Below are 45,698 nucleotides of genomic sequence, written 5' to 3' on the forward strand. Positions count from 1 at the left end.
CGGCCCGCCGCGGCCGTCCGGGCCGCTGTCGCCTGAGCCGCACGGCCGCCCGAGCCGCATGGCCCGCCGCGGCCGTCCGGGCCGCTGTCGTCTGAGCCGCACGGCCCACCCGGGCCGCTGTCCCGCCGCGGCCGTCCGAGCCGCTGTCGTCTGAGCCGCACGGCCCACCCGGGCCGCTGTCACGCGGCGGCCACGGGATCTGTGGGGCGGAAGTATCTGTTCCGGCGGGGTGTCCGGGCGGGGTCGAGGTGGGGTGGCGGGATGAACCAGGGGATGCCGGTCCGCATCTGGATGCTCCAGTGTTCCTTGTGGATCACGTGGTGGTGATGGGAACAGAGCAGGGTTCCGTTACCGGTTCCGGTGGTTCCGCCGCGGGACCAGTAGGTGATGTGGTGGGCCTCGCACCAGGGTGCCGGAATGGTGCATTGCGGGAAGGCGCAGCCGCGGTCCCGGGCGGTGATGGCCTTGCGGATATGCGGCGGGAAGACCCGGGAGGCGCGGCCGATGTCCAGGACCTGGCCCTTCCCGCCGAGGACGACCGGGATGATGTCGGCGTCGCAGGCGATCTTGCGGATGGTGCCGGCGGTGACGGGCCCGGTGAACAGCAGCGAGCCGGTCTGCTGCGGCGCCCCTGCGCTGTGCGGGGAGCGGGGTCCGAGGCGCGGGGCGCCTGCTGTGGCGCTGTTGGAGTCCTGGAGCCGGGTGAGCAGGTCGCGGTAGTCGATGGTGGCCATGACCTGGGGCCGGAGCCCGCCGGCGGCGGGCAGCCCGCCGCTCGCCAGTGCCGCCTTGCACGCGCCGACCAGCCCGTCGAGCAGCCGTTGCGGCCGGGAGCGGAGGTCCAGAACCGGCAGCGAGGGGTCCTCTTCGGCCGTGGCGGGCGCATCAGCCGCGCAGGGCGCATCCGCCGGGCCGGTGTCGGCCCGGACGGCCCCGGGAGTGCCAACGCCGGCAGCACTCGTGCCGCCGCCGGATGCCGTGCCGGCGGGGCTGTCCCCGGCGTCCTCACCGGCCGCCGCCCCGTCCCCGCCGGCCCCGCCCTCGCCCGGTCCGGCCTGTGCCGTGTTGCCGGTGGCGGTGCCCTCGCCGGTGTCGGGGCCGGTGCGGGGGTTGGTGGCGGTGTTCATCACGGTGATCAGGTGTTCGAACTGGTCCGCGGTCGCGAAGATTTCCAGGTGCTGCAGGCCGTGCCGGGGTTTGCGGAGGAAGGCGCCCTGGAGCTGGCGGAGCAGTTCCTCGGAGGGTTCGGCGCCGTCCTGGTCCAGCGCCTCGGCCCAGCTGCGGCTGACGCGGGCGAGGAAGTCGGCGTCGTTCTCGGCCGCGGTGCGGGTCAGGGCATGCTCCATCGCCGCCGCGGCCTCGGGGAGGCAGCTGTGCCGGACCCGGTCCAGGGCGAGCGTGATGACCGTCGCGGCCCGGGACGCGACCTCGCCGGCCGCGACGGCGGCTCCGAGCTCCGGGTGCACGGCCGGCACCGGCCCGCCGGCGAGTCCCTGCCGGGGCAGCAGCGTGTCGGCGAGGCAGAGCCGGCGCTTGGCCTCCGCGGCGCCGATCCGCAGCCGCGCCCGCAGGAACTCCACCGTGTTCCGGTACCCGTCATCCGGCACCGATTCCGGCACCGCAGGCTCCGCCGTTCCGGAGGTTCCGGCAGGCTCCGCCGCAACAGACTTGCCCGAGGGAGCCGCCCCAACAGACGTGCCGGAGGGAGCCGTCCCAACAGACGTGCCGGCGGGAGCCGAGGACAAGCAGGTGCCGGCAGGCCCCGCGGCCAAGGAGGTACCGGCAGTGCCGGTCTGCCATCCGCCGTCGCTCTCGCGCCAGCCGGTGGTCCACGCCGTGACCGCCCCCGCCGCGACCCCGGAGGCCGCGGCGGCGGACTGTTTCCTGGTCCGGTCGACGGCGGCGGCCGCGACGAGCTGCAGATACTCCACCGTGCGGGAGAGTTCCTCCACGCTGCCGGCGAAGTCCGCCGCGGCCCGGAAGCCCCACGAGCCCGCATCCTCCACCGCCGTCGAACTCACCGCCCGCAGCGCGGCCACGGCGGCGTCCATACCGGATTGCCGGACCGGGGCTGCACCCCGGTCCGTGCCCTGCGCCTCGTCCTCGCAAGGGCTGAAATCCCTGATGAAATCCCTGACGGCTTCCATGGCTCGAGTCTATTTCTGGGGTACGACAAAGATGATGGACACGGTTCCGTACGGCTTACTCGGCGGGACCCCAAACGAACTGTGACCACGCACCCTGTTGGGTGCGTGGTCACGGATGCGCGCGGAAACCGGCCGTGCGGGTCTAACGAGCTAGAGCTTCAGGATGCTGGTGAGCCGCTCGGTGTCCTGCCGGGTCCGGGCCTTGCCGAGGTACACCACGGCCGCGATCGAGGCTGCGGTGCCCAGGACCATCGGCAGGATCCACGGGATCCAGGTCAGGCCCGGCTGGTAGCCGAGTCCGGCCGCAATGAAGATGATCCAGCTGAGCATGCCGACGGACGCAGCGACTCCCGCCGGGACGGCGACGCCGTACTTCTGGTGCCGCTTGTCGTTGGCCCACACCACGAAACCCGCAGCAACGGTCACCAAGGCGACCACAATCAGGGAAAGCATTCAGGACACCTCACGCTGGTGAAGAAACGATGACGAAGAAACGATGATGAGAAAGCCAGTGAAGAAGCGGCAGTGAGAAGAACGGGGCTAGAGAGCGCCGAAGCCGACGCGGCGGGCCTCTTCTGCTCCGATTTCCACGTAGCCCAGGGCATTGGCGGGGATGATCACCAGACGGCCCTTGTCGTCCTTCAACCGCAGTTCGCTGCCCTTGGCGATTGCGTCGCCGACTACCTTGGCGACGGCGTCGGCGTCCTGGGTCGATTCGAGGACAATTTCGCGGCCAATGTTCTGAATACCAATCTTTACTTCCACAGCAAGGCCTCCCAGCCAATCAACGTCCAAAAATGTCTAAGGTCAATCTCTATTTGTACTCTAGGTCTCTTTGGGGAAGCGGGAGATTCCGCGCCAAGCTAAACGGTAGATGAGGTCGCTGGCTACATCGAGATCCAGGTTCCCGTCCGTTTCCAGCCAATACCGGGCGCTCACATGGGCCATTCCGGCGAGCCCGCGGCCCAGCAGCTGGGCCTCCAGCTCCGGAAGCTTGGTGTCCTCGGCGATGACATGCGCGACGGCGTCGGCGAAGGTCTTGTTGAACGTTTCCAGCCGCGCACTGACGTCAGGATCGTTGATCAGGTCCGACTCGAAGACGAGCCGGTGCGCCTGGTCGTCGTGGGCGATGAAGCGGAAGTAGGCGCGCATGACGGCCTGGACGCGTTCGTCATTGTCGGTGGTGGAATTCAGGGCGCCAAGCAGCAGGTCGGTCAGCTTGCTGAGGTGGCTGTCCAGCAGGGCCAGGTAGAGGTCCCGCTTGGAAGGGAAGTGCTGGTACAACACCGGCTTGCTGACGTGGGCAGTCTCGGCGATCTCGTCCATGGCGGCACCGTGGTAGCCGTTCGCCACGAAAACTTCCTGTGCGGCCGCCAGCAGCTGCGCCCGGCGTTCGTCGCGGGGGAGGCGGGCCGAGCGCTGTCCGCTCCGAGTCTGCCCTGCCGGCGGCTTGCCGGACTCGTCCCGCTCCAACGGTGCCTGATGAACCACTGTCGGCCTTCTTTCCCTTTTCACCCCATTGCGCGCAATGGCACTCATTTGCATTTCGTACTGAACTACCTTGCACTCAATTACACCTTACGCGCGGGTAATATGACCTGGCGGTATCTTCGGGCATAGATTGAAGTATGGCTTCCAAGTTCACCGCCGCCGGTGCCCCCGCAACCCCCAAGACGCAGCTGGATCCGCGGCCCGGACCGCTGGTTGACCCGGCTGCGGACCTCAGCCCGGAGGAGGTGGAACGCTACTCGCGCCACCTGATCATTCCGGAGATCGGCGCGATCGGCCAGCGACGCCTCAAGAACGCGAAAGTCCTGGTGATCGGTGCCGGTGGCCTCGGCTCCCCAGCCCTGCTCTATCTCGCCGCCGCCGGGATCGGCACCCTCGGCATCGTCGACGACGACGACGTCGACCTCAGCAACCTCCAACGCCAGATCATCCATGGTGTCGCGGACGTGGGCCGGCCAAAAATCGAGTCCGCCCGCGATGCCATAGCGGCGCTGAACCCGCTCGTGGACGTCCGGCTCCACAACGTCCGCCTCGATGCGTCCAACGCACTGGAACTCTTTGCCGGTTACGACCTGATCCTCGACGGCGCCGACAACTTTGCCACCCGGTACCTCGTCAACGACGCCGCCGCCATCCTCGGCAAGCCCTACATCTGGGGATCGATTTTCCGTTTCGACGGCCAGGTCAGCGTCTTTTGGGAACAGTTCGGACCCACCTACCGGGACCTTTACCCGGAGGCGCCACCGCCCGGATCTGTGCCGTCCTGCGGCGAAGGCGGCGTGTTCGGCATGCTGTGCGCCGCCGTCGGAGCGCTGATGGTGACCGAGGCCGTCAAGCTGATCACCGGCGTCGGCCGGTCCCTGCTGGGCCGGCTGGCGCTCTATGACGCGCTGGGCGGCACCTGGCGCGAGATCAAGGTGACCCGGGACCCGGCGGCGGCGCGGATCACCGAACTCACCGATTACGAGGCCTTCTGCGGGATCACCCCAACGGCGGATGCCGGTACCGAGCACACTGTGACGGCGACCCAGCTCGCCACCATGCTGGCCTCCCGCACGGCCGGCCTCAAGGACTTCCGCCTCGTGGACGTGCGCGAGCAGGGAGAATACGAAATCGTCCGCATTGAGGGGTCGGAGCTGATCCCGCAAGGCCGCATCCTTGCCGGCGAGGCGTGGCAGGAACTGCCCCAGGAAGCCGAAATTGTCTTCCACTGCAAGGCCGGAACACGATCCGCCGCCGTCCTGTCCGCAGCCCGCGCCGCCGGGTACGAGCGCGTCAGCCACCTCGAGGGCGGCATTCTCGCCTGGGTTAGGGACGTGGAACCCGGGAAACCGGTGTACTGAGCCGTGGCTGGCCATTGGCGGCCATGTCGCGGCACCCGAATAAACGCTCCGTTGAGCGGCGCCCTTTACCGAAAGGCTTGGTCGTGAGCGAGGAAAATGTCATGAGCGAGGAAAATACAGTGACGCCCCAGCGGAAGATAGGCTCCGGGTTCGGCCGGGATTCGACGGCGGCCGACGTCATTGCCGGGATCGACCTGACCGGGAAGACCGCGATTGTCACGGGCGGGTACTCGGGGCTGGGCCTGGAGACCGTGCGGGCGCTGGCCTCCGCCGGCGCCGCCGTCGTGGTGCCGGCCCGGCGGCCGGAGCATGCCCGCGACGTCCTCGCCGCGGCCGGTCTGACGCCAGCAACCACTGGCGGCGTCAGCGTCGCCGAGCTGGAAGTTGCCGAACTGGACCTGGCGGACCAGGACAGTGTGAAGGAGTTCGCCGCCGGCTTCCTGGCCGGCCCGGCGCCGGGAACGGTACCTGGCGCGGCGCCGGGCGCAGGCCGCAGCCTGGAGATTCTCATCAACAACGCCGCCATCATGGCGAGTCCGGAGCGCAGGGTGGGACCCGGCTGGGAATCACAGTTCGCCACGAACCACCTGGGCCATTTTGCCTTGACCAACCTGCTGTGGCCGGCGCTTGCCGCGGCCCAGGGAGCCCGCGTGGTCGCGCTGTCCTCGACCGGCCACAAGCTCTCGGCCATTCGCTTCGATGACATCAATTTCGACGCCGGCTACGACAAGTGGCGCGCCTACGGCCAGGCCAAGACGGCGAACGCGCTCTTCGCCGTCCAGCTCGATGCCCTGGGCCGGAACTTTGGCGTGCGCGCCTTCGCAGTACATCCCGGCGGGATCATGACGGAGCTGCAGCGGCACCTGCCGCGGGAGGAGATGATCGCCGCGGGCTGGATGGACGAACACGGCAAGCTCGACCCGCGCTTCAAGACACCCGCGCAGGGCGCGGCCACCTCGGTCTGGGCCGCGACGTCGCCGGCGCTTGAGGGAATGGGCGGCGTCTACTGCGAGGACTGCGACATCGCCGAAGCCACGGTGCCCGGATCGCCCGAAGCCAGGGTCAGGGGAGTGGATGTCCACGCCGTGGACCGGGAGGCTGCCACACGGCTGTGGCAGGTGTCGGCCGAGATGACCGGGATCAACGCTTTCCCCGGATAAGCCAGGGATGATCCACGGATAAGCCGCGGTGCGGGGGACGCGCGGGGCAGCTACGCGGTTTCGCGGATGTCGCCCGCTGCGGGGCCGAGGTCGCCGGGGTTATGGACACCGGGGTTATGGACAACGGCGTTATGGTCCACGGGGCACGCGGCCGCGGAACCGGCGGCACCGGGGACCGTTGCGCCGGCGGTGGGCTCCACCGTGATGCCGTACAGCGCCTCAAGACCGGCAATGTAGGCGTCCTGCTGTCCGTTGGAGGCCAGTTCGCGGGCCCGGACGGTGGGGACGTGCAGCAGTTGTTTCACCATGCGGCGCAGGGCAAATTCGACTTCTTCGGCGGCGGCCGTGCAGCCGTGCCGGGCCCGGACCTTTTCCATTTCCGCGTCCAGGACGTTCATCGTGTGGCGGCGCAAGGCGACGATCGCCGAGTCGACGCTCCTGGCCTCGCGCTCCTGCTCAAAGGCGCTGGCCGCCCCGGCCACGATGCTGCTGGCCTGTTCGAGCGACTCGGCCTGTTCCTGCGGTGCGGCCAGCCGGACCGATTCCAGCGTAAGCAGTTCGACGCCGTCGAGGTCGCCGACAGCGGGGTCAAAGTCATGGGTCAGGGCGAGGTCGATCGCGATCAGCGGCTGGGGCGAGTTCGCACGAATCCGGGCGATTTCGTCCGCCTCGACTCGACTGTCGGAGCCGCTGCAGCCGATCATGACGTCGGCCGCGGCAACTGCGCCCGGAAGCGTGTCCTCGTCCAGTGCCGTGCCGCCCCGGGTGGCGACGAAGCCGGCGGCGCGGCCGGAGGAGGAATAGACAGAGACATCGGTGCAGCCGCGTTCGCGCAGCAGGGACATGGTGGCACCGGCGTAGGCGCCGGTCCCGAAGACGACGGCTTTCTTGGCGGACCAGTCCGGGCTTTCCGACAGGTCAGTGGCGAGGTCCAGGGCCACGGAGACGATGGAGAGCCCGCGCGAACCCAACGCCGTCTGGGCGCCGACGTCCTTCGCGGTTTTGGACGCGGCCTGGAACAGCCGGACCAGGCCGGAGCTGGCGGTGCCCTCGTGTTGGGCCGTGATCAAGGCGCGGCGGACCTGCCCGGCAATTTCCCGTTCGCCCACCACGGCGGAGTCCAGCCCGGAGCTGACGGAGAAGAGGTGCTGGCTGACCTCGGCGCCAGTGCGGGTGCTGAAGGCGCGGGAGACGAGCTGATCGTTGAGTCCGCTGGCGCCGCTGATGTGGGCGATGAGGGCTGCCCGGGCCGCGGCGACGGCGTCCGGATGGGGGGCTTCACCATAGATTTCAAGCCGGTTGCAGGTGGCAAGGACAACGGCACCCGCCACGGCCGGCGATCCGGCGAGGGCGGATGTGGCGATCCCTGAAGCGCCGGTGCTCAACTGAGCAACGGTTTCGAGGTCGATGTCGGCGTGTGTAGCCACCAATGAAAAAAGAACCACAGCATCACCATCATAGCTTTTTCGCGTCCGTGTAGAACAACCGTCCGGGCGTGGGCTCAGGCACCCTGGCCTGTGATTCCCGCCACGGCGCGGCACTCATGGCCAGTGCCAGAGCCGGCGTGACAGGCTGTCGTTATCTTTTGGGCACAAATTTGGGCACAATCGAAGTCATGACTCCAAGCGCTGCGGCCCGGGCCGGCACGACCACCTTCAGTACGTCCGACAATGGCGCAGCCGGCAATGCCGCCAATGATGGCGCCGCCGCGGGTGCCGCCGCCCGCGGCCTCGATGCCGGGCACCCGCTGATGGACGGCCGCACCGCGGATTCGCCGCTGATCACCGCCTACCGCGGCGGCAAGCCCTCCCGCCGTCCAGTCTGGTTCATGCGCCAGGCCGGCCGCTCACTCCCCGAGTACCTCAAGGTACGTGAGGGCGTCGCGATGCTGGACTCCTGCCTGCGCCCCGAGCTGGCTTCCGAGATCACCCTGCAGCCGGTCCGCCGCCACGACGTCGATGCCGCCATCTTTTTCTCGGACATTGTCATCCCGCTCAAGCTGGCCGGCGTCGGCGTGGACATCGTGCCCGGCGTCGGACCCGTTCTGGACAAGCCGGTCCGCACGGCCGCTGACGTTGCCGCCCTGCCGCAACTGACCTGGGAGGCCCTGGAGCCCATCCGCGAGGCCGTCCGGCTGACGGTGGCCGAGCTCGGCAGTACCCCGCTGATCGGCTTCGCCGGTGCCCCGTTTACCCTTGCCGCGTACATGGTGGAAGGCAAGCCTTCCCGCGACCACCTCGGCCCGCGCACTATGATGCACGCCGACCCCGAGACCTGGACTGCCCTGGCCAACTGGGCCGCCGATGCCTCGGGGATGTTCCTCCGCGCGCAGCTGGAAGCCGGCGCCTCCGCCGGCCAGCTCTTCGACTCCTGGGCCGGTTCGCTGGGACTGGCCGACTACCAGCGCTTCGTTGCGCCGGCGTCATCCCGGGCCCTGGACCATGTCCGGCACCTCGGCGCACCGCTGATCCACTTCGGCACCGGCACGTCGGAACTGCTCGTCGCGATGCGCGACGTCGGCGTCGACGTCGTGGGGGTCGACTACCGGCTGCCGCTGGACGAGGCCAACCGCCGCCTCGGCGGCACCGTTCCGCTGCAGGGCAACATCGACCCGGCACTGCTTTCGGCACCGTGGGAAGTCCTCGAAGCCCACGTCCGCGAGGTGATCGCGGCCGGCTCCGCTGCGCCCGGGCACGTCGTGAACCTCGGCCACGGGGTGCCGCCGGAGACGGATCCTGAGGTGCTCACGCGCGTGGTCGAACTCATCCACTCCATCGCTCCGGAGTAGGGGCGTGGACGCAGGCGCCGCCGGGACTCCCGGGGAAGGCACCGCCGTCGTGATCGGGGGCGGGATCTCCGGGCTGCTTGCGGCACGGGAATTCGCCCGGGCCGGGGTCCGCACCACCGTCCTGGAGGCCGGCGAGGCCTGGGGCGGTTGCGTCGGCAGCCATGCCGTGGCCGGACTGACCCTGGACAGCGGCGCGGAATCTTTCGCCACCCGCACCGCCGCCGTAGCCGATCTCGCCGCGGAGCTCGGGCTGGCCGGCGAGATCGTTGCGCCGAACCCCGGCGGGGCCTGGGTCCAGTTGCCTGACGGTCCCCGGGAACTGCCCAAGACCGGTGTGCTGGGCATCCCGGCGAGCCCGTGGGACCCGGAAGTCCGCCGGTCGCTGGGCCTGCTGGGTTCCCTCCGCGCCTCCGTCGACGCCGTGCTGCCGGCCTCGCTGGGCACCGCTGCCGGGGCAACGAGCGTGTCAGCCCTGGTCCGCCGGCGGATGGGCAGGCGGGTCCTGGACCGCCTCGTGGCGCCGGTGGTCGGCGGCGTCCACTCGGCCGATCCCTCAGCCCTCGACGTCGACATGGTGGCCCCCGGTCTGCGGGCCGGCATCCGTCAGCACGGTTCCCTCGCCGCCGCCGTCGCGGCTCAGCGCAGGGGAGCGGCGACCGCCATGGCTGGCCCCTCCGGACCAGCCGGAACGGCCGGGACAGCCCAGGCCGCCGGGCTCCAGAAGGCCGGCTCCGCCGTCGCCGGGCTGCGCGGCGGCATGCACACGCTCGTCGCCGCCCTGCTGGCCGATCTGCGTCAGCGCGGCGTCACCCTGCTGCCCCGCACCCCGGCCCGGTCAGTGCGGCGCACAGCCGACGGCTGGCGCGTGGCCACAGACCAGACCACTTTCGACGCCGGGCTCCTCGTGGTTGCGGTCGAAGGTCCCGCCGCCGTCGGGCTGCTTGAGGAGTCCCTGCCGGAACTTGCCGGCCACCGCCCCGATGCCGGACCCGACGTCAGCCTTGTCACGCTCGTGGTGGACCTCCCGGCCCTTGACGCGGCGCCACGCGGCACCGGCGTGCTTGTTGCGCCGCAGAGCCCGGGCGTGCAGGCCAAGGCGCTGACGCACGCCACCGCCAAATGGGCCTGGCTGGCGGAGCAGGCAGGCCCGGGAAGGCATGTTCTCCGGCTCTCCTACGGACGGAGCGCAGCTCCCGGGGCTGTTACTCCCCGGGCAATGCCCGAGTCCCGCGGCGGCGGACTGGCCACAGCGCCGCGCTCCGACGATGAACTTTTCCGCGCAGCGCTGGCTGATGCCTCGGCCCTGCTGGCCGTACCCGTCGGCGCCGGGGACGTGGCCGATTGGGACGTGGTCCGCTGGGCCGGTGCGCTGCCGTTTGCGTCCCTGGGCCACAGGCAGCGCGTCGCGGCCGTCCGGAGCATCTGTGCCGCGGACGGCACGCTTGCCGTGGTGGGCGGCTGGCTGTCCGGCAATGGCCTGGCCGCGATCGTCGCCGACACCCCGCAGCAGGTCCGCAGGCTGTTGCCCTGAAAGCGGGTTGCCCTGAACGCGGCTGCGTTCAATTGGTTGCCCTGAACGCGGCTGCGCCCAGTTTAGTTGCACTGAATTTGGCTGCCCAGAACGCGGTCCTCCGAGTCCCAAAAGCACCTTCAGCCACAGGAATCACAGCGGCTCCAAAGGCACCCTGAACCCCTCCGGTCCCGGTGGTTTCGTGCCGGAAATTCGCGGTTTTTGCAAGTTTTTCCTGCCGATCGATTCCGGCTAGGCTCGATGACCATGTTTACTTTCAGGTCCAAGGTGTCAACAACGAAGACCCGGAGCCATCGGGGCCTTCGAAGGGGTGCGGCGGCGGTCGCGCTCGGGGCCGCACTGGCTGCCACCGCCGGGGCTCCTGCCTCGCAGGCGGCCACCGGGTTGTCCGCAGCGGCGTCCACCGCACCGTCCGCGCAAGGTTCGCTGACACTTGGCCTCGACGACGTGCTGGACAGCCTGCTCGGCTCCTCCAAGACGCCGAGCCCCTCGCCGTCCGCCGACCCGGGGGAGGCCACCCCGTCGCCCGGCAGCAGCCCGGAACCCAGCGACCCCGAACCCAGCGACCCCGAGCCCAGCGACCCGGAACCCAGCGACCCCGAGCCCACGGCCCCGCACACCAGTACCCCGCCGCCGTCGGGCACGCCGTCCGCGAAAGTTGCACCGCCCGCCGGACCGCAGGATCCCGGCGCGCCGCCCGCGGCCCCGGCTCCGGGAGCTCCCGCCGCAGACGGTTCCGCCGGGACCGCGCCCACCGGACAGGCCCCCGGCCAACCGCCACCGGGCAGTGCGGGCGCCGACCCGGCGGCTGAGCCCCAGTCCGGCACCGCGGTGCCGGCCGCGGGCAGCGTTACCGGCACGCAGTCGGCCTCGCAGTCGGCCACGCCGCATCCGTCCCCAAGCGGTTCAAACACAACCGGCTGGACCCAGACCCAGGCCCCGGCCAAGGGCCACTCCGGCAACACCTCCCTCGAGGCAACCTCGACGTTGGAACCGGCCGGTCCGTCCCCGCTGGTCGGCTGGGGCATCTCCCTGGTAGCGCTCTCGCTTGGCGCCGGCGTCGCGGTCCTTCGGATGCGCCGGAGCTGACAGGACCCTTTCCCAAGGACCCGCCTCACGCGGGCCCTCCTCCCGCATGTGAAATAAAGCACTTCTACGCGTTGTAGAAGTGCTTTTTTTCGACTTAGCTGGGGAGAGGAGGCAGACTGGTATGCATGAGCCACACTTCTGCCGAATCTGTCACTAAAACCGGAATGTCAGCCCCCGGAGAATCCGTCGCCGGGGCATCGGCGCCCGAAGATTCAACTGAGCAGTTCTTCACCCTTTGGACCGTATTCAAGCGGTCAGCGGACATCCTGCGCGGCGCCGATGCCGCTGAGGACTTCGACGCCCTGATGAAAAGCCTCGCCGACGCCGGGGTTGTCCACCGCGGCAGCTACGACGTCTCGGCGATGCGGGCCGACGCGGACATCATGGTCTGGCTGCATGGTCCCCGGCCGGAAGCGCTGCAGCGGGCAGTGCGGGACATCCGGCGCAGCAAGCTGTTCGCCGGCACCGAGATCGTCTGGTCCGCCATGGGCGTGCACCGCGAGGCCGAATTCGCCAAGAACCACACCCCGGCGTTCTCCCGCGGCGTGGAACCGGCGGAATGGCTCTGCGTCTACCCCTTCGTCCGCTCCTACGAGTGGTACCTCCTGCCGGACGCCGAGCGCGGCGCCATGCTCCGCGACCACGGCATGCTGGGCCGCGACTTCCCCCAGGTCATCTCCAACACCGTGTCCTCGTTCGCCCTGGGCGACTGGGAATGGATCCTCGGACTGGAAGCCCCCGAGCTCGTGGACCTCGTGGACCTGATGCGCCACCTCCGGGCCACCGAAGCCCGGCACCACGTCCGCGAAGAAATCCCGTTCTACACCGGCCGCCGCGTCACCGCCGCCGAGATTGCCGAGGTCCTGGCATGAGCCCGCTGGATCCTCAGGAATCCGCCGCCTCAGTAACGGCCGTGAACGCCGTCACCGAGGCCGGCCGGATGGCCCCCAAGGAGTACGACGCCGTGCTCCTCGCCTCGTTCGGCGGGCCCGAAGGCCAGGAGGACGTCATCCCGTTCCTCCGCAACGTCACCCGCGGCCGCGGCATCCCCGACGAACGGCTCGAAGAGGTCTCGCACCACTACCGCGCCAACGGCGGCATCAGCCCCATCAACGCACAGAACCGTCAGCTCAAGGCCGGCCTCGAGGCCGAACTTGCCGCCCGCGGCATCGCGCTGCCGGTGTTCTGGGGCAACCGCAACTGGGACCCGTACATCCCGCAGACCCTGCAGGAGATCTACGACGCCGGCCACCGCAAGGTGCTCATGCTCACCACGAGTGCCTACTCCTGCTACTCCAGCTGCCGCCAGTACCGCGAGGACATCGGCATGGCGCTGACCGAAACCGGGCTCGACGGCAAGCTCGAGGTCGACAAGGTGCGCCAGTACTTCGACCACCCCGGGTTCGTGGAGCCCTTCATCGAGGGAACCGCCGCCGGCCTCGCCGACGTCCGTGCCCAACTGGCCGCGGCCGGCACCCCGGACGCCCCCGTACACATCCTGTTCGCGACGCACTCCATCCCGACCCGCGACGCCGAGGCAGCGGGCCGGTCCGAGGGTGAGCCGCGCACCTTCGAGGAAGACTCCGCGTACGCCGCGCAGCATCTGGCCTCCGGCACCGAGATCATCCGCCGGGTGGAAGATGAGACGGGCCTGACCGCACCCTGGTCCCTCGTCTACCAGTCCCGCTCCGGCGCCCCGCATGTGCCGTGGCTCGAACCGGACATCAACGACGCCATCGAGGAGCTCGCCGGCCAGGGTGTCAAGGGCATCGTGATTGTGCCGCTGGGCTTTGTCAGCGACCACATGGAAGTGGTCTGGGACCTGGACACCGAGGCGCTTGAGACCTGCGCCCGGCTGGAGCTGGCCGCAACCCGCGTCCCCACTCCCGGAACGCACCGCAAGTTTGTCTCCGGGCTCGTGGACCTCATCTGCGAGCGGACCGTCGCGAACAACATCGCCGAGCGGCCGCACCTGACCAAGCTCGGCCCCTGGTACGACGTCTGCCGTCCCGGCTGCTGCGCGAACTTCCGCGGCGAAAAGCCCACCATCGCCGGAGCCGACACCACCGTCGGGACCGGACACGATCCCTACCCGGCCGCAGCGGTGGCTTCGCGCACGGCGGCGGGCACGGCTGATACGGCGGCAGGCCGGGGGACCGCATGAGCGTCCGGATCGGCACCCGCGCCAGCAAGCTCGCCCTGACCCAGACCCAACAGACCGCGGACCAGCTGGCCGCCGTCGGCGGGTTCCCCGTCGAGCTCGTCCACGTCCGGACCGACGGCGATGTCCTCAAAGGCTCGCTGTCCCAGATGGGCGGCACCGGCGTCTTCGTCGCCGCGCTCCGCGACGCCCTGCTGCAGAACACCTGCGATATCGCCGTGCATTCGCTCAAGGACCTCCCGACCGGTCCGGCGCTGGGCCTGACCCTGGCGGCCACACCCAAACGCGTCGACGTCCGGGACGTGCTGTGCGCCCGCGACGGGCTCAAACTTGCCGACCTGCCCAGCGGCGCGAGCGTCGGCACCGGCTCGCCGCGCCGCGCGGCCCAGCTCCGAGCCGTGCGTCCGGACCTGGACATCCGCGACATCCGCGGCAACGTGGACACCCGGCTGGGGCGCGTCCCCGGCCTGTCGGGCAACACGAACGACGCTGTCGTTGACGGCAAGTCGAACGACCTCGACGCCGTCGTCCTCGCCGCCGCCGGACTGCACCGGATCGGCCGGCTCGACGCGGTCAGCGAGTACCTCGAGACGGACATCATGCTGCCTGCCGCCGGGCAGGGTGCCCTGGCGATCGAATGCCGCACCGCCGACGCGCCTCGCAGGGCCGGGTCCACGGAAGGCTCCCAGGGCGTCCTGGCGCAGGCCCTCGCGGCCCTCGATGATCCGGACACCAGGCTCGCCGTCACGGCCGAACGCGCTTTGTTGGCCCGCCTGGAGGCCGGATGCGCCGCCCCCGTGGGCGCCTACGCCTACCGCAAAGGGAGCATGCTCCACCTCGAAGCGGTGGTCTGCGCAGTCGACGGCACGGCAACCGTCCGTGACAAGAAGGCCACTGACGGCCTCACCGAGGTCGGGGCAACGCTGCTCGGGATCGAGCTGGCGGAAGTCCTGCTCGCCCGCGGCGCCGCGGACATCGCGGACCTGGCAGCTTCCTGAACCGCGGATTCCACACTTCATGGGACGGCACAGCGACCGCAACAACACGGGCGGGCCAGCCGGCGTGAGCGTGCCGGAGGGCGCCCGCGTGCTGGTTGCCCGCAGCCCGGACCGCGCGGGGGAGCTCGTCACGGCCCTCCGCCGTGTCGGCGCCGAGCCGTTGCTGCTGCCGCTGATCGACTTCGAGCAGGCCAGCGACCAGCACTCCCTTGACGTCGCCTTCGACGCCCTCGGTGCCGGGGCCTACACGTGGCTCGTGGTCAGCAGCGTGACCACCGTCCAGGCACTTGAAGCGAAAGCCGCCGAACGCGGTGCCTCCCTCAGCAGCTGGCTGCCCGGCAGCATCCTCGTGGCCACGATCGGCCCGGCGACCCGCCGTGTGCTGGAATCCCGGGGCATCAGCGTCGACCTCGCACCCACGGGCCAGCAGTCCGGCACGGGCCTGCTCGACATCTGGCCCGCGAACCAGGGCAGCGTGCTCCTGCCCCAGGCGGACATTGCGGACCCCCGGCTGCGCAAGGGCCTCGAGGCCCGCGGTGCCGCCGTCCAGGCCGTCACCGCGTACAACACCGTCGACTATCCGGCCGATCCGCGCCGGGCCCTGCCCGCCTCCCCGCCAGCCCCGCCGCAGGCGGCCTTGACGCAGGGGAGCAGCCCAGCCCGGCAGGACGCTCCGCCGCCCGCCGTGCTCACCGCGGCCGAGGCCAAAGCCGAAATCGGTGCCGGCCGGCTGCACGCCGTCGTCGCCGCCTCGCCCAGCGCCGCACGCCGCATCCACGCGCACCTCGCCCCGCTGGGCAACTGCCGTTTCGTCGCCATCGGACGCTCGACGGCGGCCGAGGCGGCTTCCCTCGGACTCACCGTCGACGCCGTCGCCGAAGAGCCGACGGCGTCCGGGCTGGTTGCCGCCGTCGTCCGGTCCCTTGACCACCAGCAGCCCCCACCGCATCCGTCAGTCGCAGAGCCCTCAGCAAAGGACACCATATGAGCTTCCCGACCCACCGCCCCCGCCGGCTCCGCACCACCCCGGCCATGCGCCGGCTGACGGCCGAACACCGGCTCTCAGCCTCGGAGCTCATCCTGCCGGCCTTCATCCGCGAAGGCCTGACCAAGCCCAACCCGATCGCCTCGATGCCCGGCGTGCAGCAGCACACCACCGATTCGCTCAGGCGTGCCGCGGCCGAGGCGGTGCAGCTGGGCGTCGGCGGCATCATGCTGTTCGGCGTCCCCGCCCTCCGGGACGCGCGCGGGACGGCGTCGCTGGACCCCGACGGCGTGCTGAACAAGGCCATCCGGGACGTCCGCGCCGAGGTCGGCGACGAACTCGTGGTCATGAGCGACGTGTGCCTCGACGAATTCACCGACCACGGCCACTGCGGCGTCCTGGACGCCAACGGCTACGTCGACAACGATGCCACCCTGGAAATCTACGGCCAGATGGCGGTTGCCCAGGCCGACGCCGGCGCCCACGTCCTGGGCCCCTCCGGCATGATGGACGGCCAGGTCGCCGTGATCCGGCAGGCCCTGGAGGACGCCGGGCACGCCAACACCGCGATCGTGGCCTACGCCGCGAAATACGCCTCCGCGTTCTACGGCCCGTTCCGCGAGGCCGTCGACTCGCAGTTGACCGGCGACCGCCGCACCTACCAGATGGACGCCGCCAACCGCCGGGAGGCCATCCTTGAGGTCGACCTGGACCTGGCCGAAGGCGCCGACATGGTCATGGTGAAGCCGGCCATGAGCTACCTGGACATCCTCGCCGACGTCGCCGCCATGAGCCCGGTCCCCGTGGCCGCCTACCAGATTTCCGGCGAGTACTCGATGATCGAGGCTGCCGCCGCGAACGGCTGGATCGACCGCCGGGCCGCCATCACCGAGTCCGTCCTGGGCATCAAACGCGCCGGCGCCAACATGGTGCTGACCTACTGGGCGAGCGAACTCGCCGGCTGGCTGAAGGAAACCCGATGAACACGGCCCCCGAGACCCCGAACGCCCCGCTCGATTCCACACCCACGGCGCCGGTGGGACCCCACCGCATCCTCCTGGGCCTGAACACCTTCGGCGACGTCGGGGTCTTCCCGGACGGCCATCCCGTCCCGCACGCCCAGGTGCTGCGCCAGCTCCTGGAACAGGCTGAACTCGCGGACCAGATCGGCCTGCACGCCTTCGCGGTGGGGGAGCACCACCGCCGCGACTTCGCGGTCTCCGCCCCGGAGGTCTTCCTGGCCGCGGCGGCCGCCCGCACGAAGAACATCCGGCTCGGCTCGGCCGTGACAGTGCTCAGCTCCGATGACCCGATCCGGGTGTTCCAGCGCTTCGCCACCGTGGACGCCATCTCCGGCGGCCGGGCAGAGGTCATGCTGGGCCGGGGGTCCTTCATCGAGTCCTTCCCGCTGTTCGGCCTGGACCTGGCCGACTACGAGGTCCTTTTCGAGGAAAAGCTCGAGCTCTTCGACAAGGTCCGGGCGCAGAAACCGGTCCACTGGGAGGGACGCACCCGGCCGGCCATCAGCGGCCTGAGCGTCTATCCGCCGCTGGAACACCACCTTCTGCCGACCTGGATCGGCGTCGGCGGGACCCCCGAGTCGGTGCTGCGCTGCGCCGAGTACGGCTACCCGATCATCTTCGCGATCATCGGCGGCCAGCCGCGGTCCTTCGCGCCCCTGGCAAACCTCTACCGGGAAGCCATGGCCAAGTACGGGCACCAGATGCAGCAAATGGCCACGCATTCGCCGGGCCACGTTGCCGCCACGGATGAGGAAGCCCGGGAGGAGTTCTTCCCGCACTGGCTCGATCAGCGCAACAGGATCGGGGCCGAACGCGGCTGGGGCCCGGCCAGCCGCGGCGAGTTCGACGCGATGTGTACGCCCGAGGGAGCCCTCTACGTCGGGTCGCCGGAAACCGTGGCCTCGAAGATCGCCCTGCTCAAAAAGAACCTGGGCGTGGACCGCTTTGATCTCAAGTACAGCAACGGCACCCTGCCGCACACGGCCATGATGCGCTCGATTGAACTGTTCGGCACCGAAGTGGCGCCCCGCGTGGCCGCGCTTCTGGCCGCGAACTGAACTGGCCGCGAACTGAGCTCGCCGCGAACTGAAAGAATAGGAACCATGACTTCCAGCATGCCTCGCAACGAGGAACTCTTTGACCGAGCCCGCCAGCTGATGCCGGGCGGCGTGAACTCACCCGTGCGCGCCTTCGGCTCCGTGGGCGGGACGCCGCGGTTCATGGTGTCCGCCAAGGGTGCCTACCTAACCGACGCCGACGGTGCCGACTACGTCGACCTCGTCTGCTCCTGGGGCCCGGCGCTGCTGGGGCACGCCCACCCGGAGGTCCTGGCAGCCGTGCACGCCGCCGTCGACCGCGGGCTCTCCTTCGGAGCTTCGACGCCGGACGAGGCAAACCTCGCCGCCATCGTCAAGGAGCGCGTCCCGGCCGCCGAGCGCGTCCGGATGGTCTCCACCGGCACCGAGGCGACCATGACGGCCGTCCGGCTGGCCCGCGGCTTCACCGGCCGCAACCTCATCATCAAGTTCGCCGGCTGCTACCACGGCCACCTCGACGGCCTCCTTGCCGCCGCAGGCTCCGGCCTGGCGACCCTCGCGCTGCCCGGCTCGGCCGGTGTCACCGCCGCCACTGCCGCCGAGACCCTCGTGCTGCCCTACAACGACCTCGGCGCCGTCGAGGCCGCCTTCGCCAAGCACGGTGACAGCATTGCCGCCGTCATCACCGAAGCCGCTCCCGCCAACATGGGCGTTGTCACCCCCGGCGACGGCTTCAACTCCGGCCTCTCCCGGATCACCCGCGAGCACGGCGCCCTGCTGATCCTCGACGAGGTCCTGACCGGCTTCCGGACCGGCTACTCCGGCTACTGGGGCCTCACCGGAGGCGCCGCCGGCGCCGCCGAGCCGTGGACCCCGGACCTGCTGACGTTCGGGAAGGTGATTGGCGGCGGCATGCCGACAGCGGCCCTCGCCGGGCGCGCGGAGGTCATGGACTACCTGGCGCCCCTGGGCCCCGTCTACCAGGCCGGGACGCTGAGCGGTAACCCGGTGGCCATGGCCGCCGGGGTCGCAACCCTCACGCATGCCACCCCCGAAGTCTATTCGTTCGTGGATGCCCGCTCGCTGGAACTCTCTGCGGCGCTGTCCTCCGCGCTCGATGCGGCCGGCGTGGACCACTCCATCCAGCGCGCAGGCAACCTGTTCTCGGTGGCCTTCGGCACGGGCGCCCGTGGTGTCCACAACTACGACGACGCCCAGGGCCAGGAAGTATTCCGCTACGCCCCGTTCTTCCACTCCATGCTGGACTCCGGCGTCTACCTGCCGCCGTCGGTCTTCGAGGCCTGGTTCCTCTCCGCCGCGCACGACGACACCGCGATGAACCGGATCTTCGACGCCCTCCCGGCAGCGGCGAAAGCGGCGGCCGGCGCCAGGCCATAGCCTGCAGCTCTTTAACGAGTTAACGACTGATGGCACCCGCTGTTGCGGGTGCCATCAGTCGTTTAAGTTGCCTTGGCGCTGGCGAACTACAGAACGTCCGCGAGGAACCCCTGCAGCCGCTCGGTCCGCGGGCTGGTAAAGATTTGTTCCGGCGGACCGGACTCGACGACGACGCCGGCGTCCATGAACGTCACGGTGTCCGAGACATTGCGGGAGAAGCCCATCTCGTGGGTCACCACCACCATGGTCATGCCGCCCTTGGCGAGGTCGGCCATCAGCGCCAGCACCCCCTTGACGAGCTCCGGATCGAGGGCTGAGGTGGCCTCATCGAAGAACATCACCTCCGGCTTCATGGCCAGGGCGCGGGCAATGGCGACGCGCTGCTGCTGGCCGCCGGAGAGGTTGGCAGGACGGGCGTCGGCCTTGTGCTTGAGCCCCACGAGGTCGAGCTGCTCGAGCGCCTCGGCCCGGGCCTGCTCGGCCGGCAGTTTGCGCAGCTTCCGCAGCGCCAGCGAGACGTTGTCCACCACGGTCTTGTGCGGGAACAGGTTGAACTGCTGGAACACCATGCCGATCCGCTGGCGCAGCTCGTCCGGGTTGTCCTTCAGGACCGAGCGGCCATCGAGCAGGATGTCGCCCTGGTCCGGTTCGATCAGGCGGTTCATGACACGCAGGAGCGTGGACTTCCCTGAGCCGGAGGGACCGATCACCGAGGCCGTGGTGCCCGTCGGGACGTCCAGGTCGATGCCGCGCAGGACATGGTTAGTGCCGAAGGACAAATGCAGGTTCTTGCCGGTCAGCGAGCCGGAGGCGAATTCGCTCAAGGCTGAGCTCCCTTCCCGATCAGGGCGGCGGCGTCGTCCGGCTGCTGTTTCTCCGGACGGCCGGTCCGCAGGCGGTTGTCGATGTAGTTGACCAAGTGGGTGAGCGGAACGGTCAGGATGAGGTACATGAACGCCGCGGCCATCAGGGGCGACAGGTTGCCCGTGTTGGCGGCGGCGTCGTTACCGATCCGGAAGATCTCGCGTTGGCTGGCGAGCAGGCCGAGCAGATAGATCAGGGAGGAGTCCTTGATCAGCGTGATGAACTGGTTGACCAGGGCCGGCAGCACGCGCCGGACGCCCTGCGGAATCACCACGAGGCGCATGGATGAGTTATAGCTGAATCCCAGTGCACGGGAGGCTTCCAGCTGGCCCTTTTCCACGCTCTGGATGCCTGAGCGGAAGATTTCGCCGATGTAGGCCGACGCCATGAGCGTCAGGGCGAAGATGGCGAGCGGGAACGGGTTCGTGGATCCGGTCAGTTCCCGGACCACGGGCCCGAGCCCGATGCCGATCAGCAGGATGACCACAATCGCGGGGACCCCGCGGAACACATCCGTATAGATCCGCGACAGCCACCGGAGCGGCGTGCTGCGGGACGTGCCCATGATGGCCAGGACCATGCCCAGGATGCACCCGAGCACACCCGAGGCGATCGCCAGGATCAGGGTGTTGCGCAGGCCGACCGTAAGCATTTGCGGCAGGACGGCTGCTATCGCCTCCCAGTCGAAGAAGCTGCCTATGAGTTGATCGAGTGCATCCATGGACTAGGACTTCGGAACAGTGACGGCCTTGGAACCCGGGGACCACGTGGCCGGGGTCTCGCGGTCCGGGTACCATTCCTTGGTCAGCTTGGACCAGGTGCCGTCGGCGATGACGGCGTCGAGGCCGGAGTTCAGCGCGTCAATGAGCGGCTGGTTTTCCTTGTTCACGGCGTACGCGGTGAAGTTCTGGGTGTTCACGACCGACTCGGCGATGACAGTGCCGTCGCCTTCCTTGACCTGGCCGGTGGCCTGCTGGGACGGAGCGACCCAGGCGTCGACCTGGCCGTTCTTCACGTTGGCGTAGGCGGTGTTGTAGTCCTCAAAGCGGACCGGCTCGATCTGGAGGGTGTTGGTGACGTAGTCATCCTGCACCGTGCCCTGGACCACGGCGATGCGGGTGTCCTTGGTCAGGTCCTTGAATCCCTTGATGTTGGAGTCCTTCTTGGCGACCACGGCCATGTAGCCAAAGTCGTAACCGTTGGTGAAGCCAACGGTCTTGCGTCGGGCGTCAGTGGTTGAAATCGAGGAAGAACCGAGGTCGAACTGCTTGTTCTGGACCTGGGCGAGCAGCGACGCGAAGCCGGTGGCCTTGAACTCCACCTTGAGGCCCAGCTTGTCCGCGACGGCGCGCAGGAGCTCGTTGTCGTAGCCGGTGAATTTGCCCGACTGGTCGATGTAGATGTTCGGCGGCGCGTCCGAAAGGGTTCCCACAGTCAGGGTTCCATCGGTGATCAGGCCGAGCTTGGACTTGTCGATCTGGTCCAGGGGAGTGACGTCCTTGGTGGTGTATTTGTCCAAGGACTTCTGGTCGCTGCCCTGGAGGGCATCCGTCGGTGACGCCGTTGACTGGGCCGAACCGCCGCCGCAGGCTGCAAGGGAAACCGCCACGGCGATGGCCACGGGAACGGTGGTCAGCCACTTCAAGGCTTTGCTTTTCATCACGCAATCACTTTCGTCTGAAATTCAGTGGGTCGCGGGAGGCTCATCGGGCCCCCGGCCGCTGGCTTGGGCGCCGGGTGGAGCAGACACGCCGCGAAAGATAATTGTGTCATCCGACGTGGGCGCCCATTCAATCCGAACAAATCAGGGCTGGCGTGTGCGTTCTGCGAACTATCTTCAGGGTCATGCGTGATCGGCGGTGATCCTGATAGTGCTGGCGCTCCGGCGCGGAATCATCGGCGCCGGAGCGGGCGGCCGGTGGACGCCACGGGCGGTGTGACCTCCGTCGCAATCACTGGATTTGCGCGCAGCGGGGGACTAGTTAAGCCGTTCCGCCGGCGAACGTTTCGTTTTAAGAAGTGTTCCCGCGCCGGCGACCGGGCGTCCGGAATCCCGGCGTTCCGAAATCCTAGAAGTCGCCCCGGCTGGCATCCTCGGGAGGCAGGACGGGCCAGTCGCCTTCGATCACGGCGGCTGGCTTCGTCTTGCGCAGGTAGCTTTGGAAGTCCGCGGCCTGGGCCGAGGCCCATTCGACCTGGAGCTGGTGCAGGTTGCTCGCCGGCATCCTGAGCTTGGGGAATTTTCCGGCCATGGCATCGAGCATCCGAAGGGTTGCCAGGGCATCGGCCGCGGAGGTGTGCGCGTTGTCCAGATTGACGCCGTACTCCTCGCACAAGGCGGTGAGGGTGCGCTTGCCCTTGCGGTACCGGTCCACCTGCTTGTTCATGACATACGGATCCAGCACGGGGAAGCGGCTCAACTGCGGGACGCCGTAGCGGGCCGATTCGGCGGCGAGCACGGTGAAGTCGTAGCTGGCGTTGAAGGCGATGACCGGCACACCCGTGTCGAAGAGCTCCTGGAGCACGGCGGCGACCTCCCGCGTCACTTCCGCGGCGGGGCGGCCTTCGCTGCGGGCCTTCTCGGTGGTGACGCCGTGGATGTCGCTGGCCTCGGTGGGAATCTCAACGCCGGGGTCGGCGAGCCACTCGTGTTCCTGGACGATCCCGCCGTCGGAGTCCACCACGGTGATGGATGCTGTGACAATCCGCGCCGCGCGGGAGTTCCGCCCGGTGGTTTCGAGGTCGAAGGCTGCGCGGGGGAGGGTGTTCCAAGTGCTCATGCTTCAACCGTAACTGCTGCCACTGACAGTTCCTGACCGCCGTTCCCGCGTGCCGCCCGGACACGGTCCCGGGGTCCGGAACGGCTAGGCTGGACCGATGCGGACGGAGTATGTGGAGGCGGTGCTGGAGCTCGTGGCGTTGATCCCGGCCGGCACGGCGGTGGCCTACGGCGACGTTGCGGAACTCCTCGGCGCCGGCGGCCCTCGCCAGGTCGGTTCGGTCATGAGCCACTATGGCAGCAGCGTGCCCTGGTGGCGCGTCCTGAAATCCAGCGGGGACGCCCCGCCCGGCCTGGAGCACGAGGCATTGGGCCTTTATCTGCAGGAGGGGACGCCGCTGCTGGGCCGCTACGACGACTTCCGCCGGACCGGCGAGGGACGCTGGCGTGTTGACCTGGCCGCCGGCCGCTGGGCGCCCACCGAGGCCGACTTCGACCGGATCGATGCCATCGCGGAGCGGCTCGAGCGGGAGTCGCATAAATTGTCGGTACCCGATGATGAAATGACTGTGTGAGTACCCCCAGCCACCTCGAACCAAGCCTGCAGCGGTCCGGGTCCCGACCCCTTCCCGGGGCGGGGCACGCAACGGGAGCAGGGTTGCGCCTGTTGCCGCCCCGGACCCACCACAGTGCGGTCCCGGTGCTGTCGCCGGACCAGCTCGCCGCCGTCGAGGTCCCGCCCGGCTCGGGCCCCGTGCTGGTGCCCGGCGCACCCGGCACCGGCAAGTCGACGGTCCTGGTCGAGGCCGCCGTCCGCCGCACCCTGCGCGACGGCCTGGATCCGGAGCGGATGCTCATCCTGGCTCCCGGTCGGCTCGCCGCGGATACGCTCCGCGACCGGTTCACGGCCCGCCTGGACCGGAGCCTGAGCACGACGCCGGCGCGGACCTGGGCGTCATACGCCTTCGATCTGATCCGCCGTGCCAAGGCCGAAGGCCTCCTGCCGCTTCCGCGCCAGCCGAAGCTGCTCTCCGGTCCGGAACAGGACCTGATCATCAAGGAACTGCTGGAGGGCCATGCGCTGCCCGGCCTCGAACTGCCCTGGCCCGAGGACCTGGACGCCGCCCTGCGGACCCGCGGTTTCCGGCAGGAAGTGCGCCAGCTCTTTGACCGGATCATCGAATCCGGGCGGACGGCCGAGGACCTTGTAGCCTTGGCGCGGCAGTGCAACCGGCCGGACTGGATTCCGGCGGCCGCACTGTACTCCGAGTACCGCGATGTCCTGGACCTGCGCATGCCCGAGGCCTTCGACCCCGCCGGCATCATCACTGCCGCGCGCCAGATCTTCCAGGACTCGCCCGATTTCCTCGCCGCCGAACGCGACCGCCTCCAGCTGATTCTCGTGGACGACATCCAGGAGGCGAACCCGGCGGTCTTCGAATTGCTCGCAGACATCGCCGCCGGCAAGGACGCCATCATCACTGCCTCGCCGGACACCGTGGTTCAGGGCTTCCGCGGGGCACGTCCCGATCTCGTAGCGGAGCTTCCCGGCCTCCTGGCCCCTGACGGAGCGATCCTGGAACGTCCGTTGTGGACCGCGCATCGGCAGGTACCGGCTGTGGCAGAGGCTTGGCTGTCGGTGGCCGGGCGCATCTCCCGCAGGTCCGGCGGCCAGTCTGCCCGCCGGCTCGAACGGCCCGAACCAGTACCGGCGCCGGACGGGCAACCAGTCCCGACGCCGGAGGGAACAGCAGACGGCCGCGCGGGGACGGTCGAGGCGCACCTGCTGCCGTCCCCGGTCCATGAGCTGCGGTATGTGGCCCAGCGGATCCTTGAAGCCCAGCTGAACGACGCCCGGGAACTAGGGGACATCGCCGTGATCGTGCGCAACGGCGGCCAACTCAGCCAGTTGCAGCGGTACCTGGCCGGGCAGGGGATTCCGGTCCGGATTCCCGTCGCCGAATCCGCCGTCCGGGACGAGGTCGCGGTCCGTCCGCTGCTCGATGCCTATGCGGTGGCCCTGGACCCTGCCGCGCTCACACCCGAGTCAGCCGTGTCCCTGCTGACGTCCCGGATAGGCGGCGCCACGTCGATTGAACTGCGGAGGCTGCGGCAGTCGCTGCGCCGGGAGGAACTCCTCGGCGGCGGCGGACGCACCAGCGACGCCCTCCTGGTCGAGGCCCTGCTGGAGCCGGGAGCGTTGGCAACGCTGGGCATCGAGGGGCACTCGGCCCGCCGGGTCGCCCGGATGATCGCCGCGGGGCGCGAGGCCGCCGGGGCCCCCGGAGGCAACGCCGAAACTGTGCTCTGGGCGCTCTGGCATTCCACCGGCCTGGCCTCCCGCTGGACCGACGCAGCCCTCGCGGGAGGATCTGCCGGTGCCCGGGCCGACCGTGACCTTGACGCCATGATGGCGCTGTTCCATACGGCGGAACGCTTTGTGGACCAGCTGCCGGGGTCCGGCCCGGAGCAGTTCCTTGAATACCTGCTCAGCCAGGAACTTCCCATGGATACCCTTGCGGCGCGGGCGCAGCTGGAAGACGCGGTGGAGCTCATGACCCCTGCCAGCGCGGCCGGCCGCGAATGGCCGGTGGTGATTGTGCCCGGACTTCAGGAAGGCGTGTGGCCCAACACCCGGTTGCGCGGCGAGCTGCTCGGCAGCACGTTGTTCGCCGACGCCGTCGAGCACGGCGTGGAGTATGCGCTGCGCCTGGATCCCCAGAGCCGGTTGCGCGAAATCCGTTATGACGAGCTCCGGAGCTTTTCCACGGCAGTGTCGCGCGCCCGGGAGGTGCTGATCTGCACGGCGGTGTCCTCGGAGGATGAGCAGCCGTCCTCGTTCCTGGACTATGTGGCGCCGCTGCGGCCGGGGCAGGACCGCCGGGGCTTTACCCCGGTCGAGCGCCCCCTGACCCTCCGGGCGCTGGTCGCGGAACTGCGCCAGTACGCCCAGTTCGACCCGAGGGCGGCCGAATCGGCGGAAGCCGCGGCCGTGCTGGGAGGCTTGGCCACGGCCCAGCCGCCGGTTCCGGGCGCGCACCCCGCGAGCTGGTGGGGGTTGGCGGAGTTGTCCTCGGCGGAGCCGGTGGTTCCGCCGGGCGGCACCGTGTTCGTGTCGCCCTCGAAGGTCGAAACCGTGCAGAAATCGCCGCTGGACTGGTTTGTCCAGGCCGCCGGCGGAGAAGCCGCAACCGATTTTGCCCGCAGTCTGGGAACGCTGGTCCACGCCATCGCGCAGGACATGCCGGACGCCTCGGGAAGCGAATACGTTGCCGAACTCGTCCGGCGCTGGCCCACACTGGGGATGAAGGACAACTGGGAAGGCAAACTGGACTTCCAGCGAGCCGAGTCCATGGTCCGCAAGCTCGCCCAGTATGTCCTCGTGATGCGCAGCGAGGGCCGGAGCCTGGTCGGCGTCGAACAGGATTTTGAGGTGAAGCTGCCGGACGTTCCGGCGGAGGCCACTGCCTCGCAGGCCGGATCCGATCCCGGCGACGGCGGGAGCACCGGTCCGGCGCGGCCGGCCGTGCTCCGGGGCCAGGTCGACCGGCTCGAGATCGACGCCGAGGGCCGGCTGGTGATCATCGACCTCAAGACCGGCAAACGCCAGCCCGGCAAAGCGGATCTGGACCGGCACCCGCAGCTCGGCGCCTATCAGGCCGCTGTGCTGGCCGGCGGCTTCGCGGGTCCCGACGACGGTCCGCCGCCGCTGCCGGGCGGGGCCGTCCTGGCCCAGCTGGGGACCACCACCAAGAGCCCCGGCATCCAGGCCCAGGCACCGCTGGATCCGCAAGACAACTGGGCACTGGAGATGGTCGGCGACGCCGCCCGCGTGATGTCCGGCAGCGTTTTCCAGGCCCGCCACGATCCGTCCAAGGGAGGCCACGGCGGCCACGGCTGCCGGCTCCCTGAAGTGTGCCCGCTGTGCGTGCGGGGAAAGCAGGTTACTGAATGAGCCCCGAGGCGCCGCCACCCGGCCCGACCGACCCGCATCCGGCACCGGCTCCCCTTCCCGCCCCGCGGTTCAGCCCGGAAGAGCTGTCGGCACTGCTGGGGGAGGGGAACAGCCCCACGGCTGAACAGTCCCTGATCATTTCCTCGCCCCTCACACCGCGGCTCGTGATCGCCGGGGCGGGGTCGGGGAAGACCGCCACCATGGCGGACCGGGTGGTGTGGCTCGTTGCCAACGGCTGGGTCCGGCCGGAGGAAGTCCTCGGCGTCACCTTCACCCGTAAGGCAGCGGGTGAACTTGCCTCGCGGATCCGGGCCAAGCTTGCCGCGCTGGCGCGCATCGCGGCGGCCGACACCGGGAACACGCTCTTCCCTGCCGGGCTGCTGAGCGCGGATGCGCTCGAGCCCAAGGTCTCCACCTACCACTCGTATGCCAGCGGCATTGTGTCCGACTATGGTCTCCGCCTCGGCGTCGAACGCGACGTCGTGCTGCTCGGCGGCGCCCAGTCGTTCCAGCTCGCCAGCGAGGTGGTGGAAGCCTTTGACGGGGACTACGAACACTTCCGGTCCGCCAAATCGACGCTCGTCAAGGCCGTGATCCAACTGGCGGGAGAGTGCTCGGAGCATCTGCAGGACCCGGCCCACGTCCGTGGCTGGCTGTTGGAACGTGTCGCCGAGTTCGAGTCGCTCCCGTACGTCGCAGAAGCCAAGAAGAACCCCACCCAGGCTGCGGGCGAGCTCAGCGCGATGCTGCGCACGCGGGCCAGCGTCGCGGACATGGTGGGCCGGTATTCGGAGGCGAAGCGCGCCCGCGGCGCCCTGGACTTTGGTGACCTGGTGGCCCTGGCGGCGCGAGTGGCCAACGAGATTCCGGTCGCTGCCCAAACGGAGCGCCAGCGCTACAAGGTGGTGCTGCTCGATGAGTTCCAGGACACCTCGCACGCCCAGTTGGTGCTGTTCTCCCGGCTCTTCGGCGACGGCCATGCGGTCACCGCGGTGGGGGACCCGAACCAGTCCATCTACGGATTCCGGGGAGCGTCTGCCGGGCAACTCTTCCATTTCGTCCGCGAATTCCCGGTCCTCGTCGGCGTCAGCGGGGACGGTCCCGACGCCGGCCGCGGCAGCGAGGGGGACCAGGGCAGCGGGGACCAGAGCAGTGGGCAGACCCGGCGCTTTGCCGTGGCGCCCACTTCCTACTTGACTACGGCCTGGCGCAACGGACGCAACATCCTGGCCACGGCCAACCTCATTTCGGCGCCGCTGAGCAAGGCGGCGGCGAACCTCGGGGCCGCCGGGGCCCGGGAAAGCGCCGACGCCGTCGAGGTCCCGCCCCTGCAGCCCAGCCCCGCCGCGGTGGACGGCAGGGTGGTGATGGGACGGTTCGCCACGGACGAAGCCGAGGCCGCGGCCATCGCCAGCGACGTGCTGAAATTTCGCGTGACGGACTTCGACGCCGCTCACTCCGCGGACCCGGTTCCGCCGGCCATGGCCGTCCTGTGCAGGCGACGGGCGCAGATGGAATGCATTCGCCGCGAGTTCGAAGTCCGGGGCATTCCCTATGAGATCGTTGGGCTCGGCGGGCTGTTGGACACGCCGGAAATCATCGACCTTGTCGCTACGCTCCGGGTCCTGGCGGATCCGGGCCGCTCGGACTCCCTCATGCGCCTGCTGGCCGGCGCGCGGTGGCGGATCGGCCCGGCGGACCTGATGGCCCTGCGGGACTGGTCCAGTTTCCTGGCCCGCCGTCGGGGCCGCCCCGGCGGCCTGGACGGCGACGACGCCGACGACGCCGGGCGTGCCGTCGAGGATGCTGGCCAGAACGACGGCGACGACGCAGTGATTGAAGGCGATATCACCGATGCGGCCAGCTTGGTCGAGGCTCTGGACTGGCTGCCCCGCGACGGCTGGACCTCGGCGCACGGGCGCAGACTGAGCCCGGAGGCCCGGGACCGTCTGCAGCGGCTCTCGGACGAGCTCCGGCAGTTGCGCAGCTACATAGGCGACGACCTCACCACTTTGCTGGGCGAGGTGGAACGGGCGATGCTCCTGGATATCGAGGTTGCGGCACGGCCCGGGATCAGCATCCATCAGGCCCGCCGCAACCTGGACGCCTTCCAGGACGCAGCGGCCGGGTTCCTGCACACCTCCCAGCGGGTCGACGTCCTGGCGTTCCTCGCATGGCTGGAAGCCGCGGCGGCCGAGGAAAACGGCCTGGATGCCGCAGCGCCGGAAGTGAACCACGAAGCCGTCCAGCTGTTGACCGTGCATGCCTCCAAGGGGCTGGAATGGGATGTGGTGTTCGTTCCCGGGCTCAATTCCGGGGCGTTCCCCAGCAGCCGGGACTCGCGGTGGAGCAGCGGCAGTGCGGCATTGCCGTGGCCGTTGCGCGGCGATCGCACCGATTTGCCCCAATGGGACCTGGACCAGCCGGACCAGAAAGGCTGGCTGGACGCCGAGAAGGAGTTCAAGTCTGCCGTCCAGGCGCACGGCGAGGCCGAGGAACGGCGCCTGGCCTACGTGGCGTACACCCGTGCCAAGCATGTGCTCTGGATGTCCAGTGCCGCGTGGGTGGGGTCCCGGGCCGGTTTGGCGGAGATGTCTCCTTTCCTTGCCGGGCTCGAGGGCCTCACCGCGGACGGCGCGGCCGAAATCCACCCGCTGTCCGTCAGCGAGGACGCGCTGCCGGCCGAAAGCCCCCTGACCTCTGAACTCGAAGTCGCCGCCTGGCCCTATGATCCCCTGGAGGGCCCGCATGACCCCCGGACGGGGAAGCGGCTGCGGCTGGTCCCGGGCCGGCGGGCGGCCATGGAATCCGCGGCGGCCCGCGTCCTGCAGGCAATGGACGCCGGCCCGGACGCCCAGTCGGGCCTGGGCCTGGGCAGCGGCCCGCAGCGGGACCGTGATGGTGACCCGGCTGCGGCCCCGACGCACCCCGGCGCGGAGGTCGGAAAACGTCCCGTCCTGCGCGGTCCTGCAGCCGGGTGGGCGCAGGAGGCGGCCACGTTGCTGGAACGCCGCTCGCGGCGATCGGTGCTCCAGGACGTGCATCTGCCCGGGCATATCTCGGCGTCGACTCTCGTGGACCTGGAAGATGACGCAGGCTCCGTCGTGGCCCGCCTGCGCAGGCCGGTCCCGCGCGAACCGGGGATGTCGGCCCGCAAGGGCACGGCCTTCCACGCCTGGGTGGAGGAATACTTCGGCGCCGCAGGGATGCTGGACCTGGGTGAGGCCGCCGGCGCTGACGACCACATCGACGAGGCCTACGGCCTGGATTCCATGGTGGAAACTTTCCGCCAGTCCGAGTGGGCCCACCGCGCCCCCGCCCACGTTGAGGTCCCGGTCGAGACGCGGATCGGCGACGTCGTGGTTCGCGGCAGGATCGATGCCGTGTTCCGCGATGCCGACGGCCGCTGGGACCTTGTGGACTGGAAGACCGGCCGCCGCCCCTCGGCTGCCCAGCTGAAGGTGAAAGCAGTCCAGCTCGCCGTCTATCGCCTGGCCTGGGCCCGCCTTAAAGGGGTCCCGTTGGAGGATGTCCGGGCCGCCTTCTACTACGTGGCCGACAACCAGGTGGTCCGCCCGCACGACCTCGGATCAGCGGAAAAGCTTGAGGAAATCGTGGCGGCGGCGCTGGGAAGGACGGCAGCGGCGAGCGGCACCTAGCGAATCTCAGCCGGCCAGGGAACATCCGCCGAACGAGCCGGCCGGGGTAGTGCACCTAAACCGGCCGGCAGCCGGGGCTAGCGGGACGCGGAGTCGACCACGGTGATGGCGGCGGTCGACGTGTTGTCACCGGCCCCGGGCTCCGCAACGGAGTCCGGCTGTACGACGGCGATCGATTGCGTCGATGTGTCGCCGCCGGCGGGAACCCCGGCCTCGGCGTCGCTTTCACTGGCCGTACCGGTTGCCCCGGCTGCCCCGGCGTCCGAGTCCGGGGCCGCTGACTGCGGGGCGTCGTCTAGCGCGCCATCAGCGTTGGAGGACTTGGAGGGCTCGAAGGATTTGGCGGGGCCGGGGACTGCGGTGACGTCGGCGGACGCACCTGCGGCCTTACCGGCACCCGGCCCGGCGCTTACCTGGGCGCCTGCGTCGGCGGCGGTGTCCTTGGCTGTGCCCTTGGATGCGTCTGTGTGCTGCGCTGTCTCCGCGGCAGGCTGCGGGGCGGCCGTCGGTTCGTCAGTCTCCGATTCCCGGGGGATAGGCGTGACATGCACTGCGGGCCGCGCACTGCTGCCGGCAGTGGCATCGCCAGCCGGAGCGGTACCGGGTACCGGCTCCATGGGCAGCAGCGTGACCTTGCTGACGGCGGGCGCGGTCCCGTTGGCCGGAGGGACGGGCGCGGCCGTGACCGTTCCCGTCACCGTCGCCGTGTCGACATGAACGCCGGCCTCGGCGTTGGCTTGTTCTGTGCCGGGTACGGGTGCCGCGGCCGGCAGCGGTTCCACACTGATCGGCTGGCCGCCGTGTTCCGCCACGTCCTCGGCGAGTGTGGCGAGCATGGATTCTGCCTCGTCGATCATGTCTTCGTTGCCGGCGGCCATGCCCTTGACCAGGTACTGCGCCAGGGCGAATTCGGCGGACAGCGCGGCCCGCCGCAACAGGTGCGCGTCGGGCACGTCGCGCCGGCTGGCGGTGTAGTGATCCAGGACCGCGTTCACGAAGTCCTGTTCGTTCGAGGCGACGAGCCAGGCCATGTCGTCCGCCGGGTCGCCGATGCGCAGGTCGGTCCAGCCCGTCACTGCGGTCACACGCTCGCCCTCGACCAGCAGATTGTCCTCATGCAGGTCGCCGTGAACGACGCAGGGATTGAAACGCCAGAGCGAGACGTCCTCCATGGCGTGTTCCCAGCGCCGCAGCAGCAGGGGCGGGATCTTTCCTGTCGTGGCCGCCTGGTCCAGTTCATTGAGGCGCCGCTGGCGGAATTCGTTGGGCGTGTAGCTGGGCAGGTCGGCGTTGCTCACGATCGACCGCGGGAGGTCATGGATCGCGGCCAGCGCCGCCCCGATTTCGCGGGCCAGCGCGGGGGAGCCGCTGCTGAGCTCGTCCAAGGAGCGGGTGGCGCCGGCCAGGTGCGAATAGACGAACGTGCTGAGCTGGCCTTGCCGGACCGTTCCGGCCACCGTGGGCATGAGGAACGGCAGCTCGGCCCGGATGCCGGGAGCGAAGGCCCGCAGCACCAGAAATTCGGTTTCCAGCCGGGCGCTGGCTTCGGCATGCCGGGGGGAGCGGACGCGCCAACGCTTGCCTTCGGAGTCCAGCAGGAGGGCCGCGTCGAAGTCCGCCGGATCGTCGGGCGCAGAGCTGACGGCGGTCGGGGTCAGGCCGGGTACCGCCGCCGTTGCTACGGCTGCCAGTTCGATTGGTTTCCTTCTCACCCTTCCACGGTAGATTGAGCGGCGCCCAAGACGGCGATGTACTCCGGCGAGTCTTGAGATCGGGGACAAATCGGCGCTAAATCGGCGCTGAATCCGGGGCAAACGGCCTGTCCCGCAGACGCCGTGGAGCGCCCGGCGGCATGGCCGGCAAATGTCAATTGTCTGCCCGAGTCAGTACGGTGGGTATATGAGTCTTGCGGAGTCACCGGCATCGTCACCAGGATCGTCATCGGCATCACAGCAAACCCCCTCCGAATCGCCGGCACCCGACGGTGCGGCCCCGCCGGTGCATCTCCTGCCGGCAAACCACCTCATGGAGACTGTCCTTCCCGTGCGCCCGGCCCTGATCGACCGGGGATCCGCGGCGCGGGGGAAACCCGGAATGCTCGCGGAACTGGTCGGTTCAGGCTCGGCGCAGGCCATGGTGCTCTCCGGCCGGCAGGCCCTCGTCAGCGGCAACAGCCTCGTGCTGCTTAACGCGGCCGAGCTCTCCGGGCACCTGGCCAACACCCCGTATGCTCCCGAACACGTGATTTACCTCGGTTCCGCCCTGGCGGGCTCGGACCTCGACGCCGGCACCGAGCTCGTCCTCTTTGTCCTCCCCGTTCAGTTCGAAGTCCAGGCCGAGGAATTCGAGGCCCACGTCGCCGGCGTTCCCAGCGACGCGCAGTGGGTGGGTTTCCGCGAAGTCGCGGCACGCCTGAACGCCACGGACACCGCGCTGTTCATCGAAGCCAGCGCCATCGCCAACTGGCACTCCACCCACACGCACTGCCCGCGCTGCGGCACACCCACGCAGCCGGAAGCCGGCGGCTGGGTCCGGCGCTGCCCGGCCGATAACTCCGAGCACTTCCCCCGGACGGATCCGGCCATCATTGTCACCGTGGTAGGCCCCGACGGGAGACTGCTGCTGGGCGGAGGCGGCCCGCTCGACGCCCGAAACTATTCGACCCTGGCCGGCTTCGTCGAGCCGGGGGAGTCGCTCGAACAGGCCGTGCAGCGCGAAATCGGCGAGGAAGTCGGGGTCCGCGTCACCGCGTCCCAGTACCTCGGATCGCAGTCCTGGCCGTTTCCCGCCTCCCTGATGCTCGGTTTCACGGCCACCACGCCGGACACCGAGGCCCGGCCCGACGGCGTCGAGGTCACCAGGGCGCGCTGGTTCAGCCGGAGCGAACTCCAGGACGCCGTCCTCAGCGGCGAGATCGTCATTTCCAGCAGGCTCTCCATTGCCCGGTCCCTTATTGAACACTGGTACGGCGGCGTCATTCAGGACGCCGCGGACAGCGCCTGACCAGGCCTGCCCCCATCCGCAGGACACCGACTACCGACTAAGCAGCAAAGTGACCACAGAGAAATTGAACTTCAGCACCATCCCCGGCGCGGAACCGTCCGGCGGCACGACGTCGGGCGATGCCCCGGCCGGCGATGCCCCCGAACCTGACGGCCGCTCGCTGGAGGAACGGATCCTCGGCGGCCTCGACGCCGAGCAGCGCGAGGTCGCCAGCACCCTTCAGGGGCCCATGTGTGTCCTGGCCGGCGCCGGCACCGGCAAGACCCGCGCCATCACGCACCGGATCGCCTACGGCGTGCACTCAGGGGTGTACAGCCCGCAACGGCTCCTCGCTGTCACCTTCACGGCCCGGGCTGCCGCCGAGATGCGCAGCCGGCTCCGTGACCTCGGCGTCGGCAACGTCCAGGCCCGCACCTTCCACGCCGCGGCGCTGCGCCAGTTGCAGTTCTTCTGGCCGCAGGCGGTGGGCGGCACCTTGCCCAACCTGCTGGACCACAAGGCACAGATGATTGCCGAGGCCGCACGGCGGCTCCGGCTCAGCACGGACCGCGCCTCCATCCGGGACCTCGCCTCCGAAATCGAGTGGGCCAAGGTATCCATGCTGACCCCGGCGAATTATCTGGAAAATGCCCAGGGCCGCGGCAACCCGGGCGGTTTCGACCTGACGGCCGTGGCGCGGGTCTTCCAGTCCTATGAAGACGTCAAGACCGACCGCAACGTCATCGACTTCGAGGACGTGCTGCTGATCACCGTGGGGATACTGCAGGAGGACCCGAAGGTGGCAGCGACCGTCCGGGAACAGTACCGGCACTTTGTCGTTGACGAGTACCAGGACGTCTCGCCGCTGCAGCAGCGGCTCCTGGAGCTGTGGCTCGGCGGCCGCGACGAGCTCTGCGTCGTGGGCGACGCCAGCCAGACCATCTACTCCTTCACCGGCGCCTCCCCGAAGCACCTGCTCGGGTTCAAAGCGATGTATCCCGAGGCCCACGTCGTCAAGCTGATCCGGGACTACCGCTCCACGCCCCAGGTTGTCAGGCTCGCCAACGACCTCCTCGCCGGCCGGCGCAGCGGCGGCCCGGTGGCCGACGCCGCCTGGGCCACGCCTTTGCAGCTCGTGGCGCAGCGGCCGGCGGGCCCGGTGCCGCGGTTCACCGAATGCTCGGATGACGAGGCGGAGGCCGCCACGGTCGCCGCGCGGATCCGCGAACTCCTCGACGCCGGAACTCCGGCGAGCCAGGTCGCCGTGCTCTTCCGCACCAACGGGCAGTCCGAAGCCTACGAACAGGCGCTGGCCTCGGCAGGGATCGGGTACCAGCTGCGCGGCGGTGAGCGGTTCTTCGCGCGGAAGGAGGTCCGGGATGCCATCCTGCAGCTCCGGGCCGCCACCCGGGCCGTGGCCGAAACCGCCACGCCCGAGCCGCTCGGGCAGCTGGTCCGGGACATCGTCGCCTCCCTGGGCTACACGGACGCGGCGCCGCACAGCGGCGGCGCGCTCCGGGAGCGCTGGGAATCGCTGGCCGCCCTCGTGGCGCTGGCCGACGAACTCGTGATCAGTAGGGGCCCGCAGTTCGCGCTCCCGGACTTCGTCAACGAGCTCCAGGAAAGGTCCCTGGCCCAGCACGCACCGACCGTCCAGGGCGTCACCCTGGCGTCGCTGCACGCCGCCAAGGGCCTGGAATGGGACGCCGTGTTCCTGGTCGGGCTCAGCGAGGGTCTCGTGCCGATCTCGTTCGCGGACACCCCGGAGGCGGTGGACGAGGAACGCCGGCTGCTGTATGTCGGCATCACCCGCGCCCGCGAACACCTGTCGCTGTCCTGGTCCACTGCCCGGACACCGGGCGGACGCGCCAACCGCAAGCCTTCGCGCTTCCTGGACGGCCTGCGGCCCGACTCGGTGGCCAGCTCCCACCTGCGGGGCAAGGGGCCGGCGCCGCGCCGGAAGGCGGCCGTCCCGGCGTCGTGCCGGGTCTGCGGCAGCATGCTCTCCAGCGGCGCGGAGCGCAAGGTGGGCCGCTGCAACCAGTGCCCGCCCAGCTACGAGGAACAGACGTTCGACGCGCTCAGGCAATGGCGGAAGGACGTGGCCCTTGAGGCCGACGTCCCGGCTTTTGTCGTGTTCACCGATGCCACCTTGACTGCCATCGCCGAGGCACGCCCCGAATCGCTGGAGCAGTTGGCCAAACTCGCCGGTGTGGGTCCATCCAAACTGGAGAAGTACGGCGAGGCCGTCCTGACGGTCCTGGCCGAAAGCACGGTTCAGTGATGCCTGGTTCAGTGAAGTCCGGCGCAGCTCCGGCGGCCACACCGCTGACCACCGCCGACGGCGCCCCGGTGGTGGTGCGCCGCTCTGCCCGCCGACGCCGCACGGTCGCCGCGTTCTGGGAGGACGGCACCGCCGTCGTCGCCATCCCCGCCTCCTTCAGCAGGGCCCAGGAACGGGAGTGGGTCCATCGCATGCTGGAAAAACTCCGGCGCCAGGGGGACCGGGCGGCGCCTGGTTCCGGCCGTCGGCGCCCCCGCAGCGATGCCGACCTGGCCGCCCACGCCGCCGCCCTGTCGGCGAAGTATCTGGGCGGCAGGGCGGTGCCCTCCTCGGTCCGCTGGGTCACCAACCAGAATTCGCGCTGGGGTTCCGCGACGCCGTCCGAAGGGACCATCCGGCTCTCGGCGAAACTGCAGCCCATGCCGCAGTGGGTGATCGACTACGTGCTGCTCCACGAACTGGCCCACCTCCTGGTGGCCGGCCACGATGCCGCTTTTTGGCGGTTGCTGACGGCGTACCCGGAGACTGAGCGCGCCAAGGCCTTCCTGGAAGGGGTTTCGTTCGCGACCTCTCGCGGCCTCGTGCCCGGCGCCGGATACGACGAAGCCCCGGACGGAACCGAAGTCCCGGCCGGGGCCTACTAGCGTTCGGTTAGGCCTTGGGCGTGCCGCCGTCTTCCGGGCCGCCGTCCTGACGGTCGTCGTCGTCCTGCTTGGCCGCCGATTCCTGGCCGGACGCGCCGGGCTCCGCGGTGCCCTCTGACTCTGCGTTGCCCTCTGACTCTGCGCTGCCTTCGGTTTCCGTGGCGTCGGTGCCGGCCGGCTCGTCGAACCCTCCGCTCAGCAGCTTCTGCAGGGCGTCGTCCACTTCGCTGTCGCTGGCTTCGGCGAGTTTGCGGCGTTCGCTGAAGCCCTGCGGATCTTCCAAGTCCTCGGCCGTGGGCAGCAGGTCGGGATGCTGCCAAACGGCGTCGCGGCCGTCCACCCCACGCTCGTCCTTGAGTAAGGCCCACAGCGTGGCGGCCTCGCGGAGCCGGCGCGGCCGCAGTTCGAGCCCCACGAGGGAGGAGAACGCGTGCTCCGCGGGGCCCCCGGTGGCGCGGCGCCGCCGGACGGTTTCGCGCAACGCAGCGGCGGAGGGCAGCAGCTTCTCGGTCGCACCCCAGGTGAGTTCGTCCACCCAACCCTCCACCAGGGCCAGCGCCGTTTCCAGCTTTTCAAGGGCCTGCTCCTGGGCGGGAGTGCGCTGCGGCATGAAGACGCCCTGCGAGAGCGCCTCCTGGATGCCCTCGGGGTTGCTGGGATCGATCTCGCGTGCCAGTTCTTCGATCTTGGACGTGTCGATGTGGATGCCGCGGGCGTAGGCCTCGATCGCGCCGAGCAGGTGCCCTCGCAGCCAGGGGACCTGGACGAAGAGGCGGGCGTGCGCCGCTTCGCGCACGGCCAGGAACAGGCGGATGTCGTTCTCCGGCAGGCTGAGGCCCTCACCGAATTTCGCCACGTTGGCCGGCAGGAGCGCCATTTCAAGGTCGGCCAGGGGCACGCCGATGTCCGTCGAGCTGACCACTTCAGCCGAGAGCGCGCCGATCGCCTGGCCGAGCTGCATGCCGAAGATCGCCCCGCCCATGTTCTGGATCATCGAGGAGGCGCCGCCCATCATGGACTTCATTTCCTCGGGCATCTGCTCGGTCATGGCGGCCGAGAGCGCATTAGCGATGCTGTTGGCCACAGGCTCGGTCAGCCGCTTCCAAGTCCCCAGGGTTTCCTCGACCCACTCGGCGCGGGACCACGCCCGGCCGATCAGTCCCGTGGCCGGAAGCCCGGTGACCTGGTCAAGCCACAGTTCGGCCAGCCGAAGGGCCTCATCGACCTCCCGCGACTGCTGCGCCGTGACCGAGGGATCGGATCCGCTGGCGGCGACCCGCCGGGCGTTCTCATGCGCCAGCTGCCAATTGACGGGCCCCTCCGAGGGGGCGCTCATCATCGCCTGCACCTGGGAGAACATCTGGGCCAGGAGGTTGGGATCGTCCGGGAGGCCTGCTGCCTTGGCGAGTTCGGCTGGGTCGATATTGCCCATGCCCTGCCCGCCCATCAGGTTCTTGAGCATTTCGGCCAGGGGATCCTTGGGTTCCTCGTCGCCATTGGACGGATTGAGTGGGTTGGAGGTCATGATCCCGCCGATCGTCGGTGTGGCTGCTTCTCAACTTCACGGTACCCCTGTGCAAGAGTGGCTGTCTGCCGAAACCGCGCCACGTTCGCTGTAGGCAAAGAGCGGTCCGGGGTCCCAAGCGCGTAGGCTTGGAAGTTGGAATATTTGCACGCGGCAGCCTCGGGTTAGGCTGCGGCCCTGGTGCGTGGTTGCGGTGTCCTCTCGGGCTTGTCCTGGCGGGGCCGCAGCATCTCGTGCCGGCACGGAGAGGTCGTTCAATGACAATCACCCACGGTGAGCAGCCCGCCAGCGACCCAGCGGCCGGCCCTGCCCGGGGCAGAAGGGCGCGACTGGCCGGCGCCGGCGTGCGGCGCCCGCGCAACAACCGGTCTTCGGCCATGCTGGTCTCGGGGCTGCTTACCGCCGCCCTGGGCATCACAGCGGTGAGCCTGCCGGTGCCCTACGTGATCGAGTCTCCCGGCCCCACCTTCAACACCATCGGCCAGGACAACGGCAAACCGGTCATCAGCGTCAGCGGCCATGAGTCATATCCCGCCAAAGGCAGCCTGGACCTCACCACTGTCTATGTCGACGGCGGTCCCAACGGCCCGGTCAGCGTCGTCGAGGCGTTCTCGGCATGGCTGAACGGGACCAAAGCCGTCTACCCCCAGGAGCTGCTGTTCCCGACCGGCGTCACCAAGGAGCAGTCCCAGCAGGAGAGCGCCACCGCGATGACCACCTCCCAGGAGAACGCCATCGCCTCGGCACTGAAGGAACTGAAGATTCCGTTCGGGCAGAAAATGCAGGTGGCCGGCCTCCCGGACGACTCCGCCTCGAAGGGGCTGCTGCAGGCAGGGGACGAACTTGTCTCCATCAATGACAAGCCGATTACCGCGCTCGGCGTGGTCCAGGCGGAACTGGCCGCCGGCAACGGCAAACCCGCCAAGGTCATCGTCGAACGCGCCGGCGCCCGGGTGCCCGTTACCATCACGCCGGCCAAGAACAGCGCGGGCCGCTACATCCTCGGCGTCTTGCTGCAGTACAAGTTCACGTTCCCGTTTGATGTCACCATCTCGCTCGACAAGGTCGGTGGGCCCAGTGCGGGCATGATGTTTGCGCTTGGCATCATTGACACCGTCACTCCGGGGGACCTGACCGGCGGCAAGCACATCGCCGGGACCGGAACCATCACCCCGGACGGCGCCGTAGGACCCATCGGCGGGATCGCCCAGAAAATGCAGGGGGCGCGGTCCGGCGGGGCCACGCTGTTCCTGGCGCCGGCGGCCAACTGCGAAGACGTCCTGGGCCACATCCCCGACGGACTGCAGGTGGTCCGGGTCGAGAACCTCACCGAGGCCCGCAAAGCAGTTGAACTGGCCGCGTCAGGCGGCGACACATCTGGCCTGCCGGTCTGCACCAACAACTAGACTGGCCGCGGAACTAAGCGCCGCCCCCACTCGTGGCACTAATGACGGCCGCGCCGTCCAGACGTGACCCTGCTGCAGGGCCCTGACGGAACGGCGGTGACGGCCGTTAGAATGCATCAACCCTGCAACACCGGCACTTGGTCGCCAGACTGAGCCACAGCAGCGACTGATAACTAAAAACCAGCAGTACGACCAGCTATGAGGTACCGAGTTTGTCCCGTCCCGCCAGCACTGTCCCGCCCGGAAGACCCCAGACACGACGCGGCGCCCTGACGCCGACGCTGATCATCGTGGCCCTGATCGTGGTCGGATTCATCTTCTTCGCCAATGTCTGGACGGATGTCCTCTGGTACCAGCAGCTGGGCTACTTCGGGGTGTTCATGACCGAGAACCTCGCCAGGATCGTGATCTTCCTGACAGGTTTCGCCGTCATGTTCACGGCCGTCTTCTTCGCCATCCGGATTGCCTACCATGCGCGGCCGGTGTACGCCCCCGACTCGGAAATCCGGGACAACCTCAACCGCTACCAGGCCCAGCTTGAACCGATCCGGCGCGTCGTGATGGTGGGGCTTCCCATCCTCTTTGGCCTGTTCGCCGGCAGCGCCGCGGCCAGCCAGTGGCAGAAAGTGCTCCTGTTCCTGAACCAGGAGCCGTTCGGCCAGAACGATCCGCAGTTCGGGCTCGACATCAGCTTCTACCTCATGACGCTTCCCTTCCTTGGCTTCGTCACCGGGTTCCTCATCAGTGTCACGGTGATCGCCGGCCTTGCCGGCATCCTCACCCACTACCTGTACGGCAGCATCCGGATCATGGAACGCGGGATCTTCACCAGCCGCGCCGCGCAGATCCACCTGGCTGTCACGGGCGCCGCCTTCCTGGTGCTGATGGGCATCAACTTCTGGCTGGACCGCTACTCCACGGTGCAGAATAACGGCGGGCGCTGGGCCGGCGCTTTGTACACGGACGTCAACGCCGTCATTCCGACCAAGGCCATCCTGGCCGTGGCCGCGGCCATCGTCGCTGTGCTGTTCATCGTCGCCGCGGTGATCGGCAAGTGGCGTCTTCCGGTGATCGGCACCGCCATGCTCATCATCACGGCCATCCTGGCCGGCGGCGTCTACCCGTGGGTCATCCAGCAGTTCCAGGTCCGGCCCTCGGAGCAGACCCTGGAGAACGAATACATCAAGCGAAACATCGCGATGACCCGTGCCGCCTACGGCCTGGATAAGGTTCAGGAAAAGCGGTACAACGCCACCACCAACGCCACCACCGGCGCGCTGGCTCCGGACGCGCAGACCACCGCCAACATCCGGCTGCTGGACCCGAACCTGATCTCGGATGCGTTCTCGCAGCTGGAACAGTACCGGCCCTACTACCAGTTCCCCAGCGCCCTGAACGTGGACCGCTACGAGATCGACGGCAAGATCCAGGACACGGTCATCGCCGTCCGTGAACTCAACCCGGACGGGCTGGCCACGAACCAGCAGTCCTGGCTGAACCGGCACGTGGTGTACACACACGGCTACGGCGTTGTCGCCGCCAAGGGCAACAAGTTCACCGTGGACGGCAAGCCGGACTTCCTGCAGGCGGGCATCCCGTCCACCGGTGCGCTCGGCAACGATTCGACCTATCAGCCCCGCGTCTACTTCGGCCAGGACTCGCCCGACTACTCGATCGTGGGTGCCCCGGACGGTGCACCGCACCGTGAGCAGGACCGGCCCGCGGCCAAGGAAGGCGACGGCGAGACGCAGTACACCTTCACCGGCAACGGCGGCCCGAACGTGGGCAGCTTCTTCAACAAGATCCTCTACGCGATCAAGTTCCAGTCCTCGGACCTGCTGCTTTCCGACGGCGTGAACGCCGAGTCCCAGATCCTCTACGACCGCAACCCGCGGGACCGCGTCGAAAAGGTGGCGCCCTACCTGACCGTTGACGGCAACCCGTACCCCGCCGTCGTCGACGGCAGGGTGAAGTGGATCGTGGACGGATACACCACGAGCCCGTACTTCCCGTACTCCCAGCAGGAGCAGCTCTCCGCCGCCACGGCCGACTCACAGACCGCCGCGAACCGGACAGTAGCCCTGCCGAACAGCTCGGTGAACTACATCCGCAACTCGGTCAAGGCCACCGTGGATGCCTATGACGGCTCCGTGACGCTGTACGCCTGGGACGACCAGGATCCGGTCCTGAAGGCCTGGCAGAAGATCTTCCCGACGTCGGTGAAGCCGTACTCGGAGATGTCCGGCGCGCTCATGAGCCACGTGCGGTACCCGGAGGACCTGTTCAAGGTCCAGCGCGAGCTCCTGGGCCGCTACCACGTGACCAACCCGGACAGCTTCTACACCAACATTGACGCCTGGTCCGTTCCCAACGACCCCACCGTCAAGGACGAGGTCAAGCAGCCGCCGTACTACATGTCGCTGAAGATGCCCGACCAGGACAAGCCGGCGTTCCAGCTGACGTCGTCGTTCATCCCGCAGGTGGTCAACGGCAACGCCCGCAACGTGCTTTACGGCTTCCTGGCCGCGGACTCCGACGCCGGTAACCAGAAGGGCGTCAAGGCGGACAGCTACGGCCAGCTCAGGCTCCTGCAGATCCCGCCGGAGACCCAGGTCCCCGGCCCCGGCCAGGCGCAGAACAAGTTCAACTCCGACCCCACCGTTTCGCAGGCCCTCAACCTGCTGCGCCAGGGTGCGTCGGCCGTGCTCAACGGCAACCTCCTGACCCTGCCGGTCGGCGGCGGCATGGCGTACGTCCAGCCCGTCTATCTGCGCTCCACGGGTGAGACCTCCTACCCGACGCTGCAGCGGGTGCTGGTGGCGTTCGGCGACAAGATCGGGTTCGCGCCCACCCTGGACGAGGCCTTGAACCAGCTGTTCGGCGGAAATTCGGGGGCCGCGGCAGGAGACTCGGCGAACAAGGGACAAACGCCGGCCACGCCCACCACGCCAGGGGGTGCGACGCCGCCTGGCACCACCGACGCGAAGGCAGACCTGAAGGCCGCGCTCGACGAGGCCAACGCCGCGATCAAGGCCGGCCAGGACGCCCTCGCGAAGGGCGACTTTGCGACCTACGGTGACCAGCAGAAGAAACTCGCTGCCGCCTTGCAAAAGGCTCTCGAGGCCGAAGCGAAGCTGGAAACCCCGGCCGCCCCGGCTGGCACCGCCACGCCGACGCCTTCAGCCACGCCGTCGGCGACGGCGGGCGGCTAACGCTCCGCAACTGACGCTGGCAGGCTCCTACGTTGAGCTAGGGCCGGACGCCGGCTGTGCACGGTCCGACAGGCCGGGTTTGCCCTCTCCGGAGAGGCCAAGCCCGGCCTGTGGCGTAGACGGACTGGATTCGATCCCTGCGGCCTTGACCGGCTTGGACAGGTCTTGACCGGGCGGGGCCGGGTGGACCTGCGCGGACGCTGGCGGACGCCCGCTGGTGGCGAGATGCACATCACGCCACCTCGATTTGGCCTCAAGTTCACCGGCAGGTAGAGTTGATCTTGCGACGCGGGGTGGAGCAGTTCGGTAGCTCGCTGGGCTCATAACCCAGAGGTCACAGGTTCAAATCCTGTCCCCGCAACTGAAGAAAAGGTCCGGAACACTGGAAACAGTGTTCCGGACCTTTTGCTTTAAGCCGCTCGGGGGACGGTCCGGAGGCCGGGAAGTCGGTTTATTGGACAAAACGTGTATGAATCCCGGCCGTACCAGGGACGTCCTGTGAGAACCCTGAGCCACCGGACCCGGGTGCCCTGCTCCCGCCCGGCGGATGCGCCCGGGGGCACTTTGACACGGACACTCCGCGGACGCTGGACCCGGGGGCCGGAATGGAGCCCAAAGCCGCCCCGGAGGGTGGGCGGCGGCTGGGCCGGGCTGGGGGCGTGGTCAGGGCGGTCTGGAAACTAGGGTAGAGTTGATCAAGCGACGCGGGGTGGAGCAGTTCGGTAGCTCGCTGGGCTCATAACCCAGAGGTCACAGGTTCAAATCCTGTCCCCGCAACTGGAGAGAAGGTCCGGAACACTGGAAACAGTGTTCCGGACCTTTCGCTTTAAGGGCTTTTCACAGTTGAGGGTGTAGTCGCTGGGTGGATGGCGGCTGGCGCGTCGGTCCCGGGGCAGGTGTCGAGGTCTTCCGAGGATGCGCAAACGCGGCCGGAGGCACGATCTTGTGTCACCGTTCGCGGTGGACTACTTTGCGTGCCCGTTCAGATCGGTCAACGGCGCACCTGATAGCGCAGGTGAAGCACCCGGTTGCCCTGAATCACCACGTCAGGATCCTCCAACAGGTGCTGCGCGTGGACCGACCCGAAGTAGCGCTTGCCGGACCCGAGCACGACGGGTGCCACGTCCATGCGCACCTCGTCGATCAGGCCAGCGGCAAGCACCTGGCCACCGACGTCGCCGGCGGCGACCTCGACCAGGCGGTCACCTGCAAGCTCCTGCGCCTTGGCCACTGCAGCCTCGACGCCGCCGACGAAGTGAAACGACCCCTCGGGGTCCCAGCCCTCGGGCTTCGGCCGGTGTGTCACGACGACTACGTGGTCGACTCCGCCCGGAGGCTTCCCGTCCCAGCCGTCCGTCAGGTCGAAGACGTGGCGGCCGACGATTGTCGCCCCGATCTGGTCCCAGTACGGCCGGGTGTAGTCGTAGGACGTCTGCGATACCTTCAACTCGCCGCTCTCGTCCAACGGAACGTCACCGCTGGACAACCAGTCGAACAGCGGTCCGGGCTGGTCGTGCTCGTCCGCGATGAAGCCGTCCACCGACACCGAGCTGTACATGACCACCTTGCCCAAGAGGCTCTCCTTTGCTTTGGGGTGCCCCCAAATTAGCGTGGTGAGCTCTCGCTCTTGTGAGAAATCATCGTCCGGCAGCGGCCAGCTGTCCAGCGCGTGGCCGGGATGTTCGCGCAGGAACCGCCGCCGGACTTCGACGTACCGGGTCGGCGTGAGCCCGGTGAACGCCCGGAACTCGTGGCCGACACGGCCGGCCCTGAACCGGCCGCCCCAGCGGGCCCAGAGCTGGCCCTCAGCCGTCCTTGAGCCGCTGATAGGTCGCCAGCGCCCGCGCCCGGGACTCGGCAAGGTCCACGATCGGCGCGGGGTAGCCGGTGGCGGCGCTGTCGGCCTTCCAGGGCTCGTGGACTGTTTTGTCGTCCAGCGCGGCGAGCTCGGGAATGTACCCGCGCAGGTAACGACCGGCGGCGTCGAACTTTTTGCTCTGCGTGACCGGGTTGAAGATCCGGAAATACGGCGACGCGTCGGCACCCGAGCCCGCGACCCACTGCCAGTTGGCCGGGTTGCTCGCGGCATCGGCGTCCACCAGCGTGTCCCAGAACCAGGCCTCGCCCAGCCGCCAGTCGGCCAGCAGGTTCTTCACCAGGAAGGACGCGGCCGCCATCCGCACGCGGTTGTGCATCCAGCCCGTTTGCCAGAGCTGGCGCATGCCCGCGTCCACCATCGGGTAGCCCGTACGGCCCTGCTGCCAGGCCTTGAGCTCGTCGCCCGACGCCGGCTGCCACTGAAAGCGGTCGAACTCCGGCCGGTAGTTCCGCGTCGCCAGATCAGGATTCTCGTACAGCAGCTGCCAGCAGAATTCCCGCCAGCCCAGTTCGGAACGGAAGATCCCGACGTCGGCCGGAGCCCCCGGCGCAAAGCTGTGGCGCAGCGCGTGCCAGATCCGGAACGGACTGATTTCGCCAAAGCGCAGGTGCGGCGAGAGCCGGCTGGTACCTTCGACACCCGGAACGTCGCGGCCGGTGCCATATTCTGCCGCCGGTCCGTCCACGAAATCCTCGAGGCGGCTGAGGGCGCCTGCTTCTCCCGGTGTCCACGTGCCGGCCAGTCCAGAGCTCCAGTCGGGGCTACGGGGGAGCAGGCCCCAGCTTTCGAGCGGTTCGCTCGCCGGCAGGCTGCCGCTGCGGGTGTGTGCAGGGGCCGGCAGCCGGTCCGGGGCCGCCAGCGGCTGCCGGGGCTCGGTACCGGCCATGCAGGCCTTCCAGAACGGCGTGAACACCTTGTAGGGACCCCCGCTGCCTGTGCGCAGGGTCCACGGCTCGAACATGAGGTTCGCCTGGAAGCTCGTGGCGTTCAGGCCCTCCCCGCTGGCCCAGCTCTTCAGGCCGGCGTCGACGGCGCGTTCAGGGCCACCGTAGCGGCGGTTCCACAGCAGCGCGTCTGCCGACGTCTCCACCGCGAGGTCCTGGATGATCCGGGCGGCCGGGCCGCGGCGGAGCACCAGCCGCGAGCCCGTGGCCTCCAGCGCGGTGGCCAGGCCGGCAAGGGAATGGTGGAGCCACCACTTCACCGCGCCGCCCAGCGGCCGGATGCCGGGTGACTCCTCATCCAGGACATAGACGACGGTCAGGGGTTGGTGCAGGGCGGCGGCCTCCGCCAGTGCCGGATTGTCATCCAGCCGGAGGTCGTCACGGAGCCAGACAAGGGTCGCAGACATGGATCCACGGTACACGCGCGGCCGCCGGCGCGGGCGCCGGCGCGGGCGCC

The 45,698-nt window shown here is 69.1% G+C and carries 33 protein-coding genes and 2 tRNA genes; 22 read left to right on the forward strand and 13 right to left on the reverse strand.

Translation table 11 applies throughout. The features are described 5' to 3' along the window. Nucleotides 1-179: 179 nt before the first annotated feature. From C566_RS21065 to C566_RS0108170, 4 genes are all read right to left on the reverse strand, one after another. Entirely contained in the window at nucleotides 180-2,147 is a 1,968-nt protein-coding gene (locus C566_RS21065) for a DUF222 domain-containing protein (RefSeq protein WP_051082271.1), read from the reverse strand. Nucleotides 2,148-2,297: 150 nt separating this feature from the next. Continuing rightward, nucleotides 2,298-2,600 (reverse strand): hypothetical protein, encoded by a 303-nt coding sequence (locus C566_RS0108160; protein WP_018773839.1) that lies wholly within the window; start codon nucleotides 2,598-2,600, stop codon nucleotides 2,298-2,300. A gap of 87 nt (nucleotides 2,601-2,687) precedes the next feature. Beyond that, a complete protein-coding gene (locus C566_RS0108165) occupies nucleotides 2,688-2,912 on the reverse strand; it encodes a DUF3107 domain-containing protein (RefSeq protein WP_018773840.1) in 225 nt (74 codons plus the stop codon). A 60-nt stretch (nucleotides 2,913-2,972) separates the two neighbouring features. After that, nucleotides 2,973-3,692 (reverse strand): TetR/AcrR family transcriptional regulator, encoded by a 720-nt coding sequence (locus C566_RS0108170; RefSeq protein WP_442852618.1) that lies wholly within the window; start codon nucleotides 3,690-3,692, stop codon nucleotides 2,973-2,975. An 83-nt stretch (nucleotides 3,693-3,775) separates the two neighbouring features. On the opposite strand from C566_RS0108170, the gene moeB reads away from it, so the two are divergent. Both moeB and C566_RS0108180 read left to right on the forward strand, forming a co-directional pair. After that, on the forward strand, nucleotides 3,776-4,999 hold the full coding sequence (moeB, locus tag C566_RS0108175; RefSeq protein WP_018773842.1) for a molybdopterin-synthase adenylyltransferase MoeB: 1,224 nt from the start codon (nucleotides 3,776-3,778) through the stop codon (nucleotides 4,997-4,999). A gap of 101 nt (nucleotides 5,000-5,100) precedes the next feature. Next, entirely contained in the window at nucleotides 5,101-6,159 is a 1,059-nt protein-coding gene (locus C566_RS0108180) for an SDR family NAD(P)-dependent oxidoreductase (RefSeq protein ID WP_018773843.1), read from the forward strand. A 50-nt stretch (nucleotides 6,160-6,209) separates the two neighbouring features. On the opposite strand, the gene C566_RS0108185 is transcribed toward C566_RS0108180, so the two are convergent. Then, nucleotides 6,210-7,604, reverse strand: a complete 1,395-nt coding sequence (locus C566_RS0108185) for a glutamyl-tRNA reductase (RefSeq protein WP_081627278.1) — start codon at nucleotides 7,602-7,604, stop codon at nucleotides 6,210-6,212. A gap of 170 nt (nucleotides 7,605-7,774) precedes the next feature. Between C566_RS0108185 and hemE the strand changes: the two genes are divergently transcribed. The 10 genes from hemE (at nucleotide 7,775) to hemL (ending at nucleotide 19,168) form a co-directional block, all read left to right on the forward strand. Next, nucleotides 7,775-8,947, forward strand: a complete 1,173-nt coding sequence (gene hemE, locus C566_RS0108190) for a uroporphyrinogen decarboxylase (protein WP_018773845.1) — start codon at nucleotides 7,775-7,777, stop codon at nucleotides 8,945-8,947. Between the two features lie 4 nt (nucleotides 8,948-8,951). Then, entirely contained in the window at nucleotides 8,952-10,478 is a 1,527-nt protein-coding gene (hemG, locus tag C566_RS0108195) for a protoporphyrinogen oxidase (RefSeq protein WP_018773846.1), read from the forward strand. Between the two features lie 246 nt (nucleotides 10,479-10,724). Further along, complete coding sequence (locus C566_RS0108200; RefSeq protein ID WP_155846804.1) at nucleotides 10,725-11,567, forward strand: hypothetical protein; 843 nt, start codon at nucleotides 10,725-10,727, stop codon at nucleotides 11,565-11,567. A 125-nt stretch (nucleotides 11,568-11,692) separates the two neighbouring features. Then, nucleotides 11,693-12,439 carry a hydrogen peroxide-dependent heme synthase gene (gene hemQ / locus C566_RS0108205; RefSeq protein ID WP_026266509.1) on the forward strand — a complete coding sequence of 249 codons (747 nt, stop codon included), beginning with the start codon at nucleotides 11,693-11,695 and terminating at the stop codon, nucleotides 12,437-12,439. Beyond that, entirely contained in the window at nucleotides 12,436-13,731 is a 1,296-nt protein-coding gene (locus C566_RS0108210; protein ID WP_026266510.1) for a ferrochelatase, read from the forward strand. Before hemQ ends, C566_RS0108210 begins: the two co-directional genes overlap by 4 nt. Further along, entirely contained in the window at nucleotides 13,728-14,726 is a 999-nt protein-coding gene (gene hemC, locus C566_RS0108215; RefSeq protein WP_018773849.1) for a hydroxymethylbilane synthase, read from the forward strand. Before C566_RS0108210 ends, hemC begins: the two co-directional genes overlap by 4 nt. Nucleotides 14,727-14,745: 19 nt before the next feature. Next, a complete protein-coding gene (locus C566_RS0108220) occupies nucleotides 14,746-15,714 on the forward strand; it encodes a uroporphyrinogen-III synthase (protein ID WP_018773850.1) in 969 nt (322 codons plus the stop codon). Further along, entirely contained in the window at nucleotides 15,711-16,694 is a 984-nt protein-coding gene (gene hemB / locus C566_RS0108225; protein ID WP_018773851.1) for a porphobilinogen synthase, read from the forward strand. The genes C566_RS0108220 and hemB overlap by 4 nt, the downstream gene beginning before the upstream one ends. Continuing rightward, nucleotides 16,691-17,791 (forward strand): LLM class flavin-dependent oxidoreductase, encoded by a 1,101-nt coding sequence (locus C566_RS0108230; RefSeq protein ID WP_018773852.1) that lies wholly within the window; start codon nucleotides 16,691-16,693, stop codon nucleotides 17,789-17,791. The genes hemB and C566_RS0108230 overlap by 4 nt, the downstream gene beginning before the upstream one ends. Nucleotides 17,792-17,836: 45 nt before the next feature. After that, complete coding sequence (gene hemL / locus C566_RS0108235) at nucleotides 17,837-19,168, forward strand: glutamate-1-semialdehyde 2,1-aminomutase (RefSeq protein ID WP_018773853.1); 1,332 nt, start codon at nucleotides 17,837-17,839, stop codon at nucleotides 19,166-19,168. An 86-nt stretch (nucleotides 19,169-19,254) separates the two neighbouring features. On the opposite strand, the gene C566_RS0108240 is transcribed toward hemL, so the two are convergent. From C566_RS0108240 to C566_RS0108255, 4 genes are all read right to left on the reverse strand, one after another. Then, on the reverse strand, nucleotides 19,255-19,992 hold the full coding sequence (locus C566_RS0108240; protein WP_018773854.1) for an amino acid ABC transporter ATP-binding protein: 738 nt from the start codon (nucleotides 19,990-19,992) through the stop codon (nucleotides 19,255-19,257). Next, nucleotides 19,989-20,753, reverse strand: coding sequence for an amino acid ABC transporter permease (locus C566_RS22910; RefSeq protein WP_018773855.1), 765 nt, complete (start codon nucleotides 20,751-20,753; stop codon nucleotides 19,989-19,991). The genes C566_RS0108240 and C566_RS22910 overlap by 4 nt, the downstream gene beginning before the upstream one ends. A 3-nt stretch (nucleotides 20,754-20,756) precedes the next feature. Next, complete coding sequence (locus C566_RS22915; protein ID WP_018773856.1) at nucleotides 20,757-21,692, reverse strand: ABC transporter substrate-binding protein; 936 nt, start codon at nucleotides 21,690-21,692, stop codon at nucleotides 20,757-20,759. A 409-nt stretch (nucleotides 21,693-22,101) separates the two neighbouring features. Further along, a complete protein-coding gene (locus C566_RS0108255) occupies nucleotides 22,102-22,812 on the reverse strand; it encodes a 3'-5' exonuclease (RefSeq protein ID WP_018773857.1) in 711 nt (236 codons plus the stop codon). A gap of 97 nt (nucleotides 22,813-22,909) precedes the next feature. Here C566_RS0108255 and C566_RS0108260 point away from each other — a divergent pair, with 97 nt between their 5' ends. From C566_RS0108260 to C566_RS0108270, 3 genes are read left to right on the forward strand one after another with little or no spacing between them, the layout of a single operon-like run. Then, nucleotides 22,910-23,326 carry an MGMT family protein gene (locus C566_RS0108260; RefSeq protein ID WP_018773858.1) on the forward strand — a complete coding sequence of 139 codons (417 nt, stop codon included), beginning with the start codon at nucleotides 22,910-22,912 and terminating at the stop codon, nucleotides 23,324-23,326. 26 nt (nucleotides 23,327-23,352) lie between these two features. Beyond that, on the forward strand, nucleotides 23,353-26,706 hold the full coding sequence (locus C566_RS0108265) for an ATP-dependent helicase (RefSeq protein WP_051082279.1): 3,354 nt from the start codon (nucleotides 23,353-23,355) through the stop codon (nucleotides 26,704-26,706). Beyond that, nucleotides 26,703-30,365, forward strand: a complete 3,663-nt coding sequence (locus C566_RS0108270) for an ATP-dependent helicase (protein WP_018773860.1) — start codon at nucleotides 26,703-26,705, stop codon at nucleotides 30,363-30,365. Before C566_RS0108265 ends, C566_RS0108270 begins: the two co-directional genes overlap by 4 nt. A gap of 77 nt (nucleotides 30,366-30,442) precedes the next feature. Here C566_RS0108270 and C566_RS23445 read toward each other — a convergent pair whose 3' ends face one another. After that, nucleotides 30,443-32,077 (reverse strand): phosphotransferase, encoded by a 1,635-nt coding sequence (locus C566_RS23445; protein ID WP_018773861.1) that lies wholly within the window; start codon nucleotides 32,075-32,077, stop codon nucleotides 30,443-30,445. A gap of 313 nt (nucleotides 32,078-32,390) precedes the next feature. On the opposite strand from C566_RS23445, the gene nudC reads away from it, so the two are divergent. From nudC to C566_RS0108290, 3 genes are all read left to right on the forward strand, one after another. After that, nucleotides 32,391-33,368: an NAD(+) diphosphatase gene (nudC, locus tag C566_RS0108280; RefSeq protein ID WP_231386287.1), complete on the forward strand. Its 978-nt coding sequence runs from the start codon at nucleotides 32,391-32,393 to the stop codon at nucleotides 33,366-33,368. A 160-nt stretch (nucleotides 33,369-33,528) separates the two neighbouring features. Then, the gene (locus C566_RS0108285; protein ID WP_026266512.1) at nucleotides 33,529-35,631 is read left to right on the forward strand and encodes an ATP-dependent DNA helicase UvrD2; all 2,103 of its coding nucleotides are present in this window, start codon (nucleotides 33,529-33,531) and stop codon (nucleotides 35,629-35,631) included. Continuing rightward, nucleotides 35,631-36,275, forward strand: coding sequence for a M48 metallopeptidase family protein (locus C566_RS0108290; protein ID WP_018773864.1), 645 nt, complete (start codon nucleotides 35,631-35,633; stop codon nucleotides 36,273-36,275). Before C566_RS0108285 ends, C566_RS0108290 begins: the two co-directional genes overlap by 1 nt. 7 nt (nucleotides 36,276-36,282) lie before the next feature. Here C566_RS0108290 and C566_RS0108295 read toward each other — a convergent pair whose 3' ends face one another. Further along, entirely contained in the window at nucleotides 36,283-37,800 is a 1,518-nt protein-coding gene (locus C566_RS0108295; protein WP_018773865.1) for a zinc-dependent metalloprotease, read from the reverse strand. 257 nt (nucleotides 37,801-38,057) lie between these two features. Between C566_RS0108295 and C566_RS0108300 the strand changes: the two genes are divergently transcribed. From C566_RS0108300 to C566_RS0108315, 4 genes are all read left to right on the forward strand, one after another. Then, nucleotides 38,058-39,206 carry a YlbL family protein gene (locus C566_RS0108300; protein ID WP_018773866.1) on the forward strand — a complete coding sequence of 383 codons (1,149 nt, stop codon included), beginning with the start codon at nucleotides 38,058-38,060 and terminating at the stop codon, nucleotides 39,204-39,206. Between the two features lie 212 nt (nucleotides 39,207-39,418). Further along, the gene (locus C566_RS0108305) at nucleotides 39,419-42,418 is read left to right on the forward strand and encodes a UPF0182 family membrane protein (protein WP_026266514.1); all 3,000 of its coding nucleotides are present in this window, start codon (nucleotides 39,419-39,421) and stop codon (nucleotides 42,416-42,418) included. Between the two features lie 287 nt (nucleotides 42,419-42,705). Continuing rightward, nucleotides 42,706-42,779, forward strand: a tRNA-Met gene (locus C566_RS0108310). Between the two features lie 342 nt (nucleotides 42,780-43,121). After that, nucleotides 43,122-43,195 (forward strand) — tRNA-Met (locus C566_RS0108315). Between the two features lie 214 nt (nucleotides 43,196-43,409). Here the strand turns inward: C566_RS0108315 and C566_RS0108320 are convergent. Together C566_RS0108320 and C566_RS0108325 are read right to left on the reverse strand one after the other, a co-directional pair. Then, nucleotides 43,410-43,991: a dihydrofolate reductase family protein gene (locus tag C566_RS0108320; protein ID WP_018773868.1), complete on the reverse strand. Its 582-nt coding sequence runs from the start codon at nucleotides 43,989-43,991 to the stop codon at nucleotides 43,410-43,412. Nucleotides 43,992-44,223: 232 nt separating this feature from the next. Next, nucleotides 44,224-45,648, reverse strand: coding sequence for a cryptochrome/photolyase family protein (locus tag C566_RS0108325; protein ID WP_018773869.1), 1,425 nt, complete (start codon nucleotides 45,646-45,648; stop codon nucleotides 44,224-44,226). Between the last annotated feature and the right edge of the window lie 50 nt (nucleotides 45,649-45,698).

This window comes from Arthrobacter sp. 131MFCol6.1, from assembly GCF_000374925.1.
Lineage (GTDB): Bacteria > Actinomycetota > Actinomycetes > Actinomycetales > Micrococcaceae > Arthrobacter.

Excerpts from the sequence above, each read along its gene's own strand:
- C566_RS21065 (WP_051082271.1), bottom strand. The coding sequence starts at position 2,147 with ATGGAAGCCGTCAGGGATTTCATCAGGGATTTCAGCCCTTGCGAGGAC.
- C566_RS0108160 (WP_018773839.1), bottom strand. The coding sequence starts at position 2,600 with ATGCTTTCCCTGATTGTGGTCGCCTTGGTGACCGTTGCTGCGGGTTTC.
- C566_RS0108170 (WP_442852618.1), bottom strand. The coding sequence starts at position 3,692 with ATGCAAATGAGTGCCATTGCGCGCAATGGGGTGAAAAGGGAAAGAAGG.
- moeB (WP_018773842.1), top strand. The coding sequence starts at position 3,776 with ATGGCTTCCAAGTTCACCGCCGCCGGTGCCCCCGCAACCCCCAAGACG.
- C566_RS0108180 (WP_018773843.1), top strand. The coding sequence starts at position 5,101 with ATGAGCGAGGAAAATACAGTGACGCCCCAGCGGAAGATAGGCTCCGGG.
- hemE (WP_018773845.1), top strand. The coding sequence starts at position 7,775 with ATGACTCCAAGCGCTGCGGCCCGGGCCGGCACGACCACCTTCAGTACG.
- C566_RS0108200 (WP_155846804.1), top strand. The coding sequence starts at position 10,725 with ATGTTTACTTTCAGGTCCAAGGTGTCAACAACGAAGACCCGGAGCCAT.
- hemQ (WP_026266509.1), top strand. The coding sequence starts at position 11,693 with ATGAGCCACACTTCTGCCGAATCTGTCACTAAAACCGGAATGTCAGCC.
- C566_RS0108210 (WP_026266510.1), top strand. The coding sequence starts at position 12,436 with ATGAGCCCGCTGGATCCTCAGGAATCCGCCGCCTCAGTAACGGCCGTG.
- hemC (WP_018773849.1), top strand. The coding sequence starts at position 13,728 with ATGAGCGTCCGGATCGGCACCCGCGCCAGCAAGCTCGCCCTGACCCAG.
- C566_RS0108220 (WP_018773850.1), top strand. The coding sequence starts at position 14,746 with ATGGGACGGCACAGCGACCGCAACAACACGGGCGGGCCAGCCGGCGTG.
- hemB (WP_018773851.1), top strand. The coding sequence starts at position 15,711 with ATGAGCTTCCCGACCCACCGCCCCCGCCGGCTCCGCACCACCCCGGCC.
- C566_RS0108230 (WP_018773852.1), top strand. The coding sequence starts at position 16,691 with ATGAACACGGCCCCCGAGACCCCGAACGCCCCGCTCGATTCCACACCC.
- hemL (WP_018773853.1), top strand. The coding sequence starts at position 17,837 with ATGACTTCCAGCATGCCTCGCAACGAGGAACTCTTTGACCGAGCCCGC.
- C566_RS22910 (WP_018773855.1), bottom strand. The coding sequence starts at position 20,753 with ATGGATGCACTCGATCAACTCATAGGCAGCTTCTTCGACTGGGAGGCG.
- C566_RS22915 (WP_018773856.1), bottom strand. The coding sequence starts at position 21,692 with ATGAAAAGCAAAGCCTTGAAGTGGCTGACCACCGTTCCCGTGGCCATC.
- C566_RS0108255 (WP_018773857.1), bottom strand. The coding sequence starts at position 22,812 with ATGAGCACTTGGAACACCCTCCCCCGCGCAGCCTTCGACCTCGAAACC.
- C566_RS0108260 (WP_018773858.1), top strand. The coding sequence starts at position 22,910 with ATGCGGACGGAGTATGTGGAGGCGGTGCTGGAGCTCGTGGCGTTGATC.
- C566_RS0108270 (WP_018773860.1), top strand. The coding sequence starts at position 26,703 with ATGAGCCCCGAGGCGCCGCCACCCGGCCCGACCGACCCGCATCCGGCA.
- nudC (WP_231386287.1), top strand. The coding sequence starts at position 32,391 with ATGGAGACTGTCCTTCCCGTGCGCCCGGCCCTGATCGACCGGGGATCC.
- C566_RS0108290 (WP_018773864.1), top strand. The coding sequence starts at position 35,631 with ATGCCTGGTTCAGTGAAGTCCGGCGCAGCTCCGGCGGCCACACCGCTG.
- C566_RS0108295 (WP_018773865.1), bottom strand. The coding sequence starts at position 37,800 with ATGACCTCCAACCCACTCAATCCGTCCAATGGCGACGAGGAACCCAAG.
- C566_RS0108300 (WP_018773866.1), top strand. The coding sequence starts at position 38,058 with ATGACAATCACCCACGGTGAGCAGCCCGCCAGCGACCCAGCGGCCGGC.
- C566_RS0108325 (WP_018773869.1), bottom strand. The coding sequence starts at position 45,648 with ATGTCTGCGACCCTTGTCTGGCTCCGTGACGACCTCCGGCTGGATGAC.